At 62.3% G+C, this 56,589-nt stretch carries 53 protein-coding genes (1 of these 53 only partly in view); 39 read left to right on the top strand and 14 right to left on the bottom strand.

Going from position 1 to position 56,589, the window contains the following annotated elements; genetic code table 11:
* Positions 1-121, bottom strand: the 5' portion of a protein-coding gene (locus tag ASE26_RS30880; protein ID WP_156409992.1) for a hypothetical protein. It extends 47 nt beyond the left edge of the window; only the first 121 of its 168 coding nucleotides appear in the window; its start codon is at positions 119-121; the stop codon falls past the left edge of the window.
* Between the two features lie 225 nt (positions 122-346).
* Between ASE26_RS30880 and ASE26_RS22155 the strand changes: the two genes are divergently transcribed.
* Entirely contained in the window at positions 347-3,145 is a 2,799-nt protein-coding gene (locus ASE26_RS22155; RefSeq protein ID WP_057246962.1) for a DUF1631 family protein, read from the top strand.
* Here the strand turns inward: ASE26_RS22155 and ASE26_RS22150 are convergent.
* Entirely contained in the window at positions 3,142-3,612 is a 471-nt protein-coding gene (locus tag ASE26_RS22150) for a low molecular weight protein-tyrosine-phosphatase (protein WP_055924289.1), read from the bottom strand. The two genes, ASE26_RS22155 and ASE26_RS22150, sit on opposite strands and share 4 nt — an antisense overlap.
* A gap of 79 nt (positions 3,613-3,691) precedes the next feature.
* Here ASE26_RS22150 and smc point away from each other — a divergent pair, with 79 nt between their 5' ends.
* The 6 genes from smc to ASE26_RS22120 all read left to right on the top strand — a co-directional run bounded on the left by smc (position 3,692) and on the right by ASE26_RS22120 (position 14,175).
* A complete protein-coding gene (gene smc / locus ASE26_RS22145) occupies positions 3,692-7,222 on the top strand; it encodes a chromosome segregation protein SMC (protein ID WP_082507053.1) in 3,531 nt (1,176 codons plus the stop codon).
* Between the two features lie 14 nt (positions 7,223-7,236).
* Positions 7,237-8,361: a cell division protein ZipA C-terminal FtsZ-binding domain-containing protein gene (locus ASE26_RS22140; RefSeq protein WP_229208204.1), complete on the top strand. Its 1,125-nt coding sequence runs from the start codon at positions 7,237-7,239 to the stop codon at positions 8,359-8,361.
* Between the two features lie 8 nt (positions 8,362-8,369).
* Positions 8,370-10,730, top strand: a complete 2,361-nt coding sequence (gene ligA, locus ASE26_RS22135) for an NAD-dependent DNA ligase LigA (protein WP_057246961.1) — start codon at positions 8,370-8,372, stop codon at positions 10,728-10,730.
* Positions 10,731-10,732: 2 nt separating this feature from the next.
* The gene (gene def / locus ASE26_RS22130) at positions 10,733-11,269 is read left to right on the top strand and encodes a peptide deformylase (protein ID WP_057246960.1); all 537 of its coding nucleotides are present in this window, start codon (positions 10,733-10,735) and stop codon (positions 11,267-11,269) included.
* A 76-nt stretch (positions 11,270-11,345) separates the two neighbouring features.
* Complete coding sequence (locus ASE26_RS22125) at positions 11,346-13,331, top strand: OPT family oligopeptide transporter (RefSeq protein WP_055924281.1); 1,986 nt, start codon at positions 11,346-11,348, stop codon at positions 13,329-13,331.
* A 22-nt stretch (positions 13,332-13,353) separates the two neighbouring features.
* Entirely contained in the window at positions 13,354-14,175 is an 822-nt protein-coding gene (locus ASE26_RS22120) for an aldo/keto reductase (protein ID WP_055924277.1), read from the top strand.
* A gap of 7 nt (positions 14,176-14,182) precedes the next feature.
* On the opposite strand, the gene ASE26_RS22115 is transcribed toward ASE26_RS22120, so the two are convergent.
* Entirely contained in the window at positions 14,183-14,950 is a 768-nt protein-coding gene (locus tag ASE26_RS22115; RefSeq protein WP_162246524.1) for a MipA/OmpV family protein, read from the bottom strand.
* Positions 14,951-15,059: 109 nt separating this feature from the next.
* Between ASE26_RS22115 and ASE26_RS22110 the strand changes: the two genes are divergently transcribed.
* Together ASE26_RS22110 and ASE26_RS22105 are read left to right on the top strand one after the other, a co-directional pair.
* Positions 15,060-15,731 carry a response regulator gene (locus ASE26_RS22110; protein WP_055925258.1) on the top strand — a complete coding sequence of 224 codons (672 nt, stop codon included), beginning with the start codon at positions 15,060-15,062 and terminating at the stop codon, positions 15,729-15,731.
* A complete protein-coding gene (locus ASE26_RS22105) occupies positions 15,731-17,119 on the top strand; it encodes a HAMP domain-containing sensor histidine kinase (protein WP_229208203.1) in 1,389 nt (462 codons plus the stop codon). The genes ASE26_RS22110 and ASE26_RS22105 overlap by 1 nt, the downstream gene beginning before the upstream one ends.
* Here the strand turns inward: ASE26_RS22105 and ASE26_RS22100 are convergent.
* The 4 genes from ASE26_RS22100 to map all read right to left on the bottom strand — a co-directional run bounded on the left by ASE26_RS22100 (position 17,116) and on the right by map (position 22,159).
* Entirely contained in the window at positions 17,116-17,871 is a 756-nt protein-coding gene (locus ASE26_RS22100; RefSeq protein WP_307142750.1) for a flagellar brake protein, read from the bottom strand. The two genes, ASE26_RS22105 and ASE26_RS22100, sit on opposite strands and share 4 nt — an antisense overlap.
* Before the next feature lie 121 nt (positions 17,872-17,992).
* Positions 17,993-18,742 (bottom strand): pseudouridine synthase, encoded by a 750-nt coding sequence (locus ASE26_RS22095; RefSeq protein ID WP_200953740.1) that lies wholly within the window; start codon positions 18,740-18,742, stop codon positions 17,993-17,995.
* Entirely contained in the window at positions 18,742-21,324 is a 2,583-nt protein-coding gene (locus ASE26_RS22090) for a [protein-PII] uridylyltransferase (protein WP_055924270.1), read from the bottom strand. Before ASE26_RS22090 ends, ASE26_RS22095 begins: the two co-directional genes overlap by 1 nt.
* A 16-nt stretch (positions 21,325-21,340) precedes the next feature.
* Positions 21,341-22,159, bottom strand: a complete 819-nt coding sequence (gene map, locus ASE26_RS22085) for a type I methionyl aminopeptidase (RefSeq protein WP_055924267.1) — start codon at positions 22,157-22,159, stop codon at positions 21,341-21,343.
* Between the two features lie 322 nt (positions 22,160-22,481).
* On the opposite strand from map, the gene ASE26_RS22080 reads away from it, so the two are divergent.
* The 3 genes from ASE26_RS22080 to ASE26_RS22070 all read left to right on the top strand — a co-directional run bounded on the left by ASE26_RS22080 (position 22,482) and on the right by ASE26_RS22070 (position 27,257).
* Positions 22,482-24,899 carry a phosphocholine-specific phospholipase C gene (locus tag ASE26_RS22080; RefSeq protein WP_057246958.1) on the top strand — a complete coding sequence of 806 codons (2,418 nt, stop codon included), beginning with the start codon at positions 22,482-22,484 and terminating at the stop codon, positions 24,897-24,899.
* A gap of 146 nt (positions 24,900-25,045) precedes the next feature.
* Positions 25,046-26,911: a M6 family metalloprotease domain-containing protein gene (locus ASE26_RS22075; RefSeq protein WP_200960833.1), complete on the top strand. Its 1,866-nt coding sequence runs from the start codon at positions 25,046-25,048 to the stop codon at positions 26,909-26,911.
* Between the two features lie 13 nt (positions 26,912-26,924).
* Positions 26,925-27,257: a hypothetical protein gene (locus tag ASE26_RS22070; protein WP_057246956.1), complete on the top strand. Its 333-nt coding sequence runs from the start codon at positions 26,925-26,927 to the stop codon at positions 27,255-27,257.
* Between the two features lie 274 nt (positions 27,258-27,531).
* On the opposite strand, the gene ASE26_RS22065 is transcribed toward ASE26_RS22070, so the two are convergent.
* Both ASE26_RS22065 and ASE26_RS22060 read right to left on the bottom strand, forming a co-directional pair.
* Entirely contained in the window at positions 27,532-27,732 is a 201-nt protein-coding gene (locus tag ASE26_RS22065; RefSeq protein ID WP_057246955.1) for a DUF4287 domain-containing protein, read from the bottom strand.
* Between the two features lie 10 nt (positions 27,733-27,742).
* Positions 27,743-28,177 carry an SRPBCC family protein gene (locus tag ASE26_RS22060; protein ID WP_055924253.1) on the bottom strand — a complete coding sequence of 145 codons (435 nt, stop codon included), beginning with the start codon at positions 28,175-28,177 and terminating at the stop codon, positions 27,743-27,745.
* A gap of 327 nt (positions 28,178-28,504) precedes the next feature.
* Between ASE26_RS22060 and rpsB the strand changes: the two genes are divergently transcribed.
* From rpsB to ASE26_RS21970, 18 genes are all read left to right on the top strand, one after another.
* A complete protein-coding gene (gene rpsB, locus ASE26_RS22055; protein WP_055924250.1) occupies positions 28,505-29,257 on the top strand; it encodes a 30S ribosomal protein S2 in 753 nt (250 codons plus the stop codon).
* A gap of 145 nt (positions 29,258-29,402) precedes the next feature.
* Positions 29,403-30,317: a translation elongation factor Ts gene (tsf, locus tag ASE26_RS22050; protein ID WP_055924247.1), complete on the top strand. Its 915-nt coding sequence runs from the start codon at positions 29,403-29,405 to the stop codon at positions 30,315-30,317.
* A gap of 161 nt (positions 30,318-30,478) precedes the next feature.
* Positions 30,479-31,195, top strand: a complete 717-nt coding sequence (gene pyrH / locus ASE26_RS22045; RefSeq protein WP_055924243.1) for a UMP kinase — start codon at positions 30,479-30,481, stop codon at positions 31,193-31,195.
* Positions 31,196-31,228: 33 nt separating this feature from the next.
* A complete protein-coding gene (gene frr, locus ASE26_RS22040; RefSeq protein ID WP_055924240.1) occupies positions 31,229-31,789 on the top strand; it encodes a ribosome recycling factor in 561 nt (186 codons plus the stop codon).
* A 65-nt stretch (positions 31,790-31,854) separates the two neighbouring features.
* Positions 31,855-32,604, top strand: coding sequence for a polyprenyl diphosphate synthase (gene uppS / locus ASE26_RS22035; protein ID WP_055924237.1), 750 nt, complete (start codon positions 31,855-31,857; stop codon positions 32,602-32,604).
* A 15-nt stretch (positions 32,605-32,619) separates the two neighbouring features.
* Entirely contained in the window at positions 32,620-33,456 is an 837-nt protein-coding gene (locus ASE26_RS22030; RefSeq protein WP_057246954.1) for a phosphatidate cytidylyltransferase, read from the top strand.
* A gap of 8 nt (positions 33,457-33,464) precedes the next feature.
* Positions 33,465-34,637 (top strand): 1-deoxy-D-xylulose-5-phosphate reductoisomerase, encoded by a 1,173-nt coding sequence (gene ispC, locus ASE26_RS22025; protein ID WP_057246953.1) that lies wholly within the window; start codon positions 33,465-33,467, stop codon positions 34,635-34,637.
* 15 nt (positions 34,638-34,652) lie between these two features.
* Entirely contained in the window at positions 34,653-36,017 is a 1,365-nt protein-coding gene (gene rseP, locus ASE26_RS22020) for an RIP metalloprotease RseP (RefSeq protein WP_055924227.1), read from the top strand.
* A gap of 17 nt (positions 36,018-36,034) precedes the next feature.
* Complete coding sequence (bamA, locus tag ASE26_RS22015; RefSeq protein WP_055924222.1) at positions 36,035-38,368, top strand: outer membrane protein assembly factor BamA; 2,334 nt, start codon at positions 36,035-36,037, stop codon at positions 38,366-38,368.
* Positions 38,369-38,412: 44 nt separating this feature from the next.
* Entirely contained in the window at positions 38,413-38,925 is a 513-nt protein-coding gene (locus ASE26_RS22010; protein ID WP_229207024.1) for an OmpH family outer membrane protein, read from the top strand.
* 19 nt (positions 38,926-38,944) lie between these two features.
* Positions 38,945-40,000: a UDP-3-O-(3-hydroxymyristoyl)glucosamine N-acyltransferase gene (gene lpxD, locus ASE26_RS22005; protein ID WP_055924218.1), complete on the top strand. Its 1,056-nt coding sequence runs from the start codon at positions 38,945-38,947 to the stop codon at positions 39,998-40,000.
* Positions 39,997-40,458, top strand: coding sequence for a 3-hydroxyacyl-ACP dehydratase FabZ (fabZ, locus tag ASE26_RS22000; RefSeq protein WP_055924214.1), 462 nt, complete (start codon positions 39,997-39,999; stop codon positions 40,456-40,458). Before lpxD ends, fabZ begins: the two co-directional genes overlap by 4 nt.
* 5 nt (positions 40,459-40,463) lie before the next feature.
* Positions 40,464-41,255 (top strand): acyl-ACP--UDP-N-acetylglucosamine O-acyltransferase, encoded by a 792-nt coding sequence (gene lpxA, locus ASE26_RS21995; RefSeq protein WP_055924211.1) that lies wholly within the window; start codon positions 40,464-40,466, stop codon positions 41,253-41,255.
* Positions 41,239-42,393 (top strand): lipid-A-disaccharide synthase, encoded by a 1,155-nt coding sequence (gene lpxB, locus ASE26_RS21990; protein WP_057246952.1) that lies wholly within the window; start codon positions 41,239-41,241, stop codon positions 42,391-42,393. Before lpxA ends, lpxB begins: the two co-directional genes overlap by 17 nt.
* A 131-nt stretch (positions 42,394-42,524) precedes the next feature.
* A complete protein-coding gene (gene rnhB / locus ASE26_RS21985) occupies positions 42,525-43,142 on the top strand; it encodes a ribonuclease HII (RefSeq protein ID WP_055924205.1) in 618 nt (205 codons plus the stop codon).
* A complete protein-coding gene (locus ASE26_RS21980; RefSeq protein WP_055924202.1) occupies positions 43,139-43,924 on the top strand; it encodes an RNA methyltransferase in 786 nt (261 codons plus the stop codon). The genes rnhB and ASE26_RS21980 overlap by 4 nt, the downstream gene beginning before the upstream one ends.
* Positions 43,925-43,952: 28 nt before the next feature.
* Positions 43,953-45,152: an EAL domain-containing protein gene (locus ASE26_RS21975; RefSeq protein WP_057246951.1), complete on the top strand. Its 1,200-nt coding sequence runs from the start codon at positions 43,953-43,955 to the stop codon at positions 45,150-45,152.
* Positions 45,152-46,003, top strand: coding sequence for a hypothetical protein (locus tag ASE26_RS21970; RefSeq protein WP_057246950.1), 852 nt, complete (start codon positions 45,152-45,154; stop codon positions 46,001-46,003). Before ASE26_RS21975 ends, ASE26_RS21970 begins: the two co-directional genes overlap by 1 nt.
* Here the strand turns inward: ASE26_RS21970 and ASE26_RS21965 are convergent.
* The gene (locus ASE26_RS21965) at positions 45,978-46,823 is read right to left on the bottom strand and encodes a pyruvate, water dikinase regulatory protein (RefSeq protein WP_055924192.1); all 846 of its coding nucleotides are present in this window, start codon (positions 46,821-46,823) and stop codon (positions 45,978-45,980) included. The genes ASE26_RS21970 and ASE26_RS21965 overlap by 26 nt on opposite strands.
* Before the next feature lie 155 nt (positions 46,824-46,978).
* Between ASE26_RS21965 and ppsA the strand changes: the two genes are divergently transcribed.
* The 7 genes from ppsA to ASE26_RS21930 all read left to right on the top strand — a co-directional run bounded on the left by ppsA (position 46,979) and on the right by ASE26_RS21930 (position 53,572).
* Complete coding sequence (gene ppsA / locus ASE26_RS21960; RefSeq protein ID WP_055924189.1) at positions 46,979-49,405, top strand: phosphoenolpyruvate synthase; 2,427 nt, start codon at positions 46,979-46,981, stop codon at positions 49,403-49,405.
* Positions 49,406-49,475: 70 nt separating this feature from the next.
* Entirely contained in the window at positions 49,476-49,895 is a 420-nt protein-coding gene (locus ASE26_RS21955) for an NfeD family protein (protein WP_057246949.1), read from the top strand.
* Positions 49,896-49,908: 13 nt separating this feature from the next.
* Positions 49,909-50,829, top strand: coding sequence for an SPFH domain-containing protein (locus ASE26_RS21950; RefSeq protein WP_055924181.1), 921 nt, complete (start codon positions 49,909-49,911; stop codon positions 50,827-50,829).
* A 136-nt stretch (positions 50,830-50,965) separates the two neighbouring features.
* Complete coding sequence (locus tag ASE26_RS21945; protein ID WP_229208202.1) at positions 50,966-51,418, top strand: DUF4259 domain-containing protein; 453 nt, start codon at positions 50,966-50,968, stop codon at positions 51,416-51,418.
* Complete coding sequence (locus ASE26_RS21940; protein ID WP_057246948.1) at positions 51,415-52,488, top strand: hypothetical protein; 1,074 nt, start codon at positions 51,415-51,417, stop codon at positions 52,486-52,488. Before ASE26_RS21945 ends, ASE26_RS21940 begins: the two co-directional genes overlap by 4 nt.
* 12 nt (positions 52,489-52,500) lie before the next feature.
* Positions 52,501-52,749: a DUF1272 domain-containing protein gene (locus ASE26_RS21935; RefSeq protein WP_055924174.1), complete on the top strand. Its 249-nt coding sequence runs from the start codon at positions 52,501-52,503 to the stop codon at positions 52,747-52,749.
* Positions 52,727-53,572 (top strand): NAD-dependent protein deacetylase, encoded by an 846-nt coding sequence (locus tag ASE26_RS21930; RefSeq protein WP_055924172.1) that lies wholly within the window; start codon positions 52,727-52,729, stop codon positions 53,570-53,572. The genes ASE26_RS21935 and ASE26_RS21930 overlap by 23 nt, the downstream gene beginning before the upstream one ends.
* Here the strand turns inward: ASE26_RS21930 and ASE26_RS21925 are convergent.
* Entirely contained in the window at positions 53,553-54,095 is a 543-nt protein-coding gene (locus ASE26_RS21925) for a FlgO family outer membrane protein (protein WP_156409991.1), read from the bottom strand. The genes ASE26_RS21930 and ASE26_RS21925 overlap by 20 nt on opposite strands.
* 66 nt (positions 54,096-54,161) lie before the next feature.
* Complete coding sequence (smpB, locus tag ASE26_RS21920) at positions 54,162-54,611, bottom strand: SsrA-binding protein SmpB (RefSeq protein WP_055924169.1); 450 nt, start codon at positions 54,609-54,611, stop codon at positions 54,162-54,164.
* Between the two features lie 67 nt (positions 54,612-54,678).
* On the opposite strand from smpB, the gene ASE26_RS21915 reads away from it, so the two are divergent.
* A complete protein-coding gene (locus ASE26_RS21915; protein ID WP_057246946.1) occupies positions 54,679-55,110 on the top strand; it encodes a type II toxin-antitoxin system RatA family toxin in 432 nt (143 codons plus the stop codon).
* Positions 55,103-55,384: an RnfH family protein gene (locus tag ASE26_RS21910; protein ID WP_055924163.1), complete on the top strand. Its 282-nt coding sequence runs from the start codon at positions 55,103-55,105 to the stop codon at positions 55,382-55,384. Before ASE26_RS21915 ends, ASE26_RS21910 begins: the two co-directional genes overlap by 8 nt.
* A 30-nt stretch (positions 55,385-55,414) precedes the next feature.
* On the opposite strand, the gene ASE26_RS21905 is transcribed toward ASE26_RS21910, so the two are convergent.
* Together ASE26_RS21905 and ASE26_RS21900 are read right to left on the bottom strand one after the other, a co-directional pair.
* A complete protein-coding gene (locus ASE26_RS21905) occupies positions 55,415-55,939 on the bottom strand; it encodes a DUF4124 domain-containing protein (protein ID WP_055924159.1) in 525 nt (174 codons plus the stop codon).
* A 93-nt stretch (positions 55,940-56,032) separates the two neighbouring features.
* Positions 56,033-56,440, bottom strand: coding sequence for a porin (locus tag ASE26_RS21900; RefSeq protein ID WP_255357560.1), 408 nt, complete (start codon positions 56,438-56,440; stop codon positions 56,033-56,035).
* Positions 56,441-56,589: the final 149 nt, after the last annotated feature.

The following is a 56,589-nucleotide window of genomic DNA, read 5'->3' as shown; positions in this document are numbered from 1 at the left end:
TTTGGCGGCCGGTATCGGACTGCTGGCTGCCCGATTGCGCGCCCGAACGCGAACCCTGGTCGGCACTTTGGCGGGTGCCTGGGCTCGAACTCTGTTTGCTGGTTTTTTTCCTGGATTTCATGACAGTTCCTTTCTGAAGGATCGGAACTTCATCTTGCTTTGTGTAATAGTAAAGGTGAATCGGAATGCAACGGCCAGGTTTGTAGGATTTATCCTGCACCATCGTGGTGCAAACTCAACAATTTCTCCACAGCACCCTAAATATTTCGAAATTCTCTTCGTTTACCTATTGCCACTTGGCAATAATCTGCGACAATGTGAATAACCACCAAAGCCAGGCCAGACCATGCTTCCAGAAAACCCAACATCTTCGGCGCCTAAAAAAGCGGTCACGCCGCGGCATGCCTTGCTGGAAAACCTGATTGGCCTGGTGAATAAACACATCAGCGAGCAGTTCGTCGCCTTGTCGACGACCTGGGCCGGCGAGCTGGTCGATGCCGACCATGCTGTCGACGTCAAGACCCTGCAGGCGCGCCTGCGCGCCGGCAATCGCCTGCGCACCGACCATTACGCCTTCCTCGGCATTTTCGCCAAGCAGCTCGAAAATGACCTGCGGCTGGAAATCGCCCAGCTGGCGCCTGGCCAGAAGGCGCCGGCCCGCAAGTTGACAGACGCGCTGTCGCTGGTATCCATGGAAGAGATGGATACCAAGGTCACCCTGAACAGTTTCAGCAAGGCGTTCGAGGTGAAGTACTCGGACGGCCTGGCTACGCTCAATGTGCGCCTTGCCTTCCTGCTGGACCGCGACATCCTGCGCATCAACCAGAATCCTTTCCGTCCCGAAGTCTTCCTCGGCGCCTTCCAGCAGGCGTGGATCGATTTCATCAAGGATGAGGAAGCGAATGAGCTGATCAAGCCATTCCTGCGCCCGGAACAATTCTTTGATTTCGGCAGCATGCTCGAAGAGCTGAGCAGCGCGCTCGAGCGCAAAGGCGTCGGTCCCGGCTCGGTCGAAAAACACAAGTCGCGCCGTGCCGATTCGCACGATGCATCGCAAGCTCCTTCGCGCAAGAAGAACCAGCAGGCTGCACTGGCGGAACAATTGCGCCAGTTCTTTTCGGGCACGGGCGAGGCGCCAGGCGGCGCCGCGGCCGGACCGAGTGGATTTGAACAATTGGGCGACCTTGACCTGTCGCTGCCGACCTTGAGCGTTGCGCCGGGCCTGTATGGCGCGCCGGCGCACACCGCGGATTCCGCCGCGGCCGCAGCACCGGCCATGGGGGCGGCGCCGATGGCTGCTCCTGGCCAGGCAATGCAGGCTCCGGGATTTGTTCCGGGCGCGATGCCCGGCATGGCAATGCCTGCTGGCGTTGGCATGATGCCTGCAGGCGCCGGCATGATGCCAGGTGTTCCTGGCGCTGCGCTGACGGGCGGCATGATGATTCCTGCCGGCGGCGTTGTACCCGGCGGCGGCCTGCCGATCATCTCAGCCCCCGGTGCCGGTGTTGCGGACATGGGAATGCAGGGTGGGGTAGTGGCTGCGGGCGTCCCGGGCGGGATGATGGGCGGCGTTGCGGTGCCGGGCGTGCCGGGCGGCGTGGCCGTGCCTGCGGGTGGCTGGGTGCAAGGACCGGCACAGGGTTTCCATGGCGGCGCCAATAACGAAGCAGCCCAGCGCGCATCGTTGATCAACGCCAAAGAGCCGCTGATGAATTTCCTGGCGCAGTTGCAGCGCGGTGTGCCGTCGGGCGCCGTGTTCACCAGTGCCGATAGCGGCGCGATGCCGGCGCCGGGCATGGGCCTGGCATCCGGTTTCGCGGCTGGCCCCATGCAGGCTGGCGGCGGTGCGATGCCGGCTCCAGGCCTGGCAGCGGCCGGCGGCTCGATGGGTAATGTATTCCTGCTGCCGCAGATCAAGGAGCAGGCGCCTGCGGGGAGCCTGACGCGCGCCGACGAAGGCACCATCGACCTGTTGTCGGCGGTGTTCGATACCGTCTTCCGCGATACCAGCATTTCGCCGGAAATCCGCAACCTGATCCGCTTCCTGCAGATTCCTGTGCTGAAGGCTGCGCTGGTCGACAAGAATTTCTTCTTCCAGGAAGCCCACCCTGCGCGCCGCATGATCGACCTGCTGTCGCGCATGGGCTGGGAGCAGCACAAGGATCCTGACGATCCGCTGTATAAAGCCATGCAGCGCAGCGTGGAAATGGTCAGCCAGGACCACGAAGAAGAGATGACGGTGTTCACCGAGGCGGTGAACGAGCTGGAAGCGTCCATCAAGGCGGAGGAGGCCGCAGCGGCCGCCGCCATGGCGGAGCCGATTGCACAGGCGCTCAAGCAGGAAAAAATGTCGGTGGCCGCGAAGTCGGCCAAGGATGCCGTGGCGCTGCGCATCGGTACCGGCGAAGTGGTGGCGATTGTCGAAGCCTTCCTCGAGAACAAGTGGGTGTCGGTGCTGACCATCGCCTATAGTGTCGAGGGTGAAAAGCCGGGCGCCGTCAACAACGCCACCCAGACCATGGATGACCTGATCTGGAGCGTGCGTCCGAAGATTACCCAGGACGAGCGCAAGAAGCTCATTTCCAAGCTGCCTACCTTGCTGTCCACGCTGAACAAGTGGCTGGATGTGGTCAAGTGGCAGGACGCCGACCGCTTGCAATTCTTCGCCGAACTGGCGGAATGCCATGCCTCCATCGTGCGCGCTCCGATCGAAATGTCGCCTGAGCGCCAGGTCGAACTCGCGATGGAAGTGGCGAAAAAGGATGCCGAGCGGCGCATGCAGCTGCAGGTTGTCGCCGAAGTGAAGTCGGAAGAGGCGCCGCCGCCGGATGACGATGCGGCGATCGAGGTGGATAGCCTGGCGCGCGGCATGTGGCTCGAATTCGACCAGCAGGACGGCAGCCAGCGAAAAGTCAAGCTGGCCTGGATCAGCCCACTGAAGACGCTTTATATCTTCTCCACCACGGGCCGCCAGGAGGCCTTCTCGATCACCGGCGAAGCCATGGCGGAGCAATTCCGCAAGGGTACCGTGCGCCTGATCCGCACCGAGGGTGTGGTGGCGGCCGCCCTGTCGATGGCCATGGGCGGGGTCGCAGCTGTCAACGACGACCACCACGACCTGCCGGCCAACGGCACTTCGTCTTAAGTCTTGCGCAGGGCGGCCAGCAGGCCGTCCGATGCGTCCTCGATGTAGTCCAGCACCAAATCGAAGCCGTTCGCGCCTTCGTAATACGGATCGGGCACCACGTCTGATCCGGAGTGCGAGGCAAACTCCATGAAAAGCCTGACCTTATGGCGATGTTGCGCAGGGCAGGCGCGCAGCAGCGCCTCCAGGTTGTCGTGATCCATCGCCAGCACGTAATCAAAGCGCTCGAAGTCTTCGGCCGCGACTTCGCGGGCGCGCTGGGGGCTCAGGTCGTAGCCGCGGGCTGCCGCATGCCGGGTTGAGCGCGGGTCAGGCGGGTTGCCAATATGGTATGCATGGGTGCCCGCGGAATCGATGTGCAGATCGAGTCCGGCGGCCTGGGCGCGGGCGCGGAATACACCCTCCGCGGTCGGGGAGCGACAAATGTTACCCATGCATACAAACAGGATGGCGGTTCTGGTCTTCATTTTGTTCTTGCTATACAGGGAAAATGGTATGATTAGCCACTTTTTTAACACGTCCCAGCGGGCGAAGTACAGATAAAACGTGCGTCTATCTTCCATTAAATTGTCGGGATTTAAGTCGTTCGTCGATCCCACCAATTTCCAGGTACCCGGACAGCTGGTCGGCGTGGTTGGTCCAAACGGTTGCGGCAAGTCCAATATTATCGACGCGGTGCGCTGGGTGCTGGGCGAATCGAAGGCCTCCGAGCTGCGCGGCGAGTCGATGCAGGACGTGATTTTCAACGGTTCCACCCATCGCAAGCCAGCCGGCCGCGCTTCCGTGGAACTGGTGTTCGACAACAACGAGGGCAAGGCGTCCGGCCAATGGGGCCAGTACGCCGAGATTGCGGTCAAGCGCACGCTGACGCGCGACGGTACCTCCACCTACTACATCAACGGCCAGCCGGTGCGCCGGCGCGATATCCAGGACATCTTCCTCGGCACCGGCCTCGGCCCGCGCGCTTACGCGATTATCGGCCAGGGCATGATCTCGCGCATCATCGAGTCGCGTCCGGAAGAACTGCGCGTCTTCCTGGAGGAGGCGGCAGGCGTATCGAAGTACAAGGAACGCCGCCGCGAAACGGAAAACCGCCTGCACGATACGCGTGAAAACCTGCTGCGGGTGGACGATATCCTGCGCGAGCTGAATAGCAACCTGGAAAAGCTGGAAGGCCAGGCGGCGGTGGCAACCAGGTTCCACCAGCTGCAATCCGACCAGGAAGAGAAACAGAAGCTGCTCTGGCTGCTGCGCAAGAACGAGGCGCAGGCCGAGCAGGCGAAGTACTTCCGCGACATGGAACAGGCGCAGAACGACCTGGAAGAGCAGACCGCGAAGCTGCGCAATGTGGAACTGACCCTGGAGCAGATGCGCCAGGCGCACTTCGCCGTCGGCGACCGCCTGCACCAGGCGCAGGGCCACCTGTACCAGACCAATGCCGAAATCGGCAGCCTGGAAGCGCAGATCAAGTTCGTCATCGAGTCGCGCAGCCGCCTGCAGCAGCAGCTTGCCACCCTGACCGCGCAGCGCGACCAGTGGGCGCAGCAGGCGGAGGAATATGGCGGCCAGGTCGCTGAAGCGGAAATCAACCTGGAAGAGCTGTCGGCGCGCGTGGAAGAGGCGCGCATGCTGGCGGAGCAGAAGGGCGAATTGCTGCCGGTGCTGGAGCAGGAGTGGCGCGAGGCGCAGACCCGGAGCACCGAGTCGCGTGCGCGCATCATGCAGGCGCAGCAGCAGCTGGAGCTGGAATCAGCGCACCAGCGCAATGCATCCAACATCCTGGCTGGCCTGGCAACGCGCAAGGAGCGCCTGCAGCAGGAGAAGGGCGGGCTGGCGATGCCCGATTCCTCGCACCTGTCCAACCTGAAGATGCAGCTGGAAGAAAAGCAGCAGTCGCTGGAAGAGCAGAACATGATGCTCGAGGAAGCGCTGGAGCAGCAGCCAAAGCTGGAAGAAGAGCGCCAGGCGGCGCAAGCTGGCGTGCAATCCGAGTCTGCCGCGACGCACCAGCTGGAAGCGCGCCTGAATGCGCTGCGCCAGCTGCAGGAGCGGGTGCAGACCGAGGGCAAGATCACGCCCTGGCTGCAAAAGCATGAGCTGAACGAGCTGCCGCGCCTGTGGCAGAAGCTGGATATCGAGGAGGGCTGGGAAACCGCGCTCGAAGCCGTGCTGCGCGAACGCACTTCGGCACTGCAGGTATCGAACATCGAGTGGGCCAAGCACTTCTTCAACGATGCCCCGCCCGCCAAACTGGCCTTGTTCGCGCCTGCCGCTGCGGGCGCCGCGCCTGCGCCTGCCGGCGACGCGGCCCTGCGCCCGTTCATCGACTTGCTGAAGCTGAACGACCCGGGCTTGCGCGCCGTGCTGCAGGACTGGCTGCACAACGTGTTCCTGGCCGACGACAATGCCGGCGCCTTCGCGGCGCGCGCGACGCTGCCGGCAGGCGGCTGTTTCGTCACCAGGCAGGGCCACCTCATCACCCAGTCGTCGGTGCGCTTCTACGCCGCCGACGACGAGCAGGCCGGCATGCTGGGCCGCCAGCACGAGATCGACAACATCACCAAGCAATTGCGCGCGCAATCGATGCTGGCGGAGGAGGCCCGCAGCCGCGCCGTGCGCGCCGACGCCGCGCTGGGCAACCACAGCCGCCTGTTGACCGAACTGCGTGCGAAGGTGCAAAGCCTGACCGCCAGCGTGCACACGCTGCAGCTCGAAGTGGTCAAACTGTCCGAAATCGAAGCGCGCTTCAACCAGCGCAGCAACCAGATCGAGAGCGACCTGGCCGAAATCTCGGCGCAGGAAGAAGAACAGATGCAGGTCAAGCTGGAGTCGGAAGAAAAGTTCGAACAGCTCGACATGGAACTGGGCAACCTGCAAGGCGAACACGAAGACGGCCAGACCGCCTTCATGGCGAAAGAGCAGCGCCTGGCCGACGCCCGCGAAGCCTTGCGCGAACTGGAACGCAAGGCGCAGGAAACCGAATTCGCCGAGAAGTCGGGCCGCAACCGCATCGACGAATTGCGCCGCAGCATTGCCACCGCCACCGCGCAGGTGGCGCAAGTGACGGAAAGCCTGCAAGCCGGCAAACTGGAGCTGGAAGGCCTGGAAGCGGGCACCGCCAACGAAGGCTTGCAGGACTTGCTGGACCGCCGCACGCAGCAGGAACGCGCGCTGGCCGACGCCCGCCATGAACTCGACCAGATCACGCAGCAGCTGCGCCAGTTCGAAGACGCGCGCATGCAGGGTGAGCGCAGCCTGCAACCGCAGCGCGACAAGATCACCGAGATGCAGTTGAAGGAGCAGGCTGCGCGCCTGAACCAGGAACAGTTCGCGCAGCAGCTGGCTGAGGTGCAGGCCGACGAAGCCGCATTGGCCGAAAAACTGCACCCGGACATGAAGGCATCCTACCTGCAGGGCGAAGTGACGCGCCTGACCAACGCCATTGCCGGCTTGGGCGCCGTCAACCTGGCCGCGCTGGACGAACTGGCCACCGCATCGGAACGCAAGAACTTCCTGGATGCGCAGAACCGCGACCTGAACGAAGCGATTGCGACCCTGGAAGATGCGATCACCAGGATCGACAAGGAGACGCGCGAGCTGCTGCAGGATACTTTCGATCGCGTCAACCAGAGTTTCTCCGAGCTGTTCCCGATCCTGTTCGGCGGCGGCCAGGCGAAACTGACCATGACCGGCGAGGAAATCCTCGACTCCGGCGTGCAGGTCATGGCGCAACCGCCAGGCAAGAAGAACGCCACCATCCACCTGCTGTCCGGCGGCGAAAAAGCGCTGACCGCAACGGCCCTGGTGTTCTCGATGTTCCGTTTGAATCCCGCGCCATTCTGCCTGCTCGACGAGGTGGATGCGCCGTTGGACGATGCCAATACCGAGCGCTTCTGCCGCATGGTCAAGCGCATGTCCGACCAGACCCAATTCCTCTTCATTTCGCACAATAAGATTGCGATGGAGATGGCCAATCAACTGATCGGTGTGACGATGCAGGAACAAGGTGTGTCGCGCATCGTGGCGGTGGACATGGAATCCGCCGCGTCATTTGCTACAGAGGCTCAAGCCGCATGATTACAGATTTCCAAATGAGTTTGATTGCCGCCGGCGGCGTGTTCGTCGTTGGCGTCATCAGCTACAACAAATGGCAGGAGTACAAGCTGAAAAAACGCGTCGAACGCGCCTTCGACGGCCTGCACGATGATGTCCTGATGCGTACCGATGACGGCGTGCGCGCCGAACCGCGCTTCCACCTCGACGATGTACCGATGCCGGATGCCGGCTCTGGCGCGTACGGCGTGCCGGAACATGTCGGTGGCCACGTAGGCAACGTCGCTGCGCCGAACATTGCGCCGGATAGCGACGAAGCGGGGCTGCCGACCCGCACCGCCGATGCCGGTGTGCCGGCCGAAGAACTGGCCACTTGCCTGGTCGACCCGCTGATCGATTGCCTGCTGCCGCTGGAACTGGAAGCGCCTGCGCGCGGCGAGAAACTGCTGCCGGCCCTGCAGAAGCTGCGCTTTGTCGGCAACAAGCCGATTCATTTCATCGGCCTGGCCGTGAGCGGCGACTGGGAGCCGGTGCGCCATGGCGTGGTCTACACCAAGCTGCAAGGCGGCGTGCAGCTGGCCAGCCGCAGCACCGCACTGAACGAACTGGAATACTCGGAGCTGGTGACCCGCCTGCGCAGCGTTTCCGACGAGATCGGCGCCGAACCGCAGATCCCCGACATGATCGAAGTCATGCAGGATGCCAAGAACCTGCACCGCTTCGTGGCCAACCACGACGCGCAGCTGGGCGTCAACCTGGCTTCCAACGGCGCCCCGTGGAATATCGCGACCCTGCTGGGCGCGCTGGAAAAACTGGGCTTCGACGTGCGTCCTGACGGCCGCTATGCAATGCCGGACGGCGAGGGCGGCTACCTGTTCTCGCTCTCGACCAACGTCACGCTGGCCGAGGAAACCACGTCGCGCCTGACGCTGTTGCTGGACGTACCTTGCGTCGCTCCGGCACGCGACGGCTTCGGTTCGATGATCGGCTGCGCCAAGAACCTGATGGTGCGCCTGGATGCGACCATCGTCGACGATGCCAACCAGCCGCTGGCCGACGAAACACTGGCCAGCATCGCCGGCCAGGTGCGCGAGTTCTACGACGATATGGCGGCATCGGATATTCCGGCCGGCTCCACCCGCGCGCTGCGCCTGTTCAGTTAAGCAGAAACATGAGCAACACCCAACACGCAACACCCGCCGAACGCGCAGCCTGGCTGGCCGCGGAGCTGAACCGCCACCTGCACGCCTACCACGTGCTGGACGCGCCTACCATTCCGGATGCCGAATACGACAAGCTGTTCGGCGAGCTGCAATCGATCGAAGCGGCGCACCCGGAACTGCAGGCGCCCGATTCGCCGACCCTGCGCGTTGGCGCGCCGCCGCTGGACGACTTTGCCTCCGTCACGCACGCCGTGCCGATGCTGTCGCTGAATAACGGTTTCAACGGCGAAGATATCGAGAACTTCGACCGCCGCGTGCGCGAAGGCCTCGATGCGGTCCAATTGGTCGAATACGCCACCGAAGCCAAGTTCGACGGCCTGGCCATCAACCTGCGCTATGAAGACGGAGTGTTCGTGCAAGCGGCTACGCGCGGCGATGGCTACACCGGCGAGGATGTCACCGCCAATATCCGCACCATCAAAGGGATCCCGCTGCGCCTGATTGGCGACGCGCCGCCTGTGCTCGAAGTGCGGGGTGAAGTGCTGATGTTCAAGGCCGATTTCGCCGCCCTGAACGCGCGCCAGCGAGAACTGGGCCAGAAGGAGTTCGTCAACCCGCGCAATGCCGCCGCCGGCGCATTGCGCCAGCTAGATTCGCGCATCACCGCGCAGCGCAAGCTGAGTTTCTATGCCTACGGTATTGGCGAGCTGTCCGGCGCCGAGCTGCCCGCCACGCACAGCGCGCTGCTGGACTGGTATGCCGAACTTGGCCTGCCGGTGTGCGCCGAGCGCGAGGTGGTGCGCGGCAAGGATGGCTTGCTGGGCTACTACGAGCGTATCGGCAAGGCCCGCCCGGCGCTGCCATACGAGATCGACGGCGTGGTGTACAAGACCAACCGCTTCGAAGACCAGCGTGCGCTGGGCTTCGTCTCGCGCGCGCCGCGTTTCGCGCTGGCGCATAAATTCCCGGCTGAAGAAGCGCTGACCACGGTGCAGGCAATTGAGGTGCAGGTTGGCCGTACCGGCGCGATTACGCCGGTGGCGCGCCTGGCGCCGGTGTTCGTCGGCGGTGTGACGGTCACCAATGCTACGCTGCATAACGAAGACGAAGTGCGCCGCAAGGATGTGCGCGTGGGCGATACCGTCATCGTGCGCCGCGCCGGCGACGTGATCCCGGAAGTGCTGTCCGTGGTGCTGGAAAAGCGCCCGGCGCCGGAACCGCTGATGTGGGCGCTGCCAAGCGAATGCCCGGTGTGCGGTTCGCACGTGGTGCGGGAAGCGGATGAAGCCGTGGCGCGCTGCTCCGGTGGCCTGTTCTGTTCCGCCCAGCGCAAGGAAGCGATCCGCCACTTCTGCGGCCGCCGCATGATGGATATTGAAGGACTGGGCGACCGCTACATCGACAACCTGGTGGAATGCAAGCTGGTTGCCGGCGTGGCGGACCTGTACCGCCTGACCTTGGACGACCTGCTGAAAATGAAGCGCCTGGCCGACGAGCGTGAGGGCACGACGCCGGAAACGGCGGCGCAGGGCAAGGTGCCGACCAAGTGGGCCGAAAACCTGCTGGACGCCATCGCGGCCGCCAAGAACCCGCCGCTGGAGCGCCTGCTGTTCGCGCTGGGCATTCGCCACGTCGGCGAGTCGACCGCCAAGACGCTGGCCGACTGGCTGGGCAAGCTGGACCTGATCCGCAAGGCGCCGGTAGCCGTGTTGCGCGTGCTGCCCGATATCGGCGGCACCGTGGCTGAATCGATTGCCGACTTCTTCGCCGAAGAGCGCAACCAGCAAGCGCTGGACGCCTTGCTGGCTGCAGGCGTGGCGCCGAAAGGCGAGCGCGCACCGAAAGCAGCCCTGCGTGAAAAGCTCGAAACAGTCGCACTGCTGGCTGCCATCGGCATCCCGAAACTGACCGAACCGCGCGCGCGCCAGTTGGCGGAGCAGGTCGAGCAGGTCAAACCGGGCGCCACCCTGCTGGCACTGGCCCACCTGCCGGTGTTCAACGTCTTCGGCCTGCCGGCCAATGTGGCCGAAGCACTGGATGAGTGGATGCGCGAACCGGCCAACCGCGATTCGCTGGTAGCCCTGCATGAATTGCGCGAAGAACTGCTGGCGCAACTGCCGGAAGTGGCCGAAGCGGAAGGCGCCATGACCGGCAAGACCTTCGTCCTGACCGGTACGCTGCCGACCATGAGCCGCGACCAGGCGCAGGCCATGATCGAAGCCGCCGGCGGCAAGGTTTCCGGTTCGGTATCGAAGAAAACTTCCTATGTCGTCGCCGGCGCGGAGGCGGGCAGCAAGCTGGCCAAGGCCGAAGAGCTGGGCGTCGCCATTCTTGATGAAGCGGGCTTGCTCGCATTGCTGGGAGGCTGAAGATGGCCGTGCGTGAAATCCTGAAGATGGGCGACCCGCGCCTGCTGCGCGTGGCCGAGCCGGTGCGCGAGTTCAATACCCAGGAGCTGCATGCCCTGATCGTCGATATGTTCGACACCATGCATGCGGCGAACGGCGCCGGCCTGGCTGCGCCGCAGATCGGCGTCAACCTGCAGCTGGTGATCTACGGCTTCAAATCCAATGCGCGTTATCCCGACGCGCCGCAAGTGCCGGAAACGGTGCTGATCAACCCGCTCCTGACTCCCATCGGCGACGAGATGGAAGAGGGCTTCGAGGGTTGCCTCTCGGTGCCGGGCCTGCGCGGCAGCGTGCCGCGTCATACCCGCCTGCATTACGAGGGCTATGACCAGTTCGGCGAGCGCATCGTGCGCGATGCGGACGGTTTCCATGCCCGGGTGGTGCAGCATGAGGTCGACCATTTGCTGGGGATCCTGTATCCAGCACGGATCCGCGACTTCTCCAAGTTCGGCTTTACCTCGGTGTTGTTCCCGGACCTCGATCCCGGCGAGGACGACTGATTTGTTTGGCGGCGCCGTGAATCTGGCGTAATATCCCGGCCACTTTGCATCCTTATCAACACAACGGATTACCCAGATGAGCAACCAGTCGCAGAATAACCCGCTCGAATTCAGTGTCCGCGGCATCGTCCTCGGCATCTTCATCACGCTGATCTTCACCGCAGCGCAGGTCTACCTGGGCCTGAAAGTCGGCCTGACCTTCGCCACCTCGATTCCTGCCGCTGTGATTTCCATGGCCCTGCTCAGCGCATTCAAGGATGCCACGATCCAGGAAAACAATATCGTGCAGACCATCGCCTCGGCGGCGGGCACGCTGGCATCGGTGATTTTCGTGCTGCCTGGTTTGCTGATGATCGGCTGGTGGTCCAAGATTCCATTCTGGCCGACCTTCGGCGCCTGCGCCATTGGCGGCGTGCTGGGCGTGATGTATACCATGCCGCTGCGCCGCGCACTGGTGTCGCAATCCGACCTGCCATATCCGGAAGGCGTGGCCGCTGCCGAAGTGCTGAAAGTGGGCACCCAGTCGCGCGCCGGGGCGCAAGAGGGCAAGGCCGGCTTGCGGGCTGTGATCTGGGGTTCCGTGGCTTCCGCCATCTTCGCCTTCCTCGGCGCGGCCAAGCTGGTCGCCGCTGAAGTGGCGCATTTCGTCAAATTCGGCAATGGCGCCACCGGCCTCGGGGCATCGAGCTCGCTGGCCCTGGTCGGCGCCGGCCACCTGATGGGTATCGCGGTCGGCATGGCCATGCTGGTCGGCCTGGTGATTGCCTGGGGCATCCTGGTGCCGCTGCTGACCATGGCCAACCCGGCCGCTCCCGGCGTTTCGCTGGCCGACCACGCGCTGGGCATCTGGAGTACCCAGGTGCGCATGATGGGCGCCGGCACCATTGGTGCTGCTGCAATCGTGACCCTGGCGACCCTGGCCAAGCCGGTGATGGGTGGCCTGAAGTCGGCGATGGAGTCTGCCCGCCGCGCCAAGGCCGGCGGCGCCGACGTGCCGCGCGAAGACAAGGACCTGCCGCTCTTCATCGTCGGCCTGGTAACACTGCTGTCGATGGTGCCGGCCGGCTGGCTGCTGTCGTCCTTCCTGTCGGGCGGCCCGCTGTCCTCGATCGCTACTCCGCTGATGGTGGTCGGCGTCGGCTACATCCTGATTGCCGGCATGCTGGCAGCGGCGGTCTGCGGCTACATGGCCGGCCTGATCGGCTCTTCCAATTCGCCGGTTTCCGGCCTGGCCATCCTGTCCATCCTCGGCGCCGCGACTTCGGTGGGCTGGGTCGGCCGCGAAATCATGGGGCCGGACACCGCCCAGGCGCTGATCGCTTTCGCGCTGTTCGTGACTACCGTGGTGCTGGCTGTTGCGGTGATCGGCAACGACAACCTGCAGGACCTGAAGACCGGCCAGCTGGTCGGCGCCACCCCGTGGAAGCAGCAGGTCGGCCTGATCATCGGCGTGTTCGCCGGTTCCTGCGTCGTGCCGCCCGTGCTGGAGCTGCTGAACCATGCGAACGGCTTTGCCGGGGCGCCGAATGCGAATGCAATTTCCGACCAGCCGCTGGCCGCCCCGCAGGCGACCCTGATCTCGACGCTGGCCAAAGGCGTGATCGGCGGCGACCTGAAATGGGACTTGATCGGCTACGGCGCCCTGATCGGCCTGGCGCTGGTGGCACTCGACTTCATCCTGAAGAAATCCAGCCACCGCAAATACAGCTGCGCGCCGCTGGGCGTTGGCCTGGCGATCTACCTGCCGTCGGCGGTAACCTCGCCGGTAGTGGTGGGCGCGATCGGCGGCTACTTCTTCGAGCGGGCAATGCGCGGCAAGAAGCATGGCGAAGCCGCTTCGCGCCTTGGCGTGCTGGTGATGTCCGGCTTCATCGTCGGCGAAAGCCTGTTCAACGTTGCCCTGGCCGGCCTGATCGTGTTGACCAACAAGGGCGAACCGCTGGCAATCGCCAACAGCATGAGCGAAGCGACCACCATGCTGATCGCACTGGCCGTAGCTGCTGCCGTAGTCGTAGGACTTTACCGCTGGTCCGCAAAATCTGCCAGCGCCATCGAGGCTTGAAGGGACATTTCCGGAGTGTGACATGACGCTATCGAGAATCGGCCAGGGCACCTGGAATATGGGCGAGCGCGCTGCCGACAAGGCAGCCGAGATACGCGCCCTGCAATTGGGCCTGGATCTTGGCATGACGGTGATCGATACAGCGGAAATGTATGCCGACGGCGGTGCCGAAAAGGTGGTGGGCGAAGCGCTGGCCGGCCGCCGCGGCGAGGCCTACCTGGTCAGCAAGGTCCTGCCGCAGAATGCTTCGCGCAAAGGTGTGGTGGCGGCCTGCGAAAAAAGCCTGAAACGCATGAAGGTCGACCACATCGACCTGTACCTGCTGCATTGGCAGGGCAGCGTGCCGTTTGCCGAGACCCTGGAAGGGCTGATCGCCTTGAAGCAGTCCGGCAAGATCCATGAATTCGGCGTCAGCAACTTCGACCTCGCGCAAATGAAGGCCGCGACCGCGCTGGCTGGCGGCGAGTCCATCGAAGCCAACCAGGTACTGTACAACCTGCGCCGGCGCGGCATCGAATGGGACCTGCTGCCCTGGTGCCAGGAGCACGGCATCCTGCTGATGGCTTACTCACCCCTGGAGTCCAATCGCAAGGAGCAGGAACGCCTGCTGGCTGAACCGGCCTTGCAGGCTGTCGCTGCACGCCACCAGTCTACCCCTGCGCAAATTGCGCTGGCATGGCTGCTGCGGCAGGATGGCGTCATGCCGATTCCCAAAGCAACCAGCGAAGCGCACGTACGCGCCAATGCGGCTGCCATGACCTTGCGGCTGGACCAGGAAGACCTGGCCCAGCTGGACAAGGCCTTTGCAGCGCCAAGGCGCGCAACCCCGCTGGACATGCTCTGAGCGCGGCCTAGTAGCGGTAGCTTGCGTAGAAGGCTGCCGTCGGCGCCGTATTGCGCCGCGTGAGCGGGCTGCGTGCTGCTTCGCGCACCAGCGTACTTGATCCCAGCATGCCGGTGAGCGTCCAGTTCTGGTCGACCCGGTGTGCCCAGGCAAAGTTCAGGACGGCTTGGTACATGCCCGCCTTCGGCGTGTATTTTTTGTACGCTGTGCGCGCGGCTTGCGCGGCCGTCACGCCGTGGTACGTCTGCATGTATTTGCTGTCCGCGAAATTCGCGCCCAATGACAGCGCCACTTTGTCGCTCTTGTCCTCGTGCAGCACGCCACTGATTTCGAGTCCAGCCGTCTTGCCGTTCTCCTTATGCGACAACGGCAGCGAAGCGCTGGCGCCGATTACCAGGCCGGGCACGATGCTGAAGCCGGCGCGCAGGTTGGCGGTGGCACTGGCCTTGACGTCGCCCATGCCGCGCAGCTCGGTGCTGCCGCGGCTGCCGATAACGCTGGACTCGTTCTTCTCCAGGCGCTCACCGCGCACGCCCAGTGCCGCATCCAGGGAAAAATCTCCCAGCGCGGTACCGTAGCCCAGTCCGCGCATGCTGCTGGCATAAAATCCATTGGCCATCTGGTAGTCGAGAACGACGACCGGCACGAGTTGCATTTCCCTGGAGCCGGCGTAGCGCGACGTGGCGGCCAGGCCGCCGCCCAAGGTGAAGGTATTTTCCTGCGCTTGTATGCTGGTGCAGCAGGCGAGGATCAGGAATGAGACTGGAAGTTTCATGACTTGTTCTGAAAAAGTGATGGAGCCGGCAGTTTCCCAGCGCAGCATGAAGATTGGATAAAGCGCATCTTCATGCTTCCTTCAGGTAGCTGTGATTAGAATGGCGGGCATGAAGATACTTCTGATTGAAGACGATATGGACCTTGGCAACGGCATCCGCATTGCGCTGGCCGACCAGGGCATGGAGGTAACCTGGGTGCGCCAGCTCGCCGATGCCAGGAACCAGCTGGCGCAGCGCGGCTTCGACCTGCTGTTGCTGGACCTGGGACTGCCGGATGGCGACGGCATCGACCTGGTGGCCGGCCTGCGGCGCGGGCGGGAGGGCGTGCCGATACTGATCCTGAGTGCAAGGGACGCGCTGTCGGAGCGCCTGCTCGGCCTGGACACGGGGGCGGACGACTACCTGGTAAAACCGTTCGAGCTGGCCGAGCTGCTGTCGCGGGTGCGGGCCCTGGCCCGCCGCAGCTATGGCTTTGACGGCGAAACACTGGAGCTGCGCGGCATCGTGCTGCATGTGCCGACGCGGCGTGTCACGGTCAGCGGACGCTTCGCCGACCTCACAGGCAGCGAATACGAACTGCTGCGCATCCTGATGATGCGTGCCGACCGCGTGGTGACAAGGCGCAGCCTGGAGGAGCAGGCTTTGCCGGGTGCACAAGCGAATGCCAGCAATTCACTGGACGTCCATATGGCCAACCTGCGCCGCAAGGTCGGGGAAGGCTTGATCCGCACCGTGCGCGGCGTAGGGTATGTGATCGACCAGTGCGAGGCGGGCCGGTGATGCGCAGGCTCTGGCGGCGGCTTGTCTCGCACAGCATGGTGGCGCGCCTGCTGGTGGCGCAGATGTTCGTCCTGTGCCTGCTGTGGCTACTTGCACTGGTGTATGTGGTGCATGACGCAACCCGGGACAAGGTCACGCTGGAGCTGGAATCGATCTCCGACGCGATCATTGTGGTCGCCGAAAACGAACTGGCGCAACCGGCAAAGATGCAGGAGTCGATACGCAAAGTGGAAGTTGCGCTGCGCGAAATGGCTGGCGTCGACATAAACGCTTTTCCCGGCCCGAGCTTCATCGTTGAAAACGGCGAAGGCATCCTGTACCGCTCCGTTGAAGTACCTGAGGGGGCAAGAGCTGGTCCGCTCGGCGAACTGCCCGTGTTTGAAAGTGGCGGCACATCGTGGCGCACGCGCACGGTGCAATCGCCGCGCTCGGACGTGCGTGTCACCAGCATCATGCCGGCCGACGGCGTCAACATTTTCTTGCGGCTGGCGTCGCGCGGCACGCTGCTGCTGCCCTTGTTGATCAGTTTCCCTTTCCTGGTCTTGCCGGCCTGGCTGTCGATCCGTCTGGCGCAGGGCCCCTGGACCAGGGCCATGGCCGACCTGGCGACGCGCGGCCCGCAGGACTTGCGCCCGTTGCCGGTCGAGGGGCGTCCGCGCGAGCTGGTCGCCATGTTCAGCCGGATCAATGCCTTGCTGGCCCGGGTCAGCGACAGTGCGCAGCGCGAGCGGGCCTTCATCGCCGATGCCGCCCATGAACTGCGCACGCCGCTGGCGGCCATGCGAGTGAACGTGGAAGCGTTGCAGCGCCAGGCCAGCGACCCGCGCCAGCAGCAGCTGTTGGATGGCATCGTCAGCGGCAATGTGCGCGCGACGCGGCTGGTGAGCCAGCTGCTAAGGCTGATGCGCAGCGATGCAACCAGCGGCGAGCAGGATGAGAACATCTGTTTCGACGCGCTGGTGCAGGAAAGGATGGCTGCGCTGGCCGGCATTGCCGACACCAAGGGCGTGGAGCTGGAATTGAGCGGCGATGATGGGCTCTACCTGTCCGGCCGCAGGGAAGGTCTGGTGTCGCTGGTGGATAACCTGCTGGATAACGCCATCAAGTACAGCCCGGAGCAGGGCAAGGTGCTGGCTGATGTGCGGCGCTCCGATGGCTGCGCCGTGCTGCGCATTTCCGACCAGGGCCCGGGCATCGCGCCCGAGTTGCGCGAACGCGTGTTCGACCGCTTCTTCCGTGATCCGCGCCAGGCGCAGTCGCATTCAGGCAGCGGCCTTGGATTGGCGATCGCGCTGGCGGTGGCACGCCAGCACGGCGGCAGCATCGCACTGGATGCTGCCGGCAGCATGGGCCTGTGCGTGACGGTGCGGCTGCCGCTTAAGGCCTAGCGTTCGCCGCGGCTGGTGCCGAGGCGTTCCAGGATGCGGTGCAGCTCGTCCTGCATCATTGGCGACAGGTTCTGGAACTGGCAGCCGATCTGCACCTGCTCGCCGAGCAGGAAGGAGCGGAAATGGCGCGACAGGCGGATCTCCAGGTCGCAGATCAGCACCGAGCCTGGCCCCATGTCGAGGCGCACGCGCTGCAGCTTGCGCCCGACGTGCAGCCCGACCGCATCGCGCGGCGAGCAGCGCATGCCGACGCCGCCGACAGCGAAGTCGTACAGCTGCATTTCATATGGTTTGCCGTTCAGGACAAACGATGCGGTGTGGTAGGTGCCAAGCGGGGTCTCCAGGCGCGGCGCGGCACGCCGGTTGAGCACCTGGCAACGCTCCGGGAATTGGGCCGGGACCAGCGTCGGCTGCTCGGGCAGGGCATTCCAGTGCGGATCGTTCAGCTTGAACTGGAACTTGGCGCCGCGCAGCCATGCCACAAAGGTGCATTCGCCAGGCGGCAGGGTGGACCCTTCATTGAGCTGGATGACAAAGTGCGGCAGTTCGGGATCAACCGACAGCAGGCGGGCCATGACCGCTTCGGCATTGTCCCGGTGGTAGATGGAAACCGCATCGCCCGCATCGGCCAGCGCCGTCAGCGCGTCGCCGATTTCATCGGGGTCGACGATATCGTGTGGATGCGTCCCCGCAGCGATCGGTTCCACCGCGTCTTGTGGACGGGGCGGCCCCTTGCGGAAGTCGTTTGGCATTGGATCGTTCACAGCTCAGGTTCTCGTTTTTTAGGAGAGGACGCCAGTACTTTACCGCGTTCCGCCGCCGAGCGCTTGCTAAACGGCAATGAATGCTGCTTTTGTGTTGCGCGATGCCGACTCAGAAGCGCTCGTCCGGGCTCAGGTAGCGCCATTGCCCTTCCGGCAAGTTTCCAAGTTTGACACGACCGATCCGTACGCGCTTCAAGCCTAACACGCGCAGGCCGACCATTTCGCACATGCGGCGGATCTGTCGCTTCTTGCCTTCGCGCAGGGTAAAGCTGAGCTGGTCGTCGTTTTGCCAGCGCACTTTCGCCGGCAGCAGTGGTTTGCCGTCCATCCACATGCCGTGGTTCAGCTTCTGTAATTCGCTGTCCGGCAGGCGGCCACCCTTGGTGTACTCAACGCGGACCAGGTATTCCTTGTCAACGTTGGTGTTCTCGCCAATCAGCTGCTTGGCCACGCGGCCATCCTGGGTCAATACCAGCAGGCCGACCGAGTCGATGTCGAGGCGCCCGGCAGGCACCAGGCTGCGCAGCTGGTTGCGGTCGAAGCGCTCCGGCGAACCGTCTTCGGCCCAGCGGTTTTCCGGCTTGATCAGGACCACGGCCGGCTGGTAGCCGTCTTCGGCCTGGCCGGATACATAGCCGACCGGCTTGTTGATCAGGATCGTGACACGGCGCGCCTGTTCGGCCGCAGCCTGGCGCTCCACGGTGACTTTCTGGCTTGGGTAGACTTTGGTGCCCAGCTCGGACACCACCTGGCCATCCACGCGCACCCAGCCCTTGGCGATCCATTCATCGGCTTCACGGCGGGAGCACAGGCCCAGTTCGGACATGCGCTTGGACAGGCGTAACAATTCTTCGGACATCAGATTTTCAATACTTCGAGTAAGTCGGTTTCCAGCTGCAGCTGGGTACGGGCATTGGCCAGGGCAGGGCCGTCGACAATGAACACGTCTTCCACGCGTTCGCCGAGGGTCATGATCTTGGCCGTATGCAGGTTGATCTTGTAGGTGGTCAGTACCTTGGCGATCGAGTACAGCAGGCCGGTACGGTCGTTGGCCGCCACCGACAGCAAGTAGTACTGCCCGCGTTCGTCGGAGCGCAGGTCCACCGTCGGCTGGATCGGGAAGGTGCGCGACAGGCGCGACAGGCGCCCCTTGCTTGGCGATGTCAGCGGGCCTTGCGTCACCAGCAGCTCGCACAGCTCATGTTCGATCAGGTTGATGATATCGCGGTAGCTCTTGGCGAAATTCTGTTCGGTGACGAGGAAGGTGTCGAGCGCATAGCCGTGCTTCGTCGTATGGATCTTGGCATCGAGGATGCTGAAGTTCTTGCGGTCGAAGTAGGAGCAGATGCGCGCGAACAGGTCCGGCTGGTCCTTGATGTAGACCGCCACCTGGAGGCCTTCGCCGATCGGCGCCAGGCGCGCTTTCACCACCGGCTGCTCGCTGTCCAGGCGGTCCCACAGCGCGCGCGTTTGCCAGGCGATATCGCTGGCGTCGTGGCGCAGGAAGTAGGCCAGGTCGAGCTGCTTCCACAGCGCTTCGTGGGCATCGGGCGGCAGGCCATACAGGCGCAGGGTCGCCAGCGCTTCCTGCTGGCGGTTCTTCAGTTCGCGGTCGGCCGAATGCGGTTCGCCGCCCAGCACGCGCAGCGTCATCTTGTACAGGTCTTCCAGCAGCTTGCCTTTCCAGGCGTTCCAGACTTTCGGGCTGGTGCCGCGGATGTCGGCCACCGTCAACAGGTAGAGTGCGGTCAGGTGGCGTTCATCGCCCACTGTTTTTGCAAACGCCTGGATCACGTCCGGGTCGGACATGTCCTGCTTCTGCGCCACGTGCGACATGGTCAGGTGCTGCTCGACCAGGAAGGACACAAGCTCGGTGTCTTCCTGGTTCATGCCGTGCTCCTGGCAGAACTGCTGCACGTCGGCCACGCCCAGCTTCGAGTGGTCGCCGCCGCGGCCTTTGGCGATGTCGTGGAACAGCGCCGCCACGTACAGCAGCCATGGCTGCGGGAAGTTCGCCATCAGCTGCGAGCAGAACGGGTATTCGTGTGCATGCTCGGTCATGGTGAAGCGGCGCATATTGCGCAGCACCATCATGATGTGCTGGTCCACGGTGTAGACATGGAACAGGTCGTGCTGCATCTGGCCCGTGATCTTGCGGAAGCTGGGCAGGTAGCGGCCCAGGATGGACAGCTCGTTCATCCGGCGCATATTGTGGATGATGCCCTGGGGCGCCTGCAGGATGCGCAGGAAATAGGCTTTGTTGACCGGATCGGCGCGGAAGGCGGCGTCGATCTTGAAGCGTTCGTGCCACAGCGCGCGCATGGTGCGTGCGGTCATGCCTTTCAGGGCAGGGCGCTCGCACAGCAGCACGAAGATTTCCATGATGGCCGACGGCGTTTTTTCAAACGTATCGTCGTCGTTCATGTCGATCATGCCGTTCACTTCGCTGAAGCGCTCGTTGATGCGCACCGGCTCTTCGTCGTGCGGGAACAGGTAGGACTCGATGTTCTGCAGCAGGATGGTGTTGAGCTGCACCACGGTCTTGGCAGCCCAGTAGTAGCGCTGCATCAGGTATTCGCTGGCACGGCGCATGTGGACGCCGCTGCCGGTGGCTTTCAGGCCCAGGGTTTCGGCGACGGCGGTCTGCACGTCGAACACCAGGCGGTCTTCGCGGCGGCCGGCCACCAGGTGCAGGCGCACGCGGATGTCCTTGAAGGCGCGCTCCTTTTCCATCAGCTGGCGCGCTTCGGTCTGGGTGATCAGGCCGCGCACGGCCAGGGTGCGCCAGGAGTTGGCCAGGCCGGCAGCCTTGGCCATCCACAGGATCACGTGCAGGTCGCGCAGGCCGCCCGGGCTTTCCTTCACGTTCGGTTCCAGGCTGAAAGGCGTGTCCTCGTACTTGGCGTGGCGCTGGCGCATCTCGATGGTCTTGGCCTCGAAGAAGGCGCGCGGGTCCATGGCCTTGTTGTAGGCGTCCTGCAGTTGCGCGAACAGCACCATATTGCCGGTGACGATGCGCGCTTCCAGCAGGCTGGTTTGCACGGTGATGTCGGCCTTCGATTCGGCCAGGCATTCGTCGATGGTGCGGATGCTGTGGCCGACGTCCAGCCCCAGGTCCCACAGCAACTGGACGAATTCTTCCAGCTTGCCGCGCGTGGCATCGTCCGGCGCCTGGTGCAGCAGGATCAGGACGTCGACGTCGGAATACGGGAAAAGCTCGCCGCGGCCGTAGCCGCCCACCGCCACCAGCGCCGCTTGCGGCGGCAGGCGGTTGCCGGCCCAGGCTTGCGTCAGGACGTCGTCGACACTGCTGCGCAGGTTGCGCAGCAGCTTCTCCGGCATGCCGTCTTCATGGAAGTTGGCAATGATGAGCTGGCGGTCCGATTTGAGCCGGGCCTTGAGCTGTTCCCGGAGGTCCTTCTTCATCGCGGCGTGGGGCATGCGTGTGTCGGCTGGATTAGGCTGCGGCTTTTTCGGTGATGAACGCTGGCGGCGGCGGGCTGCCGGCGGACAAGGTGAACACTTCGTAGCCGGTCTCGGTCACGACCAGGGTGTGCTCCCATTGCGCCGACAGGCTGCGGTCCTTGGTCTTGATGGTCCAGCCGTCAGGCATTTCCTTGATTTCGCGGCGGCCGGCGTTGATCATCGGTTCGATGGTGAAGACCATGCCTGCTTCCAGCACTGGGCCGGTGCCCGGCTTGCCGTAATGGAGGATCTGCGGCTCTTCGTGGAACACCTTGCCGATGCCGTGGCCGCAGAATTCGCGCACCACGCTGTAGCCGTTTTTCTCGGCATGCACCTGGATGGCGTGGCCGATGTCGCCCAGCGTCGCGCCCGGCTTCACTTGCTCGATGCCCAGCCACATGCACTCGAACGTCACGTCCGACAGGCGCTTGGCCAGGATCGACGGTTTGCCGATGAAGAACATGCGGCTGTTGTCGCCGTGATAGCCGTCCTTGGTGATCACGGTGATGTCGAGGTTGACCACATCGCCATCCTTCAGCACTTTGTCACCCGGGATGCCGTGGCAGATCACATCGTTGACGGAGGTGCAGATGGCTTTAGGGTAGGGCGTGTAGCCCGGCGGGCAGTAATTCAATGGCGCGGGAACGGTGCCCTGCACATTGGTCATGTACTCGTGGCACAGGCGGTCCAGTTCACCGGTGGTGACGCCGGCCTTGACGAAGGGGGTGATGTAGTCGAGTACTTCGGAGCCGAGACGGCCGGCCTCGCGCATGCCGGCGATGTCCTCGGGGGTTTTGATATTGATAGTCATGGATTCTGCTATGAGTGCGTTGTCCCCGTGATTATAAACGACAACGCTATGCCTTCCTGGCGCTGGGGCCTGGTACGCCTTCCATGCCATCAAGCTGTCATAAATGCGACTTAGGATCCTGCTTTCCGCATTTGTTTTCAGCCGAAAGCTCAATGCCGCCGAATTCCGGCGTATTCGTAATCTGATGGCATGCATATCTTTCGAAATATGTGCGGAACTGTTGTTGGCTTTCGTTTAATCGTGCAAAACGTAACTTGCTGGCATGCCGGCGCATGATTTCTTGCCATAATCAATACACCCAACCTGACCATAAGGAACCCCGATGTCCACCAGCCGCCGCAAGTTCCTCGGCTTCGCCTCCGCAGGCGCCGCCAGCACCTTTTTCCCCGACCTGATCCGGCAAGCGCTTGCCGTCCCGGCGTATAGCCCGACCGGCACGCTGGCCGACGTGCAGCATGTTGTCATCTTCATGCAGGAGAACCGCTCCTTCGACCACTATTTCGGCACCCTCGCCGGCGTGCGCGGATTCAACGACCCGCGCGCCATCACGCTACCGGGCGGGAAAGCGGTCTGGTACCAGCCCAATGGCAGCGGCGGCCATGTGCTGCCGTTCCACTTCGACGCCAAGAACACCAGTGCGCTGTCGCTGGGCACCAACCATAGCTGGAAAGGCTCGCAAACCACCTGGCAGGGCTGGGACGCCTGGGTCAAGCAGAAAACGGCACAGAGCATGGGCTATTTCGACCGCGGCGACCTGCCGTTCTACTATGCGCTGGCCGACGCCTTCACCATCTGCGACGACTACCATTGTTCGATCTTCGGCGCCACCGACCCGAATCGCATGTATTCGCTGACCGGCACCAACCAGAACTGGCTGGGTGCAATGGGCAGCCTGTACAACATCGACTCCGCAGGCTATTACAACAACGACCCGAAGTACGACAACGTCACCGCGAGCGTCACGGCGAGCGCACCGAACTGGCGCACCTATGCCGAAATCCTGGAAGCGAACAGCGTGAGCTGGAAGGTCTACCAGGAATGGGATAACTACGGCGACAACTACCTGGCCTATTTCCGCAACTTCCGCGTCAATGCCGACGGCACGCGGCTGTCGGAAAGCAGTCCGCTGTACCAGAAGGGCCGTGTCATTGCGCCCGGCTCCACTGAATCGAACACGCGCGGCACCAAGGGCGACTGGCTGGTGAACTCCTTTGCCGACGACGTGCGCAATAACCGCTTGCCGCGCGTGTCCTGGATCGTTGCACCGAACGACTATACCGAGCACTCGCCGAACTCGCCGAATGCCGGTGAAAACCTGACTGCGCGCCTGCTTGCCGCTTTGGTCGCCAATCCGGATGTCTGGTCGAAGACCGTTTTCCTGCTTACCTACGACGAAAACGACGGCTTCTTCGACCATATCCCTTCGCATATGGCGCCGCTGAATACCGGCATGGGGCGCAGCACGCTGGCCGACAACGGCCAGTACGAGAACTACAACGGCGTGCCGGTCGGCCTTGGCCCGCGCGTGCCGATGCTGGTGATCTCGCCATGGAGCAAGGGCGGGCGGGTCTGCTCGCAACTGTTCGACCACACCTCGAAACTGCGCTTCCTGGAGGAGTGGCTGGTGGCCAGCCTTGGCAAACAGCGCGGCAGCATCGCCTGCGAAAACATTTCTCCGTGGCGTCGTGCCGTCTGCGGCGACCTGACTTCCGCCTTCGACTTCAAGGCGCCGAATGCGAGTTGGCCGTCCACAGTGCCGAAGTCGACCACCTACCAGCTGGTGTCAGGGAAGCCTTATCCGCAGCCGCCGGCAGTGCAGGCCTTGCCGGCACAGGAAGGCAGCAGTCCGCGCTACTCCTGCGCCTTGCCTTACGCCTTCGCAGCAACTGCGCGCGTCGCGTCGTCGAAGCAGGTCGAGCTGTCATTCTTCAACCAGGGCGCGGCAGGCGGCGCGTTAATCGTCTATTCCAAGGCCCGCAATGACGGCCCGTGGTATTACACGGTGGAAGCAGGCAAGAAGATCGAGCGCGAGGTGTGGAACTGGAATACGCCTGACTATCACCTGAACCTGCTCGGCCCGAACGGCTTCCAGCGCGAATTCGGCGGCGTGCTGGCGCTGGCCACGGCGACAGGCGGCGCCCGGCCGGAAGCATGGCTGGCTGCAAATCCCGACGCAATGTCGGTTAATGTCGTGCTCTCCAACATTGACGGCGGCCGCGCTGCTACTTTCCGTGTTGCCGATAACGCGTATGGACGCGCGGCGACGACCCACACAGTGGCAGCCGGCCAGCAGGCGACCGTGAGCGTGCCGGTGAGCGCGAGCTACGGCTGGTATGACCTGAGCGTTACCTGCGACTTTGACGCTCAATACCTGCGCCGCATGGCAGGCCGCGTCGAAAATGGCCAGGCAAGCCGTACCGACCCTGTGCTGGGGCGCACCCCGGCCGGCCCGCAAGCAAGTATGTCAGCCAGCGCGGCTTCGGTTGTACGCGGAACGCCGATCAGTTTCACTTACACGGTGCCTGCGGCCCAGGTGAACAGCAAGAATTGGATCGGTATTTACCGTAGTGGCGTAATGCCCGGCTCTACCGCTTCGCTGTCCTGGCAATACGTCACCACCGGCAGCGGAAGCGCGAGCTTTGCCACTTCCGGACTGGCTGCCGGCACCTATGCGGCATGGCTGCTGTACAACGATGGCTACGTGGCTTTGACCAGCTCCGTGGTGTTCTCGGTGACGTGATAAAAAGTGTGCGATTGTGCCGATTTCCGCACCGCACACATATAAATTCATCAAGACTTGCACAATCGTGCGTGATTTACTTTCGTTTCTTTACAACAAGAAACGGAGAGATCCAAATGCGATTGAAAGTTGCAACTGCAGCGGTAATGTTAGTAACCAGCCTGTTCGCACAGGCTGGTCTTCCCTATAAAGACAGCATTTATGAGTTCAAACAGCCGGGCGGTGAAAAGCTGCGCGTACACCTGGACGGTAACGATTACTATGCCGAACAGCGCACCGATGACGGCTCGCTGATCGTCTATGACAATGCCAAGAAAGGCTTCTGCTACGCCACGGTGAGCGCCGCCGGCGACGAGCTGGTATCGACCGGCGTACTGGCGACCAATGCCAAGGTGCGCAGCCTGGGCGGCGGCACCGCCAAAAAACAGGAAGGCCTGAGCCAGGATGCCCGCGCCCGCAAGGCCAAGGAGAAGTTCGAGAAGATGAATAACCGCTCGCTGGAAAGTGCCCGCAAGTCCGCGAGCATCGCGGCGAGCGCGCCGCAGGCGCTGGCGGCGCCAGTGACCGGGCAGGTGAAGGGCCTGACCGTGATTATCGACTTCCCAGACGTGCCGGGCACGATCACCCAGGCGCAGGTCAATTCCTTCCTGAATGACATGCCGTACACCGGCTTTGGCAATGCGCAGTCGGTGCGCGGCTACTGGCAGTCCGTCTCTGGCGGCAAGCTCGATTACACCAATGCCACCACGGTCTATTACCGCGCCAAGAAGAACAAGGCGTATTACGCTGACAGCAGCCTGGATTCCGGCGTGCGCTCGCAAGAGCTGATCTCGGAAGCATTGAACTGGCTGGAGTACACCCAGGGCTTCAATTTCGCTTCATTAAGCGTGGACGCCAACAAGCGTATTCGCGGCCTGAATTTCTTCTACTCCGGCGGTTCGGACAGCGCCTGGTCGAAAGGCTTGTGGCCACACATGGGCTGGCTGGGCAAGCAGTTCTGCGCGGACGGCGTTTGCACCGGCTACTACCAGATCACGAACATGGGCAACAGCCTGGCCATCGGCACCTTCTCGCACGAGACGGGCCACCTGGTGATGGGCTGGCCGGACCTGTACGACTATGACGGCAGCTCCGAAGGTTCGGCTGCCAGCTACTGCATCATGGGCTTCGGCAGTATCGGCGCGCAAAGCCAGTATCGCCCGGTGCCGCCGAATGGCTTCTTCCGCTACCAGGTTGGCTGGGATACCGTGACCGAGCTGAATCCGGCGTTGAATGCCAGTGCTCCGAAAGGGCGCCTGAGCCATACTTCCGGCTCGCATAACCTGTACCGTTGGACCAACCCGGCCAAGACCGACGAAGCGTTCTACGTGGAAGCGATCTACAAAGCGGACCAGAACCTGTACCAGCTCGGTTCCGGCCTGGCGGTATGGCACATCGACCCGGCAGGCAACAACTCCGACGAGTGGCACCCATACGTGCAGATGGAGCACGCCGACGGCCGCCGCGACCCTGAGTACAACGCGAACCGTGGCGACGGCACCGACCTGTACGACGGCGCGATCTACAAGGCCTTCTACGACACGGTGCCGAACAACTACGCCAGCCGCGGTACCAATTCGCGCTGGTGGAGCGGGGCCGGCTCCAACTTCGGCCTGGCCAACATCAGCGCCGCTGCGAAGACGATATCCTTCGACGTGGTGAAGGGCGACGGCACGGCGGTCGGCGAGACCTATACCGGCTACCTGTCCGGCACCAATGCCTCCGCCATCCATCCATCGCCATACTTCTTGTACAACGGCGGCACGATCAAGGCCAACCTGGCCGGCCCATCGAATGCCGACTTTGAGCTGAAGCTGGAGAAGTGGGATGGCAGCACGTGGGTGCAGGTGGCTTCATCGACCAGCCCGACGTCGACTGAAGCGATCAGCTACAGCGCCGCTTTGGCTTATTACCGGATCACCGTGTACTCGTATAGCGGCTCCGGCAACTACACGCTGAGCGTTACGAAGTAAGCCGCCTAAGGCGATGGTGCCTGCTGGCCGCCGGCTTTCGGCATGGCGGCCAGTCGGGCAGCTATGGCGTTCGGCGTTTCTTGTCGACGAGCGATTTCTCGATCGCGGCAAGGCGCGCATCCATCTGCACAAGAACCGCGCTGGACTTCTGATTTTGGACCGCCATTTCGTGTTGCAGGGTGGCGTGGCGCTGGCCAATTTCAAACGCGTTATGGAAGTTCTGGATGATTGCGGCGTTGAGGCCGGCTGTGCCGAAAGGATGGTGAGCGTGGCCGTAACGCCGGTAGCGATGATGACTTTCCGAGTGCCCCGCGACTCCTTGCGGAACTCATCAAGCTGCCTCTGAACTTCCTTGTGCTGAATGTCGTCGGCGCGTTGACGGGCGGCGTCCCGTTCTTCCATTCGGACGAGGGTGGCCGTAACAAGAGTCCTGAACTCCGCTACCAATGTAGCGCTGCGAGCCTCTGATGACTCGAGCTTGGTGTCGACATAGTCTTTGATGGCGGGATCCATAATTTTATCTTCGGTGGGCAGGTGGGGAATGTCAACCAGGCTCATGAGGGCACCTGTACGTGTTACCTCATTGTGGTGACGCTCCCTGCCCACCGCTTAGATACGGATCAAGCTTTGCTGCCTTCCGCCTTGAAGTGTGCAACGAGGGCATTGGCATGGCCATGACCCATGCCGTGGTCGGTTTTCAGCGCCGCCACCATATCCATATGCTTCATGGCCTTCATGCTTTTGAGCAGCTTGAGCCAATGCTCGACCGGCTGGCCATACTTCGCTTCAATCGAAGGGAAATAGGAGGAGGGGCTTCCCATGGCCGTCTCCTTATTGCTCGACCAGCAAAGCCAGCAGGGCCAGCGACTGCTGCCAGCCCAGGTAGCACTGCTCGGCAGGAATCACGGCCGGCACGCCTTCCTGCGTGATCTCGACTTCGGTGCCGCAGGAAACCGCACGCAGGTTGATGGTGGTCTGCATCTGCCCCGGCAGGTTCGGGTCGTCGAACACCGCGCTGTAGCGGATCTTCTCGCCTGGATGCAGTTCGAGGTATTCGCCACCGAAGGAATGGGTGAAGCCGGTGCCCAGGTCGACAAAGGACATGCGGTACTTGCCGCCCACGCGCGCATCCATTTCGTGCACCTCGCCCAGGTAGCCGTTCGGCGGCAGCCATTTGTTGAAGGCCGAGGCGGTGGTCCAGGCCTTGTAGATGCGGTCCGGGGAAGCGCGCAGTACACGGTGCAGTTTGATGGTATTGGTTGCCATTTCAGTAGTCTCCATGTTTGGGTGGGTTGGTATAGGCACGACGCGCCAGCTCGGCCAAAATCGACACGGGCGTGACAAAAAATACAAAATATTTCGAGATTCTTTGTATTTCTTATCAAGCTTGCACTAAAATGCGGCCCGGCGCACCGTGCGGATGACTGCAACACGCTTGCATGAGCCCCCTCCGATACGCTAAAATTTATGGTTGCCTGACCTAGCGTCTTGCAAATAGCAGCAAATTTTCTTATTTTATAAACCCGAATCCCCCCTACAAGGGTGCCCGCAAGGGTCACTGGGTGGATTCCAGACCAAACCCTGGAGTAAACAATGTCTGTAACGATGCGTGAAATGCTGGAAGCCGGCGTCCATTTCGGTCACCAAACCCGTTTCTGGAACCCAAAGATGGCTCCGTTCATCTTCGGCCACCGCAACAAGATTCACATCATCAACCTGGAAAAGACCCTGGCCATGTACCAGGACGCGATGAAAACCATCCGTCAAATCTCCGCTTCCCGTGGCACCATCATGATGGTTGGCACCAAGCGCCAGGCTCGCGACATCATCGCTGCTGAAGCTCAGCGCGCCGGTGTTCCGTTTGTTGACCAGCGTTGGCTGGGCGGCATGCTGACCAACTTCAAGACCATCAAGACCTCGATCAAGCGCCTGAAAGACATGGAAGCTTCGATCGAAGACGGTTCCGTCGAGAAGCTGTCGAAGAAAGAAGCACTGCTGTTCCGTCGCGAACTGGAAAAGCTGCAGAAATCCATCGGCGGCATCAAGGATATGGGCGGTGTTCCTGACGCAATCTTCGTGGTTGACGTTGGTTACCACAAAGGCGCGATCACCGAAGCCGCCAAGCTGGGCATCCCAGTGATCGGCGTGGTCGATACCAACCATTCCCCAGAAGGCGTGACCCACGTCATTCCTGGTAACGATGACTCCTCCAAAGCGATCACCCTGTACGCTCGCGGCGTAGCAGACGCGATCCTGGAAGGCCGTGCCAACGCTACCACTGAAGTCCTGGAATCCATCAAGACTGCAGCTGGCGACGAGTTCGTAGAAGTTAACGAGCAGGCTTAATTGCCTGGCCGTCGCAAGACGGCTTCAGCTTGAGAAAGGGGTGGCCCACCAGCTCCCCCTTTTTTTTAAACAGAATCCCCCGGATGAGCAGGCTGCCCTTGGCGCCGCCCCGGACTGAATCCCAAACCGAATACAGGAGAATCACATGGCAGCAATTACTGCAGCAATGGTAGGTGAACTGCGCGCTAAGACCGACGCGCCAATGATGGAATGCAAAAAAGCGCTGACCGAAGCCGGCGGCGACATGGACAAAGCAGAAGAGCTGCTGCGCGTTAAGCTGGGCGGCAAGGCTGCCAAAGCTTCCGCACGTATCACCGCTGAAGGCGTGGTTGCTTCCTACATCGCTGGCAACATCGGCGCGCTGGTGGAAGTGAACTCCGAGACCGACTTCGTGGCCAAGAACGACGATTTCCTGGCCCTGGCTGCCCTGGCTGCCAAGCTGGCCGCCGAACAGAACCCGGCTGACGTTGCTGCCCTGCTGGCCCTGCCAGCTGGCAACGGCCAGACCCTGGACGAAGTGCGTGCTGCCCTGGTTGGTAAAATCGGCGAAAACATGTCGATCCGTCGCTTCCAGCGTTTCGAAACCACCGGCAAGCTGGCTTCCTACCTGCACGGCACCAAGATCGGCGTGATCGTCGAGTTCGACGGCGCCGACGAGCAAGTGGGTAAAGACGTGGCCATGCACATCGCTGCAATGAAGCCGGTTGCCCTGTCGTCCGAGCAGGTTCCTGCCGAACTGATCGCCAAAGAGCGTTCGGTTGCCCAGGCCAAGTCCGACGAAGACGCAGCTGCTGCGCAAGCCGCTGGCAAGCCAACCCAGGCAGCAGACATCGTTGCCAAGCGCATCGATGGCGCCGTTGCCAAGTACCTCAAAGAAGTGTCGCTGATGAACCAGGCTTTCGTGAAGAACGACAAGCAGTCCATCGAGCAGATGCTGAAAGCCGCTAACACCACCGTCAAGGGCTTCACCATGTACGTGGTTGGCGAAGGCATTGAGAAGAAAGTTGACGATTTCGCGGCGGAAGTCGCAGCCCAGATGGCTGCCTCCAAAGGCGCATAATCAAGAGAACGGGCCGCAAGGCCCGTTTTTTTAGCTGTACCCGGCCTGTTAAGTGTTTTTTAAGACTTGCAGGCTGCGATTTAAACGGTGGACAATGGCATTTCCGTTATCATTGCCGCCGAAGCCACACCGAACAAAACATTTAAAAGGAGCCCCAGCTCATGTCAAAACCAGCATTCAAGCGCGTCCTCCTGAAATTGTCCGGCGAAGCCCTGATGGGTGATGATCCGTACGGCATCAACCGCGGCACTATCGAACGCATGGTGGCGGACGTCGCCGAAGTAGCAAAGCTGGGCGTTGAACTGGCGGTCGTCATTGGCGGCGGCAACATCTTCCGTGGCGTGGCGCCTGGCGCCCAGGGCATGGACCGAGCCACCGCCGACTACATGGGCATGCTGGCCACCGTGATGAACGCGCTGGCCCTGGCTGATGCGATGAAGCACGTGGGCGTGGTTGCGCGCGTGATGTCGGCCATCGGCATCGAACAGGTGGTCGAGCCTTATGTGCGCCCGAAAGCGCTGCAGTACCTGGAAGAAGGCAAGGTCGTCATCTTCGCCGCCGGCACCGGCAACCCGTTCTTCACCACCGACACCGCAGCGGCGCTGCGTGGTTCGGAAGTGAGCGCGGAAATCGTGCTGAAGGCCACCAAGGTCGATGGTATCTACACCGCCGATCCGAAAAAGGACCCGAACGCCACCATGTATCACAAGATCAGCTTCGACGAAGCGATCGCCAAGCACCTGCAAGTCATGGATGCCACCGCCTTCGCGCTGTGCCGTGACCAGAAACTGCCGATCAAAGTATTCTCTATCACCAAACCTGGGGCGTTGATGAACGTGATCATGGGCGAGGAAGAGGGTACACTGGTCCACGTTTAAAATATTTCAAGTTAAAGCAACAGGAGAGTAGGAATGTCTACTGCTGACATTAAAAAGAACGCCCAGGACAAAATGGGCAAATCGCTGGAAACCCTGAAGGCCGACCTGGCCAAGGTGCGTACCGGCCGTGCCCACGTTGGCATTCTGGACCACGTCATGGTGGATTACTACGGCAACCCGACCCCGCTGAACCAGGTCGCCAACCTGACCCTGGTCGACGCGCGCACCATCGGCGTAGCCCCGTTTGAAAAGAAAATGGGCGCCGCCATTGAAAAGGCGATTCGCGATTCCGACCTGGGCCTGAACCCGGCGTCGCAGGGCGACATGATTCGCGTGCCGACCCCGCCGCTGAACGAAGAGCGCCGCAAGGAGATGGTCAAGCTGTGCAAGGGCGAAGGCGAAGATGCCAAGGTCGCCGTGCGCAATATCCGCCGCGATGCCAACGAAGGCTTGAAGAAGCTGGTGAAAGACAAGGCTATTTCGGAAGACGAAGAACGTCGTGCAGTGGATGAAATCCAGAAGCTGACCGACAAGTTCATCGCCGACATCGACAAGACCGTCGCCGAAAAAGAGAAAGAAGTCCTGACCGTCTAAGGTCCCGAAACCGGGGAGGATAGGGGTATTGCCCCTGCCTCCCCGGATTTTTAGTTTACGCACCTATGAAATATTCGAGTTCGACAACCACAGTTCCTGATGCGCCGAAGGTGCCGCGCCACCTGGCGATCATCATGGACGGCAACGGGCGCTGGGCAACCAAGCGCTTCCTGCCGCGCGTGGCGGGCCACGTCAAAGGCGTGGAAGCGGTGCGCACCGTGGTGGAAGCCTGCGCTGCGCGTGGCATCGAGTACCTGACCGTCTTTGCGTTCAGTTCCGAGAACTGGCGCCGGCCGGAAGAGGAAGTTTCGCTGCTGATGAAGCTCTTCGTCACCGCGCTGGAGCGTGAAGTGTCGAAGATGCATGCGAACAATATCCGCCTGAAGGTGGTGGGCGACCTGGCGCGCTTCGACCAGAAGCTGCAGGACATGATCGCCAATGCCGAACGCAAGACTGCCAACAACACCCGCCTGACGGTCACCGTGTGCGCCAACTATGGCGGGCGCTGGGATATCATGCAGGCAATCGGCAAGATGGTGGCCGAGCATCCGGGCACGACCGACTTCTCGGAAGAGCAGCTGGCGCCGTACCTGTCGATGGCTTATGCCCCCGAGCCGGACCTGTTCATCCGCACCGGCGGTGAAGAGCGCATTTCCAATTTCCTGCTGTGGCAACTGGCCTATACGGAATTGCACTTCACCGACATCTACTGGCCCGACTTCAATGCCGAACGCCTGGATGAGGCGATTGCCTCCTACCAGGGCCGTGAACGCCGCTTTGGCCGCACTGGCGACCAGCTGGCACAGAAAAGCTAATAAGAGCTGATAACAATGCTGAAAACCCGCGTGATTACCGCCGTCCTGCTGCTGGCGGTATTGTTGCCTGTCCTGTTCTCCGGCTACCAGCCAGCGGTGAACGCGGTGGTGGCCGTGTTCTTTGCCGCCGCCGTGTGGGAAGCCTTCCGCCTGTTCAAGAACCGCGCCGCGATTGTCGTGGCGGCGGCGTGGACGGCAGCCTTCATTTACACCTTCTTCTTCAGCGCTGGACTCGAGCAGGCCAGGTTCTGGCTGGCGATCGGCGCCGCCATCTGGCTGATCCGCTTTGCACCGGCCCTGAAACTGGGCTTGCCTCCGGCCGAAGGCATGGGCAATACCATGCTGAGCATGGTGTACGCGGTAACCCTGGTGGCCTGCTTCGTCGCCATCATGCTGCTGTTCGCGCGCGGCCCGGTATACCTGCTGTCGGTCATGGCCATCGTATGGGCAGCCGACATCTTCGCCTATTTCTCGGGCAAGGCTTTCGGCAAGCACAAGCTGGCGCCAAGCATCTCCCCGGGCAAGTCGTGGGAAGGCGCGGTGGGCGGCCTGGTTGCCGTGCTGCTGCTGGCCGCCGCTACCGTGCTGCTGGCGCCATCGGTGCCGCTGCTGCAGGACACCTTTGCGGTGCGCCTGGCCGGCCGCATGGGCTGGGGCATCATGCTGGCGGTGCTGGCGCTGGTCGTCGCAGCTTCCATCGTGGGCGACCTGTTTGAATCCATGCTCAAGCGCCGCTCCGGCATGAAGGACAGCAGCAACCTGCTGCCTGGCCACGGCGGCGTGCTTGACCGTATCGACGCGCTGGTGCCTGTGCTGCCTATCGCCGCGTTGATCACCCCAAGGCTGTTCTAAGGAATTCCATGCAACGCATTACCATCCTCGGCGCCACCGGTTCGATCGGCGTCTCCACGCTGGACGTCATCGCGCGCCACCCGGACCGTTATTCCGTCTACGCGCTGAGCGCCCATAGCCGCGTCGAAGAACTGGCAGCCCAGTGCATCCAGTTCCGCCCGGCGCGCGCCGTGGTGGGCAGCGCCGCCGCCGCGGACCGGCTGGCTGCCTTGCTGCGCGCGGCCGGCTGCCGCACCGAGGTGGAGTGGGGCGAAGCTGCGCTGTGCGCCGTTTCCAGCGCCGCTGAAACCGATGCCGTGATGGCGGCTATCGTCGGCGCCGCCGGCCTGGCGCCAACCCTGGCGGCGGCCCGCGCCGGCAAGAAAGTCATGCTGGCCAATAAGGAGGCGCTGGTCATGTCCGGCCAGCTGTTCATGGACGCCGTGGCCGAGAGCGGCGCCGTGCTGCTGCCGATCGATTCCGAGCACAATGCGATCTTCCAGTGCCTGCCGCAAGGCTATGGCCGCGTGCCGGCCGCTGCCGGCGTCACCAAGATCCTGCTGACCGCTTCCGGCGGTCCTTTCCTGAAGCGCGAAGTCGCGACGCTGGAAAACGTCACCCCGGACGAGGCTTGCAAGCACCCGAAATGGGTCATGGGCCGCAAGATTTCGGTCGATTCCGCGACCATGATGAACAAGGGCCTGGAAGTGATCGAGGCCCATTGGCTGTTCGGCGCCCCGGCCGGGCAGATCGAAGTGGTGATCCACCCGCAATCGGTGATTCATTCGATGGTGTCCTATAGCGACGGCTCGGTGCTGGCGGAGCTGGGCAATCCGGACATGCGCACCCCGATCGCCCATGCCCTGGCTTATCCGGAGCGTATCGCCTCCGGCGTGGCGCAGCTGGACCTGACCCAGGTCGGCACCCTGCAATTCGAAAAGCCCGATTTCAACCGCTTCCCCTGCCTGGCGCTGGCCTTCGAGGCTTTGCGCGCCGGCGGTACCGCGCCGGCCCTGCTGAACGCGGCCAACGAAGTGGCGGTGCAAGCCTTCCTCGACGAACGCATCGGCTTCCGCCGCATCGACCGGGTCATCGCCCGGGTCATGGAAGAATTGCCGCATGGCGCGGCCAGCAGCATCGAGGCGGTGATGGCGCAGGACGCGCTGGCACGGGCCGCGGCAGAACGGATTATCGCCGAATAAGCAGCACACACGCCAATGGACACCTTCCGCACCATCCTCGCCACGATCGTCTGCCTCGGCTCCCTGATCATCATCCACGAGCTGGGACACTACCTGGTGGCACGCTGGTGCGGGGTCAAGGTGCTGCGCTTCTCGGTCGGCATGGGCCGCATCGTCTGGATGCGCAAGTTTGGCAAAGACCAGACCGAATGGGCCATCTCCGCCATCCCGCTGGGCGGCTACGTCAAGATGCTGGACGCGCGTGAAGCCGATGTCAGCGGCCTGCCGGCCGGCGACCTGGCCCGCGAATTCACCCGCCAGAGCGTCTGGAAACGCATCGCCATCGTGGCCGCCGGCCCGCTGGCCAACTTCCTGCTTGCTATCGCCCTGTACGCCGGCCTGTATATGGGCGGCGTGCGCGAGCCGACTGCGCGCATTGCCGAACCGGCGGCGGCGACGGCCGCCGCAACCGCCGGCCTGCACCGCGGCGACCTGGTGAAGTCCGTCAACGGCGACGCCGTGCAGGGCTGGTCCGAGCTGCGCTGGGCCATCATCCAGTCGGCTATCCATAAGGAAGGCTTGCAGCTGGTGGTCGAGCGCCCCGGCTACGGCGAGCTGCGGCTTGCGTTGCCGGCCGAGGCGGCAGCCCATGTGAACCTGGAAGACGACGTGCCGGCGCTGATCGGCCTCGACCTGATGCGCCCGCCGCCGGTGATCGGCCGCATGGAGGAGGGCGGCGCCGCCCGCCGCGCCGGCATGCTGAAGGGCGACACGATCCTGGCCGTGGACGGCCAGCCGATCGATGATGCGCGCAGCTTCGTCGCGGAAGTCCTGCGTTCGCCGGGCCGCAAGCTGGTAGTCACCGTGCTGCGCGAAGGCCGCCAGCAGCAGCTGGAACTGACCCCGGACGCGGTGGAGGACAAGCAGGCAAACAGCAAAGGTCTTGTAACAGTCGGTAAGATCAAGGCCGAACTGGTGGGCGCTGTTGATACGATGGTGGTGCATTACGGCCCGCTGGAAGCGACTGCCAAGGCAGTGCGCCAGGTAAAGGAAATCTGCACCATGACCTTCAAGATCCTGGGCCGCATGATTGTGGGTGAAGTCTCTTTAAAGAATATTACCGGCCCTTTGACCATTGCCGAATATGCCGGGGAAACTGCGAAAATGGGCGCCGAGCCATTTATTGCTTTCGTCGCCTTTATCAGCGTGAGCCTTGGACTTATGAATTTGCTGCCAATTCCTGTTCTGGATGGGGGGCATTTGCTGTATTATTCGCTGGAAGTTTTGACCGGGCGTCCCGTTTCCGAACGCTTTGGCGAAATGGCGCAGCGTATTGGACTGGGATTGCTGGTGTCTTTAATGGCGCTGGCGATATTCAATGACCTGGCCCGGCTGCTTTAATTTTTTTCGATTTGCCGATGAAATTACACACTGATCGTATCGCTCCCCAATTCCGCCGCACTCTGGTCGGCGCAGCCGTCCTGGCCTTCTGCTCCGGCAGCGCAATCGCCGCCGAGTCGTTTGTCGTCAAGGACATCCGCGTCGAAGGCATCCAGCGTACCGAAGCCGGTACCGTGTTCAGCTACCTGCCAGTGCGCGTGGGCGAAACCTTCAGTGACGACAAATCCGTAGCCACCATCAAGGCCCTGTACGCGACCGGCATCTTCAAGGATGTGAAGCTGGAGCGCGACGGCAATGTGCTGGTGGTGATCGTGGAAGAGCGCCCGGCCATCGCCAAGGTGGACTTCAAGGGCACCCACGAGTTCGAGAAGGACATGCTGGTCAAGGCGCTGAAGGATATCGGCGTCGGCGAAGCGAAGACCTTCGACAAGGCATCGGTCGACCGCGCCGAACAGGAATTGAAGCGTCAGTACCTGTCGCGCGGCCTGTACGGCGTGAAGATCACCACCACCGTCACCCCGATGGAGCGTAACCGCGTCAGCATCGACTTCGACGTCGATGAAGGCGATGTGGCGCGCATCAAGCAGATCAATATCGTCGGCAACAAGGCTTTCAGCGACAAGGAGCTGAAAGAGCAGATCGCCCTGAATACCGGCGGCTGGTTCAGCTGGTACACCAAGTCCGACCAGTATTCCAAGACCAAGCTGAATGGCGATATCGAGACCCTGAAGTCCTGGTACCTTGACCACGGCTATATCGAGATGAATGTGGATTCCACGCAGGTCTCGATTACCCCGGACAAGAAAGACATTTACCTCACCATCAATATCACCGAAGGTGAAAAGTACACCGTCTCCGACATCAAGTTCGAAGGCGAAATGTTCGGCCGCGAAGACGAACTGCGCCAGCTGGTGCTGCTGCAAAAAGGCAAGCTGTACTCCGGCAAGCTGCTGACCTCGACCAACAAGCTGATCACCGACCGCCTGGGCACCTTCGGCTTCGCCTTCGCCAACGTCAACGCCAACCCGGAGATCGACCAGGCCAAGCGCGAAGTCGCGTTCACCTTCTTCATCGATCCGGGCAAGCGCGCCTATGTGCGCCACATTAATATCTCGGGCAATACCAGCACCCGCGACGAAGTGATCCGCCGCGAATTCCGCCAGTTCGAATCGAGCTGGTACGACGCCTCCAAGATCAAGCAATCGCGCGACCGCGTCGACCGTACCGGCTACTTCAAGGACGTGACGGTCGATACGCCGGAAGCGCAGGGAACTTCCGACCAGGTGGACATCAACCTGTCCGTGGTCGAGCGCCCGACCGGTAACTTCCAGATCGGCGGCGCATTCTCGCAGGCCGAGAAGTTCACCTTCAATGCCGCGATCCAGCAGGCCAACTTCGCCGGCTCCGGCAATACCGTGGGCCTGGAACTGAATACCTCGAAGTACAGCCGCACCATCGCGTTCTCGCATACCAACCCGTACTTCACCGCCGACGGCGTGTCGCGCAGCTACGAGCTTTACCTGCGTACCTTCCGTCCGCCTGCAGTGAACACCGGCTTGTACACCATCAAGCAGACCGGCGGCCGGGTAAGCTTCGGCGTGCCGTTCTCCGAGCAGGACACTGTCTTCTTCGGTATCGGCCTGGAAAAATCGAACGTGCAAACCGACGATTCCTCGCCAACCTACTTCAAGCAGTACGTGCGCGACCTGGGCGGCCCGGCCAACGGTGTCGGCTCGGTCAATGCCTATTCGGTGCCGCTGACCGCGGCGTGGGCGCGCGACAGCCGCGACTCCGCCATGACCCCGACCCTGGGTTATATGCAGCGCATCAACCTGGAACTGGATGCGATCGGCGAGTCGAAATACTGGCGCGCGGTGTATGAAACCCAGTGGTACAAACCGGTCACCAACAAGATCACGCTGGCGCTGAAGGGCGAGGTTGATTATGGCCGCGGCTTCGGCGGCAAGAACTACCCGGTGTTCAAGAACTTCTACGCCGGCGGCATCGGCTCGGTGCGCGGCTACCAGAGCTCCTCGCTGGGCGCGGTCGACCCACGCTACGGCGACTCGCTGGGCGGCGCCTCGCGCCTGATCGGCAATGCCGAACTGCAGATGCCGTTCCCGGGCCAGGGCCAGGACCGCTCGCTGCGCTGGTTCGGCTTCCTCGACGGCGGCCAGGTATACCAGGAACACCAGAAGATGCGCCTGTCCGAACTGCGCTTCTCGGCCGGCCTGGGCTTGAGCTGGATTTCCCCGGTAGGCCCGCTGAAGTTGAGTTATGCTTTGCCTCTGAACGACAAACTGGGTGACCGCCTGGAACGCTTCCAGTTCCAGATGGGTACTGGTTTCTGATGCGTTTAATGCACCAAAGTAACTTATTTGGACGGAGAATCGAGTTGAAGACTGCAACCGCTACCCTGGGCAAGATCGCTGCCGTACTGGCGCTGGGCATGATGGCCACGGCACCGGCGCTGGCGCAGTCCTCCCGGATTGCCTGGCTGAGCGCCGAGCGCATCTACAACGAATCGAAGCTGGCCAAGCTGGCCGACAGCAAGCTGCGCGATGAATTCGCCAGCCGCGAAAAAGCGCTGCAGGAACTGGCCATGCGCTCCAAGGCGGCAGCCGAAAAATGGGAAAAGGAAGGTGTCGCCAAGCCCGAACCTGAGCGCAGCAAGCTGCAGCGCGAGGCGTACGAGGCGGACCTGAATTTCCAGCGCCGCCAGCGCGAATTCCGCGAAGACCTGAACCAGCGCACCAACGAGGAGCGTGCTGCGATCGCCGAGAAGGCGACGAAGATCATCAAGCAGCTTGCAAACACCGAAGGCTATGACATCGTCCTGCAGGACGCAGTGTGGGCCAGTCCGCGTATCGACATCACCAACAAGGTGCTGGAAGCGCTGGATAAATAACCGATAGATTGGATTTCAGATGGGCCTTCGACTAGGAGAACTGGTCGAGCGCCTGGGCGGCCAACTGGTGGGGGACCCGGAACTTTACGTTGCCGGGATCGCGCCGTTGACCGATGCAGGCGCTTCGCATATCAGCTTCCTCAGTAACAGCAAATTCCGCTCGCAGGCGGGGCAAAGCCAGGCGGCAGCCCTGATTGTCAGCGCCAATGACGATGCCACCGTGGCCGAAACCTACAAGGGTGCCCGCATCGTCGTCAAGAATCCCTATGTGTACTTTGCCCGTGCCGCGCAGGTGTTTGAAGCGCAGACGGCGTACGTGCGCCCGGCCGGCGTGCACCCGACGGCATATGTCGATCCCGCTGCCAGCGTCGACGCGACTGCCCATATCGGCCCGAAAGTAGTGGTCGAGGCGGGTGCCGCGATCGGCTCCGGCGTGGTGCTCGATGCCGGCTGCTACGTCGGGCGCGACGCCCAGGTAGGCGAGGGGACGCATTTCTTTGCCAACGTCACCTTCCACGCGAAGTGCGTGATCGGCAAGCGCGGCATCATCCACTCCGGCGCCGTGATCGGTACTGACGGCTTTGGCTTTGCCAACGACGCCGGCGTCTACGTACGCATTCCGCAGGTGGGCCGCGTGGTGATCGGCGACGATGTCGATATCGGCGCCAACACGACGATCGACCGCGGTGCGCTGGCGGATACTATTATTGAAGACGGCGTGAAGCTGGACAACCAGATCCAGATCGGCCACAACTGCCATATCGGCGCGCACACGGCCATGGCCGGCTGCGTCGGCGTGGCAGGCAGCGCAAAAATCGGCAAGCACTGCACCTTCGGCGGGGCAGCGATGATCCTGGGCCATTTGACGATTGCGGACCAGGTCCATATCTCGTCGGGCAGCCTGGTATCGCGCTCGATCACCGAACCGGGCCAGTACACGGGCTTCTACCCGTTGGCCAAGAACAGCGACTGGGAGAAGTCGGCTGCGATCGTACGGAACCTGCCTACGATGCGCGATAAAATGCGCGCGCTGGAAAAAACCATTAAAACTAAAACCGAAGACGAAGAATCATGACGACTACCGAAAACAAAACGATGGACATCTGCGAGATCAAGGCCTACCTGCCGCACCGCTACCCGCTGCTGCTGGTTGACCGCGTGATCTCTTATGAAGAGAATAAGTCCATCACCGCCATCAAGAACGTGACCGTGAACGAAGAGTTCTTCAACGGCCACTTCCCGCACAAGCCGGTCATGCCCGGCGTGCTGATGATCGAAGCGATGGCGCAGACCGCAGCCCTGCTGTCGTTCAAGTCCATGGGCATCAAGCCGGACGAGAATTCGGTGGTGTACTTCGTCGGCATCGACAACGCGCGCTTCAAGCGCCCGGTAGGTCCCGGCGACCAGCTGAAAATGGACGTGGAAATCCTGCGCAACGCGCGCGGCATCTGGAAATACAAGGCGGTCGGCTCGGTCGACGGCCAGGTGGCGCTGGAAGCTGAGCTGATGTGCACCATCCGCTCCGTGGAGTAAAGAGCATGGCGACCATCCACCCAAGCGCGATCGTCGACCCGAAAGCCGAACTGGCTGCCGGCGTCGAGATCGGCCCATACACGATCATTGGCCCGAACGTGGTGATTGGCGAGAACACCGTGGTGGGCCCGCACGTCGTGATCGAGGGCCATACCACGATCGGCAGGAACAACAAGTTCTTCCAGTTTTCCTCCATCGGCGCCGCGCCGCAGGACAAGAAATGGAATGGCGAACCGACCCGCCTGGAAATCGGCGACGACAACACCATCCGCGAGTTCTGCACCTTCAACGTCGGTACGGTGCAGGACAAGGGCGTGACCAGGCTTGGCAACAACAACTGGATCTCGGCCTATGTCCACCTGGCGCACGACTGCGTGGTCGGCAACAACACCATCTTCTCCAACAACGCCCAGATGGCGGGCCACGTGGAGATCGGCGACTGGGTGATCATGTCCGGCTTCGCCAACGTGCACCAGTTCTGCAAGATCGGCGCCCACGCCTTCGTCGGCATGAGCACCAGCCTGACCCAGGACGTGCCGCCTTACGTGCTGTTGAACGGCAATCCGGCAGCAGCCCACGGCGTCAACATCGAAGGCCTGAAACGCCGCGGCTTCACGCGCGAGCAGATCAACGCCATCCGCAACGCCTACAAGCTGCTGTACCGTTCCGGCCTGACGCTGGACGAAGCCAAGGCAGCCATGCTTGCCGCCGAAGCCGAGCTGCCGGAAGATTGTGCAGCCGCCGCGCGCTCGATGCGCGATTTCCTCGATACGACCACCCGTGGCATCGTCCGCTGACGTATCGATCGCAGTCGTTGCCGGTGAACCGTCCGGCGACCTGCTGGCAGGCCGCTTGCTAGGCGGCCTGCGCCCGCACCTGCCCGACGCGCGCTTCCACGGCATTGGCGGCCCGGCCATGATGGAACATGGTTTCGCGTCGCAATGGCCGATCGAAAAGATGACCGTGCGCGGGCTGTTCGAGATCATTCCCCGCTACCGCGAGCTGAAGGGCATCCAGAACACGCTGCGCGACCAGTTGCTGGCCGAGCGGCCGGCCTGCTTCATCGGCGCCGACTACCCGGGCTTCAACCTGGGGCTGGAAGCGCAGCTGCGCGATGCCGGCATCCCGACCGTGCATTACATCGGCCCGCAGATCTGGGCCTGGCGCGGCGGGCGCATCAAGAAAATCGTCAAATCGGTCTCGCATATGCTGGTGATCTTCCCGTTCGAGGAAGAGATCTACAAGAAAGCCGGCGTGCCCGTGACCTACGTCGGCCACCCGCTGGCCGAGGTGATCCCGCTGCAGCCCGACGAAGCGGCCGCACGCCGCCAGCTCGGCCTGGCGGAAGACGCCAACGTGGTCTGCGTCATGCCGGGCAGCCGCATGGCGGAACTGAAATACAATACGGCCGCCTTCATCGGCGCCTGCAAGCTGCTGCTGCAGCGCGACCACACGCTGAAATTCGTGGTGCCGATGGCCGGCGAAAAGCAGCGCAAGTACTTCCTCGAGCTGATCGCAGAAGCTGGACTGCAGGACGTGGAACTGATGCTGCTCGATGGCCAGTCGCACACCGCCATCTGCGCCGCCGACGCCGTGCTGGTGGCTTCCGGCACCGCATCGCTGGAAGTGGCACTGTACAAAAAGCCGATGGTGATCGCCTACAAGATGATGGCTGCATCGTGGCATATCATGAAGCATATGGGCTACCAGCCCTGGATCGGCTTGCCGAACATCCTGGCGCGCGAATTCCTGGTGCCGGAAATGCTGCAGAACTCAGCCACTGCCGAGACGCTGGCCGACGCCATGTGGCAACAACTGAGTGACGTGCCGCATCGCCTGCGACTGGTGCAGCGCTTCACCGACATGCATTACAGCCTGCTGCGCAACAGTGCCGAAGAAGGCGCCGCAGCAGTCCTTAAGGTGATCAACAGATAAGCCCGTGTCACACCTTGGGGTCACACCCCAAGTGTGACACGAGCTGGTCCGCAGGCACTGCTCAGTTCGTGTCACACCTGGGGTGTGACCCCATGGTGTGACACGAACTGAGCAGTAGAGAGAATTGAGCAATGGTGCAACAATCCGGTCTTTTCGATGACCTTCCTTACTCGCTTGACGAGATCATCTGCGGCGTCGATGAGGCTGGGCGCGGCCCTTTGGCCGGCCCGGTGTTTGCCGCCGCCGTGATCCTGGACCGCAACCGCCCGATTGCCGGCCTGCGCGACTCCAAGAAGCTCAACGAAGCGCGCCGCGACGAACTGGCGCCGCTGATCCGCGAACACGCGATCGCCTGGGCCGTGGCCAAGGCCTCGGAAGAAGAAATCGACCGCCTGAACATCCTGCAGGCCAGCCTGCTGGCGATGAAGCGCGCCGTCTATGCATTGCAAACCGTGCCGACGCTGGCCCTCATCGACGGCAATAAATGCCCGGTGATGCGGATCCAGAGCATTGCCATCGTGGAAGGCGACGACAAGATCGAGTCCATCTCGGCCGCCTCGATCCTGGCCAAGACAGCGCGCGACGCCGCGCTGGTCAAGCTGCACAAGAAATACCCGCAGTACGGCTTCGACCAGCACAAGGGCTATGGCACCGCGCTGCACCTGGAACGCCTGCGCGAGCACGGCGCTTCGCCGGTGCATCGCCGCAGCTTCTCGCCGGTGCGGGAAGTCCTGGAACGCGACTTATGAAACACATCACCTCGCGCGACAACGCGCAATACAAAGACCTGGCCAAGCTGGCCACCAATTCGCAGGCCCGCCGCAAGGCCGGCCGCAGCCTGCTGGATGGCGTGCACCTGTGCGAGACGTGGCTCGAGCTGCGCGGCCATCCCGAGCAAGCCATCGTGGCCGAAGGCGCGCTGCAGAATCCTGAGGTGGCCGGCATCATCGCCCGCCTCGAGTCGGAACACGCCCACGTCCTGTGCCTGACCGACCAGCTTTACCATGCCGTCAGCCAGGTGGAGCACGGCGTCGGCCTGATGTTCCTGATCGGCACCCCGCAGAAAGACCTGCCGCAGGCGCTCAGCGTCAACGCAGTCCTGCTGGATAACGTGCAGGATCCCGGCAACGTCGGCTCCATCCTGCGCAGCGCCGCCGCCGCGGGCGTGAAGGAAGTCTATTGCGCCCCCGGCACCGCCTTCTGCTGGTCGCCCAAAGTGCTGCGTGCAGCCATGGGCGCACACTTCGTGCTGGACATCTACGAAAACGTCGACCTGGCGCAACTGGTGCAGGGCGCCGGGATTGCCACCCTGGCCACCAGCGGCTACGCAGCCGAGCAGCTCTACCAGCTCGACCTGAAACGGCCGGTGGCCTGGATCTTCGGGCATGAAGGGCAGGGCGTTTCCGACACACTTTTAAGCAACGCCAGCCACCGCGTCATCGTGCCGCATCTGGGGCAAGTCGAATCGCTGAACGTCGCCGCGTGCGCCGCAGTATGCTTTTTCGAGCAAGTAAGGCAAAATCTGACTTAATAAAACTAACCAAGCTGGATTGGGCGTTATGGAAATTGCAAGCTTGCACTTCCTGGTCGCCGAGGGCGAACCCGTCCAGCGTGAGCTATTGGTCGGCATGCTGCGCCACCTGGGCGCCCAGCACGTCACGCCGGCATCCGATGGCCTGGGCGCGCTGCGCTTGCTTGAAATAGGCCTGAACCCTCCCGTCAACATCGCCCTGATGGACCTGACGCTGCCCGGCATGGACGGGCTGGAAGTGATCCGGCGGCTGGCGGAAATCGACTGCCGCGCAGGCATCATCATCCTGGCTTCGGAAAGCGCCGATGTGCTGTTCTCGGTCGAAACCATGGCCGAGGCTTACGGGCTCGACATCCTTGGCAGTTCGATCAAGGCCATCACCTCGGCCAGGCTGCAGGAACTGATTGCCAACTACCGGGAACCTTGCGGCGAGCCGGAGCCCGGCCCGCAGCACCCTGAATTCACCTTTGCCGAAGTGGAGCACGGGCTGCGGGAACGGCAGTTCGATCCCTTCGCCCAGCCCGAGATCGAGCTGGAAACCGGTGCTGTAATAGGGCTGGAAATGTTCGCCCGCTGGCGCCACCCCGAATATGGCGTGCTGGGCCCTTCGGCATTCGTGCCGGTGCTGGAAAGCGTGCGGCGCATCGATTTCCTTGACTGGTGCATGATCGAGAAGTCGGTTGCGGCCTGCCGCAGCCTGCACGACAAGGGCATCCCGATTTCGTTCTCGGTCAATGTGGATCCGGGTACGCTGGCGCATCCGCAATTCATCGCCCAGATCACCGCTTGCCTCGAGCGCCATCGCATCCTGTCCGATTACGTTACCTTCGAAATCACGGAAGCGTCGGTACTGACCACCAATCCGCACTTCCTGGAGCGCTTGCTGCGCCTGCGCATGATGGGATTCGGCCTGGCGATCGACGATTACGGGACCGGGCGCTCCAACCTGCAACTGCTGGCCGCGATTCCGTTCTCGGAACTGAAAATCGATCCCAGTTTCGTCGACGGCGCCTCGCGCAAGCGGCCCATCGGCACCGTGCTGAAGTCCTTCCTCGGGCTGGCGCGCAGCCTGTCCCGGCACGCTTGCGCCGTCGGTGTCGAAACGAGGGCGGATTGGGACTTCCTGCAAAGCCTGGGCTGCAGCTATGCCCAGGGCTTTTATATCGCCAACCCAATGCCGGTAGCCGACATTCCGGACTGGCTCCACGACTGGAAAAGCTTCTTCTGATGAAAAAACGATGGATTGCAGGACTGCTTATCGCAGTCGCCTTGCCGGCAGCCGCTTTCTTTACGCCAGTTGGCCAGATGAGCTTCTATGGTGCGCGAGCCTGGCTCTCCAGCAAAGCGCACTTCACGCAATGCACCCCTGATCCCCGTATCTGGTGCGAACCTGGCGCCGAGGCCTTCGGCGCTGCCGTCGCGCCGCTGCTGCCGGCCGCCATCGCGTATGACGAGCAGGCGTTCGGCATGGCCTACGCGGCCCCGGTGCGTGTCAATGTCTATGCCAGCGACGACAGCTTTTCACGCTACGGCGCGGTGGCCCCGCGCGCGGCGGGCGTGGTGGTGCTGGGCGATGTGCACCTCGCGCCGAAGATGCTGTCCTGGCCAGCCGGGCGCATGGGCGCCATTGTGACGCACGAACTGGCGCACCTGCACCTGGTGCAGCGCATCGGAACGGCCGGCATCGGCAAGCTGCCCAACTGGTTCTGGGAAGGCTTGCCGACCTATATTTCGGCCGGCGGCGGCACAGGCGCGGTGACGCGCGAGGACGCGGTCCATGCCTTCGTCCACGGCCGCCACATGGTGCCGGAGGATGACGGGTCGCTGCTTGCGCCCAAGCAGGCACCAAGCTACCGCCTGTCGCACGCCATGTACTACCGGCAGGCTTCCATGCTGGTGGGCTGGATGGACGACAAAGACCCGGCAGCGTTCAAACGCCTGCTGGCGGCGGTCGGCCGCGGCGAGGCGTTTGCGGGGGCGGTGAGCGGAGCCTACGGACGCCCGCTGGAAACCTTATGGGGCGAATTCCAGCAGGCGATGCGGGCGGAAATCCTTAATAAACCGAGCGGTTCGGCTTGATTTCCTGCAGGATGGTGGTCGAAATCTCTTCGATCGACTTGGTGGTGGAGGACAGCCAGCGGATGCCTTCACGGCGCATCATGGCTTCCGCCTCGTTGACCTCATAGCGGCAGTTTTCCAGCGAAGCGTATTTGGAGCCGGCGCGGCGCTCGTTGCGGATCTCCGACAGGCGCTGCGGCTCGATGCTCAGGCCGAAAATCTTCGATTTGAAGGCATACAGCGCCGACGGCAGCTTGCCGCGCTCGAAATCGTCTGGAATCAGGGGGTAATTCGCCGCCTTTACGCCGTATTGCATGGCCAGGTACAGCGACGTAGGGGTTTTGCCCGAGCGCGAGACCCCGACCAGGATCACATCGGCCGACGACAGGTTCTTGTTCGATTGGCCATCGTCGTGCGCCAGCGAGAAGTTGATCGCCTCGATACGATTTTTGTACTCCTCGCTATCCACCACATTGTGCGAGCGGCCGATGGTGTGGGTCGATTTCACGCCCAGCTCCTGCTCCAGCGGCGCCACGAAGGTCTGGATCAGGTCCATATGCATGGCATTGGCGCGCTGGATCACGTCCGACAGCTCCGCCTTCACCAGGGTCGAAAAGACGATAGGCTTGGTGCCGTCTTCAGCCGCAACCTCATTAATTTTGCGCACTGCATCATAAGCCTTGTCGCAGGTATCGATGAAGGGCAGGCGGATCTGGCGGAAGCGCAGGTCGAACTGCGTCAGCACCGAATGGCCGAAAGTTTCGGCAGTGATGCCCGTGCCGTCAGAGACAAAAAAGACGGTGCGGCTAGAGGCCGGCAATAAACGTTGATCTTGTGGCATCAAAAGAGCTTTTCCAGTGGATGAATCGTCAATTTGCTGCGCAGGCTGTAAAATGCTTGCCAACGGTAAGATTGTGCTGCACGGCGCCAAGAATGACAAGAACGAAGCCAAGCATGCCTGCGTAAAGATTTTTATCATCAAAAAAAGGTGTCTTTATGACTAACGCAGCATTGAAGGAGCAATCCGACGGGGTGTACGTTGCCTCGTTCGAGACTTTGCGCATGACGGATGTCGAATCCGTCGGCGGCAAGAACGCGTCGCTGGGCGAGATGATCTCCCAGCTGGCCGGTGCAGGTGTGCGGGTGCCTGGCGGCTTCGCCACCACCGCCCAAGCCTTCCGCGACTTCCTGTCGCACAGCGTTGACGGTGGCCCATCGCTGGCCCAGCGCATCGCTGACCGCCTTGAACACCTGAACGTCGACGACGTGCGCGCCCTGGCCGCATCGGGTGCGGAAATCCGCCAATGGATCATCGACACCCCGTTCCAGCCACGCCTGGAAGCCGATATCCGCGCCTTCTACGACAAGCTGGTCGCGGACTCCAGCACTGAAGTGTCGTTCGCCGTGCGCTCCTCCGCCACCGCGGAAGACCTGCCTGACGCATCCTTCGCGGGCCAGCAGGAATCCTTCCTGAACGTGGTCGGCATCGACAACGTGCTGGAAGCGATGAAGCACGTGTTCGCATCCCTGTACAACGACCGCGCGATTTCCTACCGCGTGCACAAAGGCTTCACCCACGCCGAAGTGGCGCTGTCGGCCGGCGTGCAGCGCATGGTGCGTTCCGACACGGGCGCATCGGGCGTGATGTTCACCATCGACACCGAATCGGGCTTCAAGGACGTGGTCTTCATCACTTCCTCCTATGGCCTGGGCGAAACCGTGGTGCAGGGCGCCGTGAACCCGGACGAATTCTACGTCCACAAGCCGATGCTGGAGCAGGGCAAGTCCGCCGTGATCCGCCGCAATATCGGCTCCAAGCTGATCAAGATGGAATTCACCAACGAAGCCAAAGCCGGCCGCTCCGTGAAGACCGTCGATGTACCGATCGAGATGCGCAACCGCTACTCGCTGGTCGACGCCGAAATCGTCGAACTGGCCAAGTACGCCATGATCATCGAGAAGCACTACGGCCGTCCGATGGACATCGAGTGGGGCAAGGATGGCCGCGACGGCAAGCTGTACATCCTGCAGGCACGTCCTGAAACCGTGAAGTCGCAGCAAAAAGCCACCGACTCGCAGCAGCGCTTCAAACTGAAGTCGAGCGGCACCGTACTGACCTCCGGCCGCGCCATCGGCCAGAAGATCGGCGCCGGCCCTGTGCGCGTGATCAGCGACCCGAGCGAAATGGAACGCGTGCAGCCAGGCGACGTGCTGGTGGCCGACATGACCGACCCTAACTGGGAACCGGTGATGAAGCGCGCTTCCGCCATCGTCACCAACCGCGGCGGCCGCACCTGCCACGCGGCGATCATCGCGCGTGAACTGGGCGTGCCAGCTGTCGTGGGCTGCGGCGACGCGACCGACGTGCTGAAAGACGGCAACTTCGTGACCGTATCCTGCGCCGAAGGCGACGAAGGCAAGATCTACGACGGCCTGCTGGAAACCGAGATTTCCGAAGTCCAGCGCGGCGAACTGCCGCCGCTGAAGACCAAGATCATGCTGAACGTGGGCAACCCGCAGCTGGCCTTCGACTTCCAGTCCGTGCCGAACAACGGCGTAGGCCTGGCCCGCCTCGAGTTCATCATCAATAACAATATTGGTGTGCACCCGAAAGCGATCCTGGAATACCCGAACATCGACGCCGACCTGAAGAAGGCGGTGGAATCGGTCGCACGCGGCCACGCTTCGCCGAAGCAGTTCTACATCGACAAGCTGGCGGAAGGCATCGCCACCATCGCCGCCGCTTTCTGGCCGAAGAAAGTCATCGTGCGCATGTCCGACTTCAAGTCGAACGAGTACAAGAAGCTGATCGGCGGTTCGCGCTACGAGCCGGACGAAGAAAACCCGATGCTGGGCTTCCGCGGCGCAGCGCGCTACCTGTCGGCGGACTTCGCTGCTGCATTCGAAATGGAATGCGTCGCCATGAAGCGCGTGCGTGAAGAGATGGGCCTGACCAACGTCGAAATCATGGTGCCATTCGTGCGCACCCTGGGCCAGGCGGAAAAAGTGGTCGGCCTGCTGGCCAAGAACGGCCTGAAACGCGGCGAAAACGGCCTGCGCGTCATCATGATGTGCGAAGTGCCTTCCAATGCCGTGCTGGCAGAGCAGTTCCTGGAGCACTTCGACGGCTTCTCGATCGGTTCCAACGACCTGACCCAGCTGACCCTGGGCCTGGACCGCGACTCCGGCATGGAGCTGCTGGCAGCCGACTTCGACGAACGCGATCCTGCGGTGCGCGCGCTGCTGAGCATGGCCATTTCGGCCTGCATCAAGCTGAACAAGTACATCGGTATCTGCGGCCAGGGTCCCTCCGACCATCCGGAACTGGCCGTATGGCTGATGCAGCAGGGTATCGAGACTATGTCCCTGAATCCCGACTCGGTCATCGACACTTGGCAGAAGCTGGCAGAAATGCAACAATAAACCGCCGATAAGCGGCTTGAACCCCCGTGGCCTTATCGGCGGCGGGGGTTTTTTACTTTTGGAGGTTGTGATGGCTGACTGGATGTTGTGGGCGATTGGCGCAGGCGTGCTGGTCACCCTCGAACTGTTTAGCGGCACGTTCTATTTGCTGATGATCGCCATTGGCATGGGGGCGGGCGCATTGACTTCGCTGGCGCGTGTCGACATGCCGGGCCAGATGCTGGTGGCAGCCATCGTGGCCGCCATCGCGACGGTTCTGCTGCGCCGCAGCCGTTTTGGCAGGACCACTCAGCCGCCGGCTTCGGCCAACCCGGACGTCAACCTGGATATCGGCCAGAGCGTCAACGTGCCGGCCTGGCAGGACGGTGTCGCGCGCGTCATGTATCGCGGCGCCCTGTGGGACGTCGAACTGGCGCCGGGCGAACCCGCTGCGCCAGGTGTATTTCGGATTCGCGAGATTCGCGGCAGCCGGCTGATCGTCGGCGCATAACAAGGAGAAGTAAATGGAAATAAGTTTTGGTACGGTCACGCTGGTCATCTTCATGGTCGCGCTGGTGTTTGTTTTCAAGACCATCAACGTGGTGCCGCAGCAGCACGCCTGGGTGGTGGAAAGGCTTGGCAAATACCACGCGACGCTGGGTCCCGGCCTGAATATCGTGGTGCCGTTCATCGACCGCATCGCCTATAAGCACGTGCTGAAAGAGATCCCGCTGGACGTGCCATCGCAGGTCTGCATCACCAAGGACAATACGCAGCTGCAGGTGGACGGCATCCTGTACTTCCAGGTGACCGATGCGATGCGCGCCTCATACGGCTCGACGAACTACGTCGCCGCGATCACGCAATTGGCGCAGACCACGCTGCGTTCGGTGATCGGCCGCATGGAGCTGGACAAGACCTTCGAAGAGCGCGACCACATCAACACCACGGTGGTGAACGCGATCGACGAATCGGCCGCCAATTGGGGCGTGAAGGTGCTGCGCTACGAGATCAAGGACCTGACGCCGCCGCAGGAAATTCTGCACGCCATGCAGGCCCAGATCACCGCGGAACGCGGCAAGCGCGCGCTGATTGCCGCCTCCGAAGGGCGCAAGCAAGAGCAGATCAACATCGCCACCGGCGAACGCGAAGCAGCGATTGCCCGCTCCGAAGGCGACAAGCAAGCCGCCATCAACCGCGCCCAGGGCGAAGCCGCCGCCATCCTCGCGATTGCGGAAGCGACATCTGGCGCGCTGAAGCAAGTCGGCCAAGCGATCGGGCAGCCGGGCGGCGAAGCGGCAATGAACCTGAAAGTGGCCGAGCAATACGTGGACGCCTTCGGCCAGCTGGCCAAGACCAACAACAGCCTGATCGTCCCCGCCAACGTCGGCGACATGAGCAGCCTGATCGCCACCGCCCTGCAGGTCGTCAAGACCCAGAAATAACTACGCCTGAGTCCGTGTCACACCCTGGGGTCACACCCGAAATGGGACACGAGCTCATGCACATTGCGCCTGAGGCCGTGTCCCGAAACGGGTGTGACCCCATGGTGGGACACGAGCTGGGCAGTAATTGCGTACAATGCGGCCTTATATCGATCAGGAGGCGCAATTGGGAACCTGGGCTGTTGGACCGTTTGGCAATGATTTCGCGCAGGATTGGGTGGAGGATCTGCAGGAATCAAGGGACCTTTATTTTATCGAGGACACGTTGAACAACGTGTTGCAGGCGGAGACCACCGAGTACCTGGAGGCTCCGTTCGGCGCCGAGGCGCTGGCTGCGGTGGAAACCTGGTCGCGCCTGCAGGGCAAGGGCGGAACCAGGGACGAAGACTCCGCGCGCGTCGATGAATGGGTCACCGAGGTGCAGGCGAAGCTGAGCAAGCCGCGCGCCGATATCGCCGACAAGGCGCAGCGCGTGCTGGCACTGGTGCTGTCCGAAGCTTCCGAGCTGCGTGAACTGTGGGAAGACAGCGAGCACTTCGAGGACTGGCGCACCACGGTGACCGACCTGCAGCGCAGGTTGTCGGCATGAGGCGGCTTCTCGCGGCTTTACTGGCGTCGGCAGCACTGTCCGCACAGGCGGGCGATGCGGCGACCGATGCCGCCATTACCGCCCGCATCGCCCAGATCCGCGCCATGCCTGTTGCCGCCAACGCTTCCGCTGCCGGCGCCCAGCGCCGCGAGTTGGATGCCGCCTGGCGCTTCTTTGGCGATTTTCGCGAGGACGCCGTCCCGCTGCTGCGCCGCGAGCTTGCTGCCGAACTGCGCTCGCCGCGTCCGAGCCAGCAACTGCTGCTGGACGCCGCCTGTTTCCTGGCCGCCTACGGTACCGAATCCGACACGCCGTTTGCCGTGCAGGCCGCATTGGCCATCAATCCTGATGCAGCCCTCGACGGCCCGCAGCTGTTCCGCCTGATGCACGCTGCCGCGGCAAGCCGTGATACGCGGCTGCTGCCCCAGGTCGACCGCGCTTTCCTGCGCAAGGATGTGAGCATTCCGCTGCCGCAGCAAGGCAGCACCATCGACGAAACGGGTGTGCGCGCCTTGCTGTATGGCCGCTTCGGCGCGGCGGGCGAACGCCATCTTGCCGCGCAGCTGCGCGATCCGGCAGTCGCGAAGCCGGTACTGGACGTGCTGCAGCTTGTCGGCTCGCCGGCGAGCGTGCCGGCCGTTGAACTGCTGCTGCAAAGCGCCGACATGGAGATCTTCACGCGTGCCGTGAACTTCCTGGTGCGGGCCGGCGGCCCGCAGGGGCGCGAGGCGCTGCTGGCGCTTAAACCGCAGGGGCTGTCGAAAGAGGCTGTGCAGTTCTTTACCCCCATGCGCCTGCAACTGGCGCAGCCGCCGGCGCCCCAGGCAGGCAAGGGTATTTTGCCGGACGCTGAAGTACGTCGCCAGCTGGAGGTGCTGGAAGCAAACGGCGGCCACTATGCGGGCGTCGACCCTTCCGCGATCGCACAATCGCGCCTGCCGAAGCAGGAATTGCTCGAGCGCCTGGCCCGCATCCGCGAGCGCAGCTTTGCCCGCGCGACGAATGAAGCGCTGGCCGATATCGACACCACCAGCGCTTTGCTGAACGCAATCAGCTACCGAAATCAATAAAGGAACCTCGACATGCTGCAAATGCGCCCCAACTGCGAATGCTGTAACAAGGACTTGCCGCCTGGTGCGCAAGACGCCTTGATCTGCTCATTCGAATGCACCTTCTGCGCCGATTGCGCGAATGATAAGCTGCATGGCAAATGCCCGAACTGCGGCGGCGACTTCGCTGCGCGGCCAACCCGTGCTGCTGCGAAGCTGGAGAAATACCCGGCATCGACCGAACGTATCTTCAAGCCAAATGGATGCGTCGCAGCCGGATGAAGTTGAGCTGGCGCGCTTCCTGGCGCGCCACAGCCGCGTGCTGGTCCTCACCGGTGCGGGACTGAGTACTGCTTCGGGCATTCCCGGCTACCGGGACAAGGATGGCGTTCGGCGCGGCCGTACGCCGATCCAGGGCCCGGAATTCCGCCGGAACGAGGCGGTCAGGCGCCGCTACTGGGCGCGCAGCATGGTGGGCTGGCCCACGGTATCGCACGCCGAGCCGAATGCCGGTCACCGCGCCATCTCCGAGCTGGAAGCTTGCGGCCACGTACACAGCGTGATTACGCAGAACGTGGATGGCCTGCACCAGCGCGCCGGCAGCAAGCGCCTGATTGAATTGCACGGTAACCTGCACCACGTGATCTGCCTTGAATGCCAGGCGCGCTACTCGCGCGCGAGCCTGCAGCCGCAACTTGAGCGCGACAATCCGGAATTGGCGAACTTGCTGGCCCAGCCGCTGCCGGATGGCGATGCGGCGATCGAGCCGGATGCGCTAGATGGATTCAATGCGCCGGCATGTGCGGCCTGCGGGGGCGTGCTGATGCCTGACGTGGTTTTCTTTGGAGATAACGTGCCGCCCGCGCGCACCATGCAGGCGCTGGCTGAAATGGAGGCCGCCGACGCGCTGCTGGTGGTCGGTTCTTCCCTGATGGTGTTTTCGGGCTACCGCTTTTGCCGCATGGCGGCGGCTTCGGGCAAACCGATTGCAGCCGTCAACGCGGGTAAAACCCGCGCCGACGACCTGCTTTCCCTGAAACTGGAATTGCCGGCGCAGGAAGTCCTGCCACGGCTGGTGGATTTGCTCAGCGTCCCGACAGCATAGAGCGCACCACCGTGTCCTTGGCCAGTACGTAGTCGGTTGCCGCCATCACCTGGTTGGTTTGCGGCTGCACCACTTTGATGTTGACGAAGACTGCGTCGCTGGTCTCGCCGTACGAGCCGACCACTACGGCCTGGGCGTTGTGGTTGTGCGCCATCTCGCCGACTTCGCGCGTCAGCATCATTTCGCCTTGCTGGCGTTTCATGTAGAGCGAAGTGCGCAGCTTCATTTCAAGCATGCGCAGGCCGCCCTGGGCAAGGCGCGTCGACAGCTGCTCGGAAACCAGCCGGCCCAGCGTGGAGCTTTGATCCAACGCATCGATGTTGACGACAGTCGCCATGATCAGCGGCTTGTCTGCCGCCAGGCGGCCGTTCAGTTGCGCGAGCAGCGCGTCGGCGGCGTTGTAATTGGCGCCGACAAACTGGTTCTGCGACGTTGCGGCGTAGTTGTTTTCCTGGGGCTTTTCAGAGAACCAGGCGCAACTTGCCAGCGTGAGTGGAAGAAGTAGGGCAGCAACAGCTCGCATTGACGATCTCCTTATACCTGAGTGTAGCACTCGCATTGCTGTTTGGAAATATTCGTGGCTTGCCGATTATCGTTTGTGTTGCTTCATAGCTTGCGCCACTTCCCGGCTGGCGTCGCGGTCTTTTTCGGATGCACGCTTGTCGTGTTGCTTCTTGCCCTTGGCCAAGCCGATTTCGCACTTGATGCGGCCGCCCTTGAAGTGCAGGTTCAACGGCACCAGGGTGTAGCCGGAGCGCTCGACCTTGCCGACCAGTTTGTCGATCTCGGCGCGGTGCAGCAGCAGCTTGCGGGTACGCACGGCTTGCGGGTGAATATGGGTGGAGGCGGTAGGCAGGGCGCTGATGTGCGCGCCAAACAGGTACAGTTCGTTATCGCGGATGGTAACGTAAGCTTCCTTGATCTGAACGCGCCCATCGCGGATCGCCTTGACTTCCCAGCCTTCGAGGGCGATGCCGGCTTCATATTTGTCTTCAATGAAGTAGTCGTGGAAGGCTTTGCGATTATCGGCAATGGACATGGGTAAAAATGCGTGGGTCGGTTAAACTACGGGTTCTTTGGACAACATCATAGCAAACGGTTACTCAATGGCAGTAGTGCACAAGTCGGTATTCCTGGGATACAGCGCCGAGCAAATGTTTGATTTAGTGGCAAAGGTCGAGGATTATCCCAAATTTTTGCCCTGGTGTGGCGGCGTTGATGTCCGCGAACGGGGGGAGAATCATGTTGTGGCCAGCGTTGGGATCAATTTCCACGGCGTTAAGCAGCATTTCACCACGTCCAACACGAATACTCCGTTCAGTGAAATCCGCATGAAGCTGGTTGATGGCCCGTTCAAAACCCTCGACGGCACCTGGACTTTCAAGTCCTTGCGCGAAGATGCCTGCAAGGTCGAACTCGATCTGCACTACGAATTTTCCAGCAAGCTGCTGGAACAGGTGATTGGCTCCGTGTTCAGCATGATTGCCAACAGCATGGTCGATTCCTTCTGCAAACGCGCCGAGACCGTCTATGGCTGAACGTATCAAGATTACGGTGTGCTATGCGCCGGCTTCGCAGCCGCTGCTGTATGCGCTGGAAGTCGATCTGGGTACCACCATCGGCCAGGCCATCGAAATCAGCGGCATCCTGCAGGAAGCGCCTGAGATCAACCTGGTGACCATGCCGGTTGGGATTTACGGCAAGAAGAAAACGCTGGATACCGTGGTGCGGGCGCGTGACCGGATCGAAATCTACCGGCCGTTGATCGCCGATCCGAAAGACGCCCGGCGGCGCCGGGCGAAGAAGGCTTAAAGGCCTGCGCCCGGCAAGGTGAGTTCCCGATTACTTGCAGATGCTGTTGACGGATTCTCGCTGTTCCTTGATCTTTTGCGCGCGGGCTTCGTCGGACATGAAGTTGCGTTCGCCGTTCGGGCCTGTTTCGGCAATACGCGCTCCGCTTTCCAGGGTGCCGATGTTGCTCTTGGCTTCTGCACAGTACTTCTTCTTCTCGGCTTCGCGCTTGGCGTCTTCGTTCGCTTTGGCAGTTTTCTCAGCGGTTTCCTGCTGGCGCTTCTTGAAATCCGCGTTGCGTTCTGCCAACGTCGGTTTGGCGGGCGTGGCCTTCTCGTTGCCCTCGGCAGCCTCTTCGCCATTGGCTGGCGCTTCGGCCGTATCCTTGCGCAGTTCGGCAACCGCTGCGCCGCGTGGGCCTTTCAGGATGCGGTTGGCTGGCGTGCCGGGTGGTGGCGGCTGGTCGGAGAACTGTTTCACGCCTTTATCGTTCACCCACATCCACTGCGCTTGGGCGAGGGAAGTGAAGGCTATCAGCGCCGTTGCCAGCGCCAGGCGGATAATACGTTGATTCATAGGGGGATTTCCTTGGTGAGAGTGCTCATTTCACCCCGAAATCCCCTTGTTGTCAAATTTATTTCCCAAAAGAATCGTTCGCTTGAATGCGAATTAAAAACGATGGCGCAGGCCGACTGTGAGCTGGCGGTCGCCCAGGCCCGGTTCTTCACTATTGCCCTCGACATATCCCGCGCCATTGTGGTTGCGGATGCGGGCGTACGAAGTGTAGACATCGGTGCGCTTGGAGAAGGCATACATATAGGCCAATGCGTACTGCTGCGCATCCTGGTTCGGCACGCCGCGATCGTCCTTGCGGATAGCGTCTGCCACCACGGTGTGCGGTCCGAACGGGACTGAGACTCCGAGCAGCAGGTCGCGGCTGTCAGTCGATGGCGCCGGTGCCGTGCCGCCGAAAGGCGTCCCGGAACTGTTCAACGGCGCACTGTTCAAGCCCTTGTCGACGCCAAGTCCGAACCACAGCCTGGCGACGTCGAAGTCGTAGTTTGCGCCCAGCAGGATGTTGCGCCCGCCGCCAGTGTTCTTCAGTGCAGAAGTGTCGTTGTCGCGGTGACGGAAATTTTCAAGCTAGTTGTCGCCTAATTTGATAATTCAAGCTGCTTGTTTCAGTGTCAGTGGTTCCGCCTCCGTTTCGCTGTTCAGCGTGTTTC

Origin of the sequence: Duganella sp. Root198D2 (assembly GCF_001428585.1) — a bacterium.
In the GTDB taxonomy this organism is placed as follows: domain Bacteria; phylum Pseudomonadota; class Gammaproteobacteria; order Burkholderiales; family Burkholderiaceae_D; genus Rugamonas.
The sequence above is the reverse complement of the archived record's forward strand: the minus strand, read 5'-3'. Positions and strand labels throughout refer to the sequence as shown.

Coding starts and splice junctions, on each gene's coding strand:
- ASE26_RS22155 (WP_057246962.1), top strand. CDS start 347: ATGCTTCCAGAAAACCCAACATCTTCGGCGCCTAAAAAAGCGGTCACG.
- ASE26_RS22150 (WP_055924289.1), bottom strand. CDS start 3,612: ATGAAGACCAGAACCGCCATCCTGTTTGTATGCATGGGTAACATTTGT.
- ASE26_RS22140 (WP_229208204.1), top strand. CDS start 7,237: ATGAGTTTGATTGCCGCCGGCGGCGTGTTCGTCGTTGGCGTCATCAGC.
- ligA (WP_057246961.1), top strand. CDS start 8,370: ATGAGCAACACCCAACACGCAACACCCGCCGAACGCGCAGCCTGGCTG.
- def (WP_057246960.1), top strand. CDS start 10,733: ATGGCCGTGCGTGAAATCCTGAAGATGGGCGACCCGCGCCTGCTGCGC.
- ASE26_RS22125 (WP_055924281.1), top strand. CDS start 11,346: ATGAGCAACCAGTCGCAGAATAACCCGCTCGAATTCAGTGTCCGCGGC.
- ASE26_RS22120 (WP_055924277.1), top strand. CDS start 13,354: ATGACGCTATCGAGAATCGGCCAGGGCACCTGGAATATGGGCGAGCGC.
- ASE26_RS22115 (WP_162246524.1), bottom strand. CDS start 14,950: ATGAAACTTCCAGTCTCATTCCTGATCCTCGCCTGCTGCACCAGCATA.
- ASE26_RS22110 (WP_055925258.1), top strand. CDS start 15,060: ATGAAGATACTTCTGATTGAAGACGATATGGACCTTGGCAACGGCATC.
- ASE26_RS22105 (WP_229208203.1), top strand. CDS start 15,731: ATGCGCAGGCTCTGGCGGCGGCTTGTCTCGCACAGCATGGTGGCGCGC.
- ASE26_RS22100 (WP_307142750.1), bottom strand. CDS start 17,871: ATGCCAAACGACTTCCGCAAGGGGCCGCCCCGTCCACAAGACGCGGTG.
- ASE26_RS22095 (WP_200953740.1), bottom strand. CDS start 18,742: ATGTCCGAAGAATTGTTACGCCTGTCCAAGCGCATGTCCGAACTGGGC.
- ASE26_RS22090 (WP_055924270.1), bottom strand. CDS start 21,324: ATGCCCCACGCCGCGATGAAGAAGGACCTCCGGGAACAGCTCAAGGCC.
- map (WP_055924267.1), bottom strand. CDS start 22,159: ATGACTATCAATATCAAAACCCCCGAGGACATCGCCGGCATGCGCGAG.
- ASE26_RS22080 (WP_057246958.1), top strand. CDS start 22,482: ATGTCCACCAGCCGCCGCAAGTTCCTCGGCTTCGCCTCCGCAGGCGCC.
- ASE26_RS22075 (WP_200960833.1), top strand. CDS start 25,046: ATGTTAGTAACCAGCCTGTTCGCACAGGCTGGTCTTCCCTATAAAGAC.
- ASE26_RS22070 (WP_057246956.1), top strand. CDS start 26,925: ATGGTGCCTGCTGGCCGCCGGCTTTCGGCATGGCGGCCAGTCGGGCAG.
- ASE26_RS22065 (WP_057246955.1), bottom strand. CDS start 27,732: ATGGGAAGCCCCTCCTCCTATTTCCCTTCGATTGAAGCGAAGTATGGC.
- ASE26_RS22060 (WP_055924253.1), bottom strand. CDS start 28,177: ATGGCAACCAATACCATCAAACTGCACCGTGTACTGCGCGCTTCCCCG.
- rpsB (WP_055924250.1), top strand. CDS start 28,505: ATGTCTGTAACGATGCGTGAAATGCTGGAAGCCGGCGTCCATTTCGGT.
- tsf (WP_055924247.1), top strand. CDS start 29,403: ATGGCAGCAATTACTGCAGCAATGGTAGGTGAACTGCGCGCTAAGACC.
- pyrH (WP_055924243.1), top strand. CDS start 30,479: ATGTCAAAACCAGCATTCAAGCGCGTCCTCCTGAAATTGTCCGGCGAA.
- frr (WP_055924240.1), top strand. CDS start 31,229: ATGTCTACTGCTGACATTAAAAAGAACGCCCAGGACAAAATGGGCAAA.
- uppS (WP_055924237.1), top strand. CDS start 31,855: ATGAAATATTCGAGTTCGACAACCACAGTTCCTGATGCGCCGAAGGTG.
- ASE26_RS22030 (WP_057246954.1), top strand. CDS start 32,620: ATGCTGAAAACCCGCGTGATTACCGCCGTCCTGCTGCTGGCGGTATTG.
- ispC (WP_057246953.1), top strand. CDS start 33,465: ATGCAACGCATTACCATCCTCGGCGCCACCGGTTCGATCGGCGTCTCC.
- rseP (WP_055924227.1), top strand. CDS start 34,653: ATGGACACCTTCCGCACCATCCTCGCCACGATCGTCTGCCTCGGCTCC.
- bamA (WP_055924222.1), top strand. CDS start 36,035: ATGAAATTACACACTGATCGTATCGCTCCCCAATTCCGCCGCACTCTG.
- lpxD (WP_055924218.1), top strand. CDS start 38,945: ATGGGCCTTCGACTAGGAGAACTGGTCGAGCGCCTGGGCGGCCAACTG.
- fabZ (WP_055924214.1), top strand. CDS start 39,997: ATGACGACTACCGAAAACAAAACGATGGACATCTGCGAGATCAAGGCC.
- lpxA (WP_055924211.1), top strand. CDS start 40,464: ATGGCGACCATCCACCCAAGCGCGATCGTCGACCCGAAAGCCGAACTG.
- rnhB (WP_055924205.1), top strand. CDS start 42,525: ATGGTGCAACAATCCGGTCTTTTCGATGACCTTCCTTACTCGCTTGAC.
- ASE26_RS21980 (WP_055924202.1), top strand. CDS start 43,139: ATGAAACACATCACCTCGCGCGACAACGCGCAATACAAAGACCTGGCC.
- ASE26_RS21975 (WP_057246951.1), top strand. CDS start 43,953: ATGGAAATTGCAAGCTTGCACTTCCTGGTCGCCGAGGGCGAACCCGTC.
- ASE26_RS21970 (WP_057246950.1), top strand. CDS start 45,152: ATGAAAAAACGATGGATTGCAGGACTGCTTATCGCAGTCGCCTTGCCG.
- ASE26_RS21965 (WP_055924192.1), bottom strand. CDS start 46,823: ATGCCACAAGATCAACGTTTATTGCCGGCCTCTAGCCGCACCGTCTTT.
- ppsA (WP_055924189.1), top strand. CDS start 46,979: ATGACTAACGCAGCATTGAAGGAGCAATCCGACGGGGTGTACGTTGCC.
- ASE26_RS21955 (WP_057246949.1), top strand. CDS start 49,476: ATGGCTGACTGGATGTTGTGGGCGATTGGCGCAGGCGTGCTGGTCACC.
- ASE26_RS21950 (WP_055924181.1), top strand. CDS start 49,909: ATGGAAATAAGTTTTGGTACGGTCACGCTGGTCATCTTCATGGTCGCG.
- ASE26_RS21945 (WP_229208202.1), top strand. CDS start 50,966: ATGCGGCCTTATATCGATCAGGAGGCGCAATTGGGAACCTGGGCTGTT.
- ASE26_RS21940 (WP_057246948.1), top strand. CDS start 51,415: ATGAGGCGGCTTCTCGCGGCTTTACTGGCGTCGGCAGCACTGTCCGCA.
- ASE26_RS21935 (WP_055924174.1), top strand. CDS start 52,501: ATGCTGCAAATGCGCCCCAACTGCGAATGCTGTAACAAGGACTTGCCG.
- ASE26_RS21930 (WP_055924172.1), top strand. CDS start 52,727: ATGGATGCGTCGCAGCCGGATGAAGTTGAGCTGGCGCGCTTCCTGGCG.
- ASE26_RS21925 (WP_156409991.1), bottom strand. CDS start 54,095: ATGCGAGCTGTTGCTGCCCTACTTCTTCCACTCACGCTGGCAAGTTGC.
- smpB (WP_055924169.1), bottom strand. CDS start 54,611: ATGTCCATTGCCGATAATCGCAAAGCCTTCCACGACTACTTCATTGAA.
- ASE26_RS21915 (WP_057246946.1), top strand. CDS start 54,679: ATGGCAGTAGTGCACAAGTCGGTATTCCTGGGATACAGCGCCGAGCAA.
- ASE26_RS21910 (WP_055924163.1), top strand. CDS start 55,103: ATGGCTGAACGTATCAAGATTACGGTGTGCTATGCGCCGGCTTCGCAG.
- ASE26_RS21905 (WP_055924159.1), bottom strand. CDS start 55,939: ATGAATCAACGTATTATCCGCCTGGCGCTGGCAACGGCGCTGATAGCC.